The organism is Stenotrophomonas maltophilia group sp. LNF247, from assembly GCF_054083135.1.
Genome location: NZ_JBSRQL010000010.1, coordinates 111,079 through 154,184 on the forward strand (window position 1 = coordinate 111,079; position 43,106 = coordinate 154,184).

The following is a 43,106-nucleotide window of genomic DNA, read 5'->3' on the forward strand; positions in this document are numbered from 1 at the left end:
AGCCGATCACGAACAGCGGCTGGTCGAATTCGACCGGCTGGCCGTTCTCGCCGAGGATGGCGACGATGGTGCCGGACGTGTCGGCTTCGATCGGGTTGAACATCTTCATCGCTTCGATGATGGCCAGGGTCTCGCCTTCCTTGACCTGCTGGCCAACGGTGACGAAGGCCGGCTTGTCCGGGGCGGACGAGGCGTAGAAGGTGCCGACCATCGGCGAGCGCAGCACGTGGCCTTCCGGCAGTGCCGGGCCCGGCTTGGCGGTGCCGCCGGTGGAGGCTTCGGTCGGCGACTGCATCGGCATCGCCTGCGCCGCCGGAGCGGCCGGAGCGGCATACACCGGGGCGGCGACCGGGGCGGCGTAGCCGGCCACCGGCGCGCGCGACAGGCGCACCGACTCTTCGCCTTCCTTGATTTCGATCTCAGCCAGGTTCGACTCTTCCAGCAGGTCGATCAGCTTCTTGATTTTGCGCAGATCCATGAGGGCCTCTTTGGTTTCTTCTAGGTGAGGAGAGCGCCGTGGGCGCCCGGGTCGACAATCAGGTGGCGGATACCCGCAGCAGCGCCGCGTCCATCGCGTAGCGGTAGCTGTCGGCACCGAAGCCGCACACCACGCCCATCGCCTTGTCGCTGAAGTAGCTGTGCTGGCGGAACGGTTCGCGGGTATGCGGGTTGGACAGGTGGATTTCGATGAACGGCACCGCCACCGCCGCCAGCGCATCGCGCAAGGCCACTGAGGTGTGGGTGAACGCGGCGGGGTTGATAAGGATGAAGGCAGTGCCGTCGTTGCGTGCGGCCTGCACGCGGTCCACCAGTACATGCTCGGCGTTGGACTGCAGGCTCTCTACGGCGTGCCCGGCGGCCGAGGCCTGGGCAACCAGGGCCTGGTCGATGTCGGCCAGCGTGGTGTGGCCGTAGACCTCCGGCTCGCGGGTGCCGAGCAGGTTGAGGTTGGGGCCGTGCAGGACCAGCAGCTTCGCCATGGGATCCGGAAGACGGGAAAGGGCGGCAGTCTGGCGGAACCGGCGGATGCTGTCCAGTTCGGCGAAGTTTGCAGTGTTTCAATCGAACGTTTGAAATCTGCGGAAGCGCTTGCGGCCCTATGCGGGGCGGCGGATCAAGGCGCGCTGAATGCCGTGCGGGCGGTGGATGGATGCACGTAGGCCGACGATGGCGGCAAGGGCCACGCCGGGGGATCCGCGCCAAGCGCGGGCGACGGGGCCGGCGGTCAGTAGATCCACGCCATGCGTGGATGAAGGAAGTTCCATATGCAGCAAGCCACGCACCCACCGGAAGGGCGGGTCAGGTCTCCAGCGGCACCGTCGGCACCACGTTCGGGAACACCTCTTCCAGCGGCTCCCGTTCCCCAGGCTTCGGTGCCGGCCAGTTGTACGCGTTCACCGGCTGCGCGCGGTTCACCCACAACGCGTAATGCAGATGATCGGCGCGACCGTCGCCGGTGTTGGGATGGATCAGGATGGTCAGGCCCAGGCTGTTGAGCTGCAGCCAGGGCACCAGCACGGGGAGCAGGTCGTTGGTAAAGCCGAAATAGAACGAGGGCGTGACATGCGGCCCACGCGGCTCAAGGTTCCAGTTGCCCAGCTCCACCGGGAATCGCTCGGCGGCCCAGCGCCGTAGCAGCGCGGCCTTTTCGAAGCTGTCCTCATCGAAGTAGATGTGAGCGTGGTAGCTCTTGATGTCGGTGTAGGCGCGCGGGCGCGTGGGAAGCGTGGCCTCGCCGGGACGCACGCTGGCCGGGCGCGGGGTAGGCTCGCTGGCCGTGGCCTGGCCCCAGGGGCTGCGCCCTTCCGGTGCTGGCGGCACGATGGCGCGGAAGCCGGGGCGGCCAGGCTCGGTGGTGTTCACCGCGTCGTTGCCGCGCGGTGCTGCGGCGGCGGTCGAGGCACTGGCCAGGCCGCCAGCGGCCAGACCCGCCGAAGCGATCAGGCGTCGGCGTGCGGGCGAGAGCAGGTCGGCCCAGTGGGTGTCATCGGTGAGGGTCTGCGGGTCCGGGTGCATGAAGGGCTCCGTGGCGGCATCGTGTGGGCAGGCAAGCACGCTCGGGCACCCGCATCCACAGCGTCCAATAAGCAGGGGGCATCACCTCATGCAGGTGCGCCCCGTTGTCGTTGAGCGTGGCCGCTGGGCGGGCTAGGGTGCAGGTCTGCCGCCCCGGAGACCTTCCATGATCTCGCCCGATGCCGACACACAGCAAAAGCGCGCGTTTTTCCGCAAGCTGCACGCGCAGGGTTGCTTCGTGCTGCCCAATCCGTGGGACGTGGGCAGCGCCCGCTACCTGCAGCGGCAGGGCTTCCAGGCACTGGCCACGACCAGTGCCGGCTGCGCCTGGAGTGAAGGGCGGCCGGATGGGGCGGTTTCGCTGCAGGCCACACTGGAACATCTGCGGCTGATGGCGGCCGCGACACCGCTGCCGTTGAACGCCGATTTCGGTGATGGCTTCGGCGCCACGCCACAGGCAGTGGGCGAGGCGGTGGCGGCGGCCATCGACACCGGTATCGCGGCGCTGTCGATCGAGGACGCCAGCGGCGTGGCCGATGCGCCGCTGCGGCCGATCGGGCAGGCGGTCGAGCGACTGTGTGCAGCACGTGCGGCCATCGACCGCGCGGGGGGCGATGTGCTGCTGGTCGCGCGGGCCGAGAATTTCTTCGTTGGCGTACCGGATCTGGAGGACACCCTGCAGCGCCTGCGCGCCTATGCCGAGGCCGGCGCCGATGTGCTGTATGCACCGGGCATCAGCACGCGCGAACAGATCAGCGCGGTGGTCGCCGCTGCGGGGGCGAAGCCGGTGAACCTGCTGGTGGGTGGACCGACACCGCTGAGACTGCAGGACATCGCCGCACTCGGCGTGCGACGGGTCAGCCTGGGCGGTGCGCTGGCGCGAGCTGCGTGGGGTGGGTTGATGCAGGCGACCCAGCCGATCGTGCAGGACGGACGCTTCGATGGCCTGCAGCAGGCGGCTTCGGGCGCGGCGTTGAACGCGCTGTTCCGCTGACACACACCCAGGCCTGCAATGGATCCAGCCCGGGCGTGGATGGACGCGCGCCTGCGACTACAGCGCTTCCATCCCACCCCTGGGCAGCGTCACGCCCGGCTCCAGTGCCGGCAGCAGTTGCCGCAGCAGTGCCGGGTTGTCCAGCATCGCCGCGCCGTCCAGATAGCGCCATTGCGTTGTACCGACGCGTCGCACAGCAACCATGAATGACGTGCTGCGCATCGGCGCTTCGCGCACGCGCAGCAGTGACTGGCGCGGTACGAAGCAGACTTCCTCGTCACCGGCCGCATAGGTGCGGCCCGGCACGCCTGCCTCGTCGCTGATGATGGTGACGCCGGCCTTGCGCAGCGCCTTCACCGTGTCGCGGGTCGCCCGCGCATAGGCCTCGTCGCCACCGGCCAGCTGCTTCAGGCTGGGATGGGTACGCGCGATGATCAGCTCGGTATCGCCACGGGCGAAGGCGCCCATCATCGCCTGCACCTCCTTGCGCAATGCGGCCGAGTCTTCCGGACTGAGTTCACCGGCCAGCGCGGGCGTAACGTCCATTGCCATCGGCAGGGCCAGCAGAAGGGCAAGCAGATACCGGTGCATCGTCGGGCAGCTCAGCGGGAACCGCCGCACTATACGTTGGACGCGAAAACAGCGTCCCATCGGTGGCGCTGGTTTCCCCGGAATCGATACTTACCATTGGTAGGTATTGATGTCTGGAGATCCCCATGCACAGCCTCATTGTCATCGCCCACCCTGAGCCCGGTTCACTGACCCACGCGATGGCGCGTCGCATCGGTGATGCCATTGCCGCGGCCGACACCGGCAACACCGTGGCCTATGCCGACCTGATGGCCGAAGGCTTCGATCCGCGCTTCAACCCGCAGGACCAGGCGTTGTTCCGCAGCACAGGCGCGGTACCCGCCGATGTCGCTGCCGAGCACGCGAGGCTGGATGCCACCGATACGCTGGTGCTGGTGTTCCCGTTGTACTGGTGGTCGTTCCCGGCGCTGCTGAAAGGCTGGATCGACCGTGTGTTCACCAACGACTGGGCCTACGCGCAGGACGCGCAGGGCAGGCTGGTGAAGAAGCTGCAGCGCCTGAATGTGCATCTGGTGGCGCTGGGCGGCGCCGACGCAGCCATGGTCGAACGTCGTGGCTACGACGCGGCAATGAGGACGCAGATCGACATGGGCATCTTCGACTATTGCGGCGCACGCGTGCTGTCGTCCGACCTGCTGTTGGACGCCGATACCGGTGCCGCTGAAGCGCATCTGCAGACCGCGCTGGCGATCGGCCGTAAAATCGGTGTTCCGATGCGCTGATCGCCGTGCTCCGCCGATGCCCGCCAACGCCACCCCCACGCGCCGCCGAATGACCCGGGAGCAACGCACCCGCCAGTTGCTGGATGTGGCCTGGGCACTGGTTCGCGGAGAAGGTACCGGAGCGTTGACGCTGGGGCGGCTGGCCGAGGCGGCGGGCGTGACCAAGCCTGTGGCCTACGATCACTTCGTGACCCGCAATGGCTTGCTGGCGGCGCTCTACGATGACTATGACGGACGCCAGACCGTGGTCTTCCACGAGCGCATCGGCCGCGCCCGGGCGCAACTGGTCGATCGGGCGGCGGCCATCGCCTCCGGCTACATCGACTGCGTCCTCAGCCAGGGCAGCGAAGTGCAAGGCATCCTCGCCGCGCTGGTGGGGGCGCCGGAACTGTATGAGGTGCGACGGCGCTACCAGCAGGATTTCATCGACAACTGCCAGGTCTGGCTGGGCCCGTTCGCAACCGGCGGCACGGTGTCGCTGGCGGGGCGCTGGGCCATCCTCGGTGCGGCTGAAGCCCTTTCAGAGGGTGTTGTTGCCGGCGCGTTGGACAAGGCCGGTGCCGTGGCCGAGCTGCAGCGGCTGATCGTGGCGACGGTCAAGCGGCGCTGAGCCGCACGAGCGGTCAGCCGCCGGCCAGAGCGGCGAATCCCGCGGCCAGCCGGTCGCGCACCAGTGCGTCGCGCGCGTCGCGGCTTGCAGAGCCCAGCACCACGGTGATCAGCCGTACCGGCTGGTCCCGCCCGGGTACTGGCCGGCACGCGGTGGCGGCCAGGCAGAAGCCTGCGGCCTGGGTGTAGCCGGTCTTCAAGCCGTCCACGCCGTCTTCGCCGAGCAGGGCGTTCTGGTTGCTGCGGTTGAAGCTGCCATGGGCGAACGCGCGCTGCGCGGTGATCGCCAGGATCTGCGGATGATCGTTCAACAGGCGGGCGGCCAGCACCGCCATGTCGCGCGCGCTGGAGGCATGGTGCGGTGTGGTGATGCCCGACACGCTGGCAAAACAGGTGCTGCCCAGCCCGAGCTGGCGTGCGTGCCGGTTCATGCGTTCCAGGAATGCCGCCTGCGATCCGTCCAGGTGGCGCGCGATCGCCAATGCAGCGTCATTGCCGGAAACCACCATCAACCCTTCCAGCAGGCGCGCCAGGGAGATTGTCTCGCCGGGCACCAGGCCCATGCGCGTTTCATCGTCGGCGACCGCATGCACGTCGTCGGCGGCGATGGGGACTTCGTCGTCCCACGAACGCCCGCGCTCTTCCACACATTCGTAAGCCGCATAGGCGGTCATCAGCTTGGTCAGCGAAGCCGGTTGCCTGGCGATGTCCGCGTTGTACCGGTGAATCACCGCAAAGGTGGCAGCTTCCAGAGTGATGGACGAGGCCGGTAGGGGGGGCAGGTGCAGCAGAGGGCATGGCGGCGGTGGTGACAGCGACAGCCAGCAAGGATAGTCCGCAGCGGCTGCATGAAGCCGCACTGCCCAAGCGCCGCAGTGCACACGGTACCGCCCGGTTGCGCCCGGGCTGTTGACGAGGCAGCCTGCGCACATGCAATCGGATATCCGCATCGACGGTCGTGTCTTTGCCTATGTCTTCCCCTGTGCGTGGGAAGACTACGCGAAGATCGGCTTTTCACGTGATCCGCTCGGACGCATCAGCGCATTGCACCGGCGCTGGTTCGAGTTCTTCGACCTCGACGCCGGTGCACTGGTGGAAGCGGAAAGCGAGCGCGATGCGCGGGATCTGGAGCTGCAGCTGCGTTCGCCGTTCAAGGCGCACCGCGCACCGGCGCCGATGACGGTCCAGGACAAGGCCGGAGGCCACACCGAGTGGGTACGTGGTGCCAACCAGGCGTTGTTGCTCGCGGTTGATGCGTTGGGCGAACAGGGCTATCGCTGTTTCCCGCTGAAGGCATGGCTGCGGGCTGCGCTGCGCTTGCGCATGGACCGGCTGCACGACTGGGCGGCGGTGCAGCTTCCGGAAGAGGAAGGCCTGCGGATGCCGGGCGGCCCCGGCGAGGGTGTGCTGCGGGACACCCTCGACGGTTGTCGGGCATTGGATATCGATCCAATGCCGTGGCTGCCTGAACACGTCCAACGCTGGTATGCAGGTTGAAGAGCGTTCAACGGGTTCGCGGCCGCTGAACCGGCGTGGCCGGTTGCGGCGCGCGCGGCGGAGCCGGTGTGGACGGGCCGGCCAGCTGGCGTGCCAGCTCGGCGCTGGCCACGTGGCCGTGCAGGAACAACAAACCGCCGAAGATGTTCATGAGCGCGCCTCCACTTGAGTGGATTGCACGATACGGGCAGCATGAAGCGGCAAGAAGCGACATTTCCGCAAGCGTGACGTGAGAGGATTTCAAGCCTGATGTCCCGTGCTCCGCTCCATGCCCTGCAGGGCTTCGTGGCTGCCGCCCGGCTGGGCAACCTGTCGCGTGCGGCAGCGTCGATGAACCTGACCGTCAGCGCGCTCAGCCATCAGATGCGGCAACTGGAAGAGCGGCTCGGGCAGCCGCTGCTGATCCGCCGGCCGCGGGGTGTCTCGCTCACCCTGGAGGGACAGCGCCTGCTCGACCAGGTGGGGCCGCACCTGGATGCGATCAACGAAGCCTTCCAGCCCTATGCGGCGCGTGCCGAGCACGTGCTGACGATCAGCGCGGTGCCGTCGATGGCGTCGGCGTGGCTGGTACCGCGCCTGGGTCATTTCGTGGCTGAGCACCCACAGATCGAGATCAACCTGCAGTCGAGCGAGCGACTGGTCGATTTCGAGCGGCAGCGCCAGTTCGACGCCGCGCTGCGTCTGGGCAGCGGGCAATGGCCGGGCCTGGTGGTGGAACCGTTGTTCGATGAATGGCTGCTGCCGATGGCCAGCCCGGCGCTGATCGAACGCATGGGAGGGATCGAGCGCGTGCCGCTGAACCAGTGGCCGCTGCTGGGTGATCCGGACGGCGCCTGGGGCGCGTGGTTTGCATTGAGTGGGCAGAGTGCGCCGGCGCGGTTCGTGGCGGTGCTGGATGATTCGGAGGCGCACCATCGCGCCGCTCTGGACGGCGTGGCCCTCGGCCGAGTGACGCGGGCGAGGCTGCTGCTCGACTCCGGCCAGCTGGTCGCACTGTCCAGCCAGCGCCTGAAGACGGCGTGGCCGCATTGGTTGGTGTACCCGCAGCGCTCGGCCAGCCATCGCGGCTTCCTCGCCTTCCGCGACTGGTTGCACGCGCAGGCTGCTGAGCATGTGCGACACATGGCAGACGCGCATTTGTAGAGTCGAGCCATGCTCGACTGCATGTGTCCCGCAGTCACCGTACCAGCGTGACCGCCTGCCCGCCACGCGCGAACGCTTCCTCCAGCAACGGGCCCGCCTTGATCGCTTCCACTTCCTCGAACAGCGCCCGCAGTGCATCGGCGGGGCGCGAGGCCGGCGCCGCGACCGCCTGCTGGATCACGGTGAAACGGTCGGCCAGCACCCGATGGCCGGGATGTGCCTTCGCCCAGGCCGCCAGCGGCTGACGCACACCGGCCGCGGCATCCAGGCGCTGCTGATCGAACAGGGTGATGGCCGCCGCCGACGTCTCAGCTCGCTCGATCATCGCCTGGCGCAGTTCACGGCTGAGAAACAGGTCGTAGGCTGCACCGCGGCCCACCGCGATGCGCAGCCCCTCGCGGTCGAGGTCGGCCACCTGCTGCGCAGGGCTGTCCTCGCGCACCAGGTAGGTGCCTTCGATCTCCACATAGGGGGCGCTGAAGGCGATGCGGTCGGCACGCGCCGGATCGATCGCCAGGAAGGCCAGATCCCAGGCATCTTCGGCGGCCGCGGCAACCACCGAGGCTGCGGCGTCGTGGCAGGTGAAGCGGGCCTGCACGCCCATCCGTTGCGCCAACGCGGTCGCCAGTTCCAGTGATGGACCGCGCGGTGAGCGCGCATCGCCCTGTGCCAGCACAGGGTTGCCCAGGTTGATCGCCACGCGCAGGAAGCCGTGCGGTGCCAGCGTACGTCGATGGTCGGACAGGGACATGCAGGACTCCGCGCTGAGGGCGCTCCCAGCATGCCATTGCTGCCCTGCAAGGGGCTACCAGTGTCCGGTTATGCTGCGGACATGAACCCCATCCTGCACGTCGAGATACCGGTCACTGACCTGGCCCGGGCCATCACGTTCTACCAGCACTGGCTGCAGGTGGCGGTGGACGAACCGATCCTGCAGCACGACTGCCGGATGGCCTACCTGCCGTTTTCCGATGAGGCCGCCTGTGCCAGCATGGCGCTGGTGCGGGGGGCCGACTATCTGCCCTCCGTCCACGGTGCGCGCATCTACATCGGCGTCGATGACCTGGAGGTGAGCCTGGAGCGTGCACTGCAAGCGGGCGCTGCGCTGCGCTTCGGACCGGCCGACGCGGGCGACTGGCGCGTGGCCGAGATCTTCGACAGTGAAGGCAACCGTATTGCGCTGCAGGCGCGCGCGGTTGCGTAGAGCCGAGCCCATGCTCGGCTGCTGTTGACCCAGCAGCCCAAGCTCAGCCGAGCATGGGCTCGGCGCTACAAGGTTGCGGCGCGCGAGCGCTCCAGCCAGTCATTGATCGCCGGGTCAAGCCGCGGGTCTTCGGGCAACTGCATGCCGAAGCGTTGCTGCAGTACCTCGCGCACGTCGCCCACATCGTGCAGCGGACGCTTGTCCGGTGCCTGCCCGGGGCAGTACTCGGTGTAGTTGCCGCTGCCGATCGTGCGGCGCCAGTCCGGCCCGGTCAGCGATGCGCGCAGCTGGCCGGGGAAGCTGGAATCGGGATGGGTGCATACGTACCAGTTGCCCACCACGTTGTCGATTGGTGCCGGCGCCTGCAGGTCGAACCGATACATCGCCCGCCAGCCATCGTGGGACTCGGCCGACAGCACGAAATCACCGTTGCCAGGCAGTCGGCGCAGCAGGTAGCGCTCGTGCGGCGTGGCCTGTGGCTGCGGATCATGCAGGCGCAGCGGCACGGTCGGGGTCAGGCTGCCGAAACCGGCATCCACCAGCCAGTCATCGCCGTCCACCTGCACGCGCAGCAGCAGGTGGGTGCGTGCGGTCAGTTCGCCGTCCTGGGCGGCCAGCAGCACGCGCGCGCTCAACGGCTGTGCATCGAAGCCCAGCGCCTGCAGCAGTGCCAGCAGGCCGCCATTGAGTTCGAAGCAGTAGCCGCCACGACGGTCGTCGAGCAGCTTGCGCTGCACGCTGTCCAGGTCGATCGGTACTGCATCGCGCAGCAGGCAGCTGAGGGTTTCGAACGGCAGCAGTGCGTTGTGGCGCTGCTGCAGCAGGGTCAGGCCCGCCAGCGTCAGCGGTGGCGGTGCATCCAGCTGCAGGCGCTGCAGGTAGCGGGGGACATCGAGCGTCGTCATGGAGACACCGGGCGGGGGAGGGATGCCCACTGTGCTCCCCCAACCGGGGTTGAGGTCAAGCGCGGCGGCCGTGTCATGCCTCCGTCGCCTGCACCCGGTACAAAGGCCGCGTCCACCAGCGATGGGGGGACGCAGACGAAGAAAGCCCTAAAGTTGTCCTGAGTCAGGCCGATACAGATGCGTCTTTCCGCCTGGAGTCTGTCATGTCGGCCGTTGTCCCCCACCTCCGGTCCCTGCGCACGCGCCTTGCTGCGTTGCACTCGGCGTCCCCTGGGCTGCTGCGCTGGCTGCAGCCACATCGGCTCAGCGTGGCCAACAAGCTCAAGGCCACACTGTGGATCTGCGGCCTGGGCCTGGTGGCGATCGCTGCTGTCTACGCCTGGACTGGCCATGCCAACGCACTGGCTGCGCGCAGCCAGGCCAGCTACCAGCGCGGCAGCGATCTGGCTGCCAGTCTGTCCACGCGGGTGGCCGAAGCGCGTCGCCTGCAGGCCCAGTACGCACGCAGTTTCGATGATGCCGACCGCGCGCAGCTGTTGGCCACGCAGAAGGCGTTGCAGACCGATCTGCAGGCGCTGCGCGCGATGCCGATGGATGCTGGCCGGCGCAAGGCCCTGCAGGCGCTGACCGAAGCCGCCGACGCGTTCTCGCAGGGTGTGGCCGCCCTGTTCGAACGGGTCGACGAGATGGGCCGTGGTGATGCCGGCCTCGCTGCGCAGCTGCAGCAGGCCGCCGACACTCTGCAGGCGCAGGTGGATGTGCAGCAACGGCCCGCGCTGGCGCTGTCCCTGCAGAAGATGCGAAGGCAGGAGGCACTGCTGCTGCTCGACGGTGATTCCACCCACGCCGACCGCGCCAGCGAGGAGAAGCTGCCGTTCGACCTCGCGCTGGCGGGCCTGCCTGCGGATGTGCAGGACACCCTGCGCACCGGGATGGAGGCGTATCAGGCCGCATTGCTGGGGTATGCCGCTGCCCGTGTCGGCCTGGATGTGGAAGCGCAGTCGCTGCTGGGTGCCGCTGCGGACGTAGCGCCTGCACTGGCCGCATTCCAGCGGGCGCAGGTGGCGGCGCTGGCCAGGGCGCAGGCACGCCAGCAGGCCGGCGCGCGCACCATGAGCGTGCTGTTCGCACTGACCCTGCTGCTGGTGGCCGGCGTGCTGATCACCAGCCTGGTGCTGGTGCTGCGTGCGGTGCGCCGGCCGATCCAGGACACCCTGCGCTTCGCCAGCGACATCGCCGACGACCGCCTCGACACCACCCTGCGCGTCTACAACGCCAACGACGAGATCGGCCAACTGGCCCAGCGCCTGGTCGACATGCAGCAGCGCCTGCGCGCGCGCATCGAGATCGAGCGTGCGGTGGCCCGCGGCAACACCCGCGTGCGCCAGGCATTGGATAGCGCGCAGACCGGCCTGATGGTGATCGATGCGGAAGGGCAGGTCGCCTACGCCAACCCGGCATTGCTGCAGCTGCTTGAACTGCCGAACGAAGCGCTGGTGGGCAGCGACGCGGTACGCCTGCATCCGGCGTTGGCCAGCCTGGCCGGCGTACGCCAGCGCGAGGAGCGCGAGATCGGCCATGCCGGCGTGCGCTACCAGCTGATCGCCAATGCCATCACCGACGAAGGGCATTTCCTCGGCGTGGCAGTGGAGTGGCGCAGCCGCGCGCTGGAAACGCTGCTGGAAACCGAAGTGGCAGCACTGGTCGACGCCGCCGCACATGGCGACCTGCACGGCCGCATCGCGCTGGAGGGAAAACAGGGCTTCGTGCGCACGTTGTCGACCAGCATCAACCGCCTGCTGGCGACCTTCGAGACCAACCTCGGCGATCTGCAGGCGCTTCTGGCGGCGCTGGCCCGTGGTGACCTCAGCGTGCGCATGGAAGGTGAGCTGCAGGGCGTGTTCGCACGCATGCGCGACGATGCCAACGCCACGGTCGCGCAACTGGGCCGCATCGTCACCCGCATCCAGCAGGCGACGTCCAGCCTCGACACCGGTGTGGGTGAGATCGTTGCCGGTCACCATGATCTGTCGCAGCGTACCGAACAGCAGGCGGCCAACCTGGAAGAGACGGCAGCGTCGATGCACGAGTTGACCGACACCGTTGGCCGCAATGCCGATGCCGCGGGCCGCGCCGATGCCCTGGTGCAGGGGGCGGCCGCGGTGGCCCAGCGCGGTGGCAAGGCCGTCGGCCAGGTGGTCGCAACCATGCATGGCATCAGCGAGGCCTCGCGGCGGATCGGCGACATCACCCAGCTGATCGATGGCATCGCTTTCCAGACCAACATCCTCGCGCTGAATGCCGCGGTGGAAGCTGCGCGCGCAGGTGAGCAGGGCCGCAGCTTCGCCGTGGTGGCTGCGGAAGTGCGCCTGCTGGCCCAGCGCAGTGCCGAAGCGGCCAAGCAGATCAAAGGACTGATCGAGGATTCGGTGGCGCGTGTTGGCCAGGGCAACCAGCAGGCCGAGCAGGCGGGCATCACGATGGGCGAGATCGTTGGCAGCGTGCAGCAGCTGGCCGAGCTGCTGGCCGGTATCCGCAGTGCATCGCAGGACCAGCATGCCGGCATCGCGCAGGTGAAGCAGACCATCGTGCAGATGGAAGCCAGCACCCAGCGCAACGCCAGCCTGGTGGAAGAGGCTGGTGCCTCCACCGCGCAGATGCAGGCGCAGGTACACGCGCTGGCCGAAGCGGTGGGCGCGTTCCGTCTGCAGTCGATGCCACAGGCGCGCGCTGCGGCGGCCTAGCCTGCGGTTCCTTGTCGGCTGGCCGGGAATCAGCCGAGCGTCGGCTCGGCTCTACATCGGCTGCAGGCACACTGTAGAGCCGAGCCCATGCTCGGCTCGGGCCAATGCGCGCTGGCAGGAATCAATACACGTCGCGGCGGTAGCGGCCGTTCTCCAGCAGCGTTTCCACTGCTTCATCACCCAGTGCTTCGCGCAGCACCTGGTCCACACCTTCGGCCATGCCCAGCAGCGAACCGCAGACGTGGATGACCGCACCGCGCTGCATCCAGTCGCGCAGGGCATCGGCTGCTGCACGCAGGCGATCCTGCACATAGCCGCCCTTACCATCGCGCGAGAACGCCAGGTCCACCCGCGCGAGATGGCCATCGCCCTGCCACGCTTCGATCTCATCGGCGAACAGGAAGTCGTGCGCGCGCTGGCGTTCGCCGAACAGCAGCCAGTGCCCGTGCTCACCTGCATGCGCGGCTTCGCGCAGCAGGCTGCGCAGGCCCGCGATGCCGGTGCCATTGCCGATCAGCACCATTGGCGCACCGCCAACGCGATGGAAACCGGGGTTGCGGTGCACACGGGCCACGATGCTGGCACCGACAGGCGCATGCAGCGACAGCCAGCCCGAACCCAGGCCGGTGCGTCCGGTTTCGTCATGGACCAGCCGTACCACCAGTTCGACCGCACCGTCATCCGTACAGGATGCGATGGAGTACTCGCGCCCCGGCAGCAGTGGCAGCCCTGCCAGCCAGAGGCAGGCATCCTGCACCGCCAGCGCAGCATCGGCATCGGGCAGCTCGCGCTCGCTGGCCAGCGCCAACAGCGTGCGCGGCTGGCCGTCAATCAGCAGCGGCTGCTGGGGATCCAGCCCATGTGCCTTCAGCACCGCAACGGCGTGCCGCGCGTTGTGGCGGGGCGCGATGTGCAGGATGTCGCCCGCCTGCCACTGCACATCGGCCGGTGGCGCAAGACGGATGTGCCAGATGGCGCCGCCCACGCTGCCTGGATTGAGGCGGTCACGGCCGAGCAGGCGCCACTCGTGCATCTGCGTCGCGGTCGGCAACACGCTGTCATCGGTGGCGATGCCGGTCAGCGCGCCGAGATGTTGCTGCCACTGGCGCAGCGCCGGTATCGCAGCGGCATCGACATCGATGCGCTCGAACAGCGCACGTGCCCCGTTGCCCAGCAGCCAGCCATCGAATTGGCGGCCAAAGCCGCAGTAATGCGGGTACTGGCGGTCACCCAGGGCGAGCAGGCCGAACTGCAGGCCCGACAGATCCGGCGCTTGTGCCAGCAGCCGTCGCGCAGCGCCCCGCGCCGCATCCGGAGGTTCGCCATCACCAAAGGTGCTCAGCACGAACAATGCCTGTGCGGTGCGTGCCAGCCGCGCGGCATCGACGCGGGCCAGCGGCAGAACCTGCACTGCATGGCCGGATGCTTGCAGCTGCGCGGCAGCGCGCCATGCGAGTTGTTCGCCCAGTCCGCTCTGGCTGGCATGCACCACCAGCCACGGCGTGCCATTGCCATCTGCAGGTGTTGCTGGCAGCGACTTGCGCAGCCCGCGCGCAGCGCACTGGCTGCGGCGCCGGTCCAGGTACAGCAGCCAGCCAGTGATGAAGAACAGGCTCATGCCCAGGCTGCTGAGCATCACCACCACCCGCCCGGGCATGCCGAAGTAACTGCCCGAGTGCAATGCGAACACGCTGGTGGCCAGCTGTCCTCCGGTGCCCTGGCGCGCGTAGGGGCGTGAATCGAGGATGGCCCCGCTGGCCGGATCCAGCTGCAGCAGATCGTGCGCGCGGTCATGCCGCCCACCGCGCTGCGACGGGTCACCGGCCATCACGCGCACATTCAGTACCTGCCCCGGTTTCTCCGGCAGACGCAGGTCGATGTAGCCGGTGCGCACGCCGGGCAGCGCATACAGCGTGGCTTCGATGCGCTCCAGGTCCAGGGCGGCGTCGGCGGCGACCTTGTGTTTGGCGGCCGGTGCGACGCCCAGCAGGGTGTTGGCGGCGCTGCGGTACCAGTCGAAGGACCACCACAGGCCGGTCAGCGCACTCATCAGGTAGATCAACAGCACCCAGGTGCCGGCCACGGAGTGCAGGCTCCACAGGAAGCCGCGTCCACTGCGCTTCCACTCCACTGCCAGCCAGCTGCGCCAGTGCCACCAGCGTCGTGGCCAGCGCAGGTAGAGCCCGGACAAGGTGAAGAACACCAGGGCGATGGCGCAGCTGCCGGTGATCCATTTGCCGCGCTCACCGGCGGCAAGATGCCGATGCAGGTCCTCGACGAAGTCAAAGAGCGCCTGCCCGCGCAGGGCGCTGAAGCGCTCACCGCTGTAGGGGTCGAAGTACACCCAGTGTTCCTTGCCGCCAGCAAAGCGCGCCACCGACGGTCGCTGGCCGGTGGCATCCACGCGCAGGCGCTGTAGGGGGCGATCACCGCCGGCCTGCAGCAGCGTTGCCAGTTCGCTGAGTTCGAGCGGAAGCTGGCCATCAGCATGGTGTTCAGCGATCTCGGCGAAGCCGGGGTTGGCCGCTCGCAGCAGCTCATCCTCGAAGGACAGCACGGCGCCGCTGAGGCCCATCACGGCCAGTACGGCGCCGGCGGTGATGCCCAGCAGCCAGTGCAGTTGGAACAGGACGTTCTTGAACATCGAAGGAGGGGGCCCCGAAGGCTGCCGCCCGCATCCTGCGCAACAGCAAATGAGAATTAATCGCGGAATTCTCCGTGGCGGACGGGCTACGGTCAAGGAGGGTCTTGTTGCAGGGCTTTGCAGCCCTGCACCCGCTACAAGCCGGAGCAACGTCAACGTCAAAAGCCGGCTTTCCGTGGGTTGGCGGGGTGGGTCCGGTTGAGGGGGACGCTGCAAGTACGTCCATGTAAGCTCGGTCGCCGCTTGCTCGTGTGCGCTGTCCTGCGCACACGGCAAGACCAGGGTTGGGCGTCCTGCCCAACCCGCCCGAGGCATGCCTCGGGCCCATGCGGCTCACGCCCCCTCAACCGGACCCACCCCGCCTTCGACAGATTTCCGCGATCTGTCGGAAATACTCTTGGGGTCAGATCCGTTTTCCGTAGGAAAACGGATCTGACCCCGGAATTTCATTCGATATCTGACAGATGTGTCGACCAAGGTCGACACCTACCAACAGCCGGCGGAATCTGTCGAAGGTGGGGCGGTGTGGCTGTGCAGGACCGTTGGCGCCATGGATGGCGCCATCGAGCCCCCATGGGTGAGGGCGCTTTGCTTGCGAAGCACTGCTTCGCAAGCGCCCGAACGCACAGCCGCCAGCGGCTGGGCCGGACCCCGGAGGGGGGTTTACGGCGTGTCCTGCACAGCCACAGCGCCCCGCCATCCCACGGAAAGCCCGCTTTGGCTTTGGCTCTGGCCGTTGCCGTTGCATTGAGCAGGGTGCAGGGCTGCAAGCCCTGCAAAAACCCCCCCTCACTTCACCCAGCTGTCGATCTCGCCGTGGGCGAACGGTCCCAGCTTCGCCTTCACCAGCCGCCCCTGTGCATCGAACAGCACGCTGTAGGGCAGCAGGCCCTGTGTATTGCCAAGCTGCACGCTGGCATCGCGCGGCCCCGGGGTCTCGATCACGATCGGGTAATCCACCGGTACCCGCTGCAGGAAACGGCGCACGTCCTCCGGCGTATCCAGCGCCAGTCCCAGCACCTGCACACCGTGCTCGCCCTGGACATGTGCGAAACGCGCCAGTTCGGGCATTTCTTCAACGCAGGGCGCGCACCAGCTGGCCCAGACATTGATCAACAGCGGGCGACCGCCAGCGTGCTGGCGCAGGTCCAGCGGCCGGCCTTCAAGATCCGGCAGCGACAGTGCGGGCAGGCTTTCGCCGACCTGCAGGGTGGGTGCGGCAGCCGCCACAGCAGGCGCTCCCGGCACGGCCTCAGGCGCCACCGGCGCCGGTGTCAATCGATGGCCGGCCCACAGGCCAAGGCCGGCGGCCAGCACCGCTGTCCACAGCAGCGCTGGCCGTTGCCACTTCATCGTGCGGTGCGCAGCAGCGCTTCCTCCACCACCGCCTGGGTCAGCAGGGTCGGCAGCACGGTCGGCGGCGCGCCGGGGCCGTACACCACGTACAGTGGCACGCCGACGGCCTTGTGCTCTTCCAGGAACGTGGTGATCTGCGGGTCGACATTGGTGTAGTCGCCGCGCATGTACACCGCGTTGGTGCGCTTGAGCAGTTCCTTGAATTCCGGCCGCGACAGCACGGCGCGCTCGTTGGCCTTGCAGCTTACGCACCAGTCGGCGGTCATGTTGACGAACACCACCCGGTTGTCGGCGCGCAGGCGGTCCAGCAACTGCGGTGAATACTCGACCACGTTGTCGCTGGCGGCCTGTGCGGCCCGCGCCGGCGGTGCGAGCTGGGTCACACCCCAGGCCGGCACCAGCGCGCCGATCGCCAGCAGTACGCCCAGCAGTGTCACCGCACGCGAGCCGGTCCAGCGGTTGCGCTCGAACAGCCACAGGCCGAACGCCAGCAGCAGCAGGCCACCCAGCACCAGCGCCATGCCATCCACGCCACGCTGCTTGCCCAGCACCCACAGCAGCCACAGCGCGGTGGCATACATCGGGAAGGCCAGCACGTGCTTGAGCGTTTCCATCCACGGGCCCGGCTTGGGCAGGCGGCGTGCGAGCGCCGGCACGAACCCGATCAGCAGGAACGGCAGCGCCAGGCCCAGGCCGAGGAACAGGAACACGGTCATCGCCTTCAGCGGCGGGGCAATGAACGCGTAGGCGATCGCGCCACCCATGAACGGGCCGACGCAGGCACTGCCGACCACGCAGGCCAGCGCACCGGTGAAGAAGTCACCGGCCGGGCCGCTGCGGCTGGCCAGCGACTGGCCCAGATTGCCGATGCCGCCGCCCAGGGTGAACACGCCGGACAGGCTCAGGCCTACCGCGAACATGATGTAGGCCAGCGCCGCCACCACACCCGGGTGCTGCAGCTGGAAGCCGATGCCGACGGCATTGCCGATCGCGCGCAGGCCGACCATCAACGCGCCGATCACGGCGAACGCGACCAGCACGCCCAGCGTGTACCAGAGCGCGTGGCTGCGCGCGCGCTGCGCGCTTTCGCCGCTCTGCGCCAGGCTCAGCACCTTCAGCGAGAGGATCGGCAGCACGCAGGGCATCAGGTTCAGTACCAGGCCACCGGCCAGCGCCAGCAGCAGGACCCAGACGAACGAACGATCAGGATTCGGCGTCGTCACCGGCGGACGCGTGCGCAGCGCATTGTCGCCCTGTGCATCGGTGGCGAATTCACTGCTGGCGGTGGCGCCACCTGCGGCGGCCGGTGCCGCTGCATCCGTGTTGGGCACGGTTGGCAGCAGGCGCAGCGGGGCGCCGTTGGCGGCTTCGCGCGGTGCACCGTTGGCAGCAGGCAGCGGGTTGATCACGTCATTGCGCGCTGGCGCCTGGTCGGCGCTGGCGCTGACCTTGCCGGCCGGAATCGACAGCTTCACCCGGCGGGTCATCGGCGGGTAGCAGATGCCATCGGTCTGGCAGCCCTGGAAGGTCACCACCAGGGTGCTGTCGACGGCATCAGTGACAGCGCGGCGCAGCGGCAGCGGTACTTCCACCTGGTTGAAGTAGACCGAGACATCGCCGAAGTGCTCGTCGCGATGCGATTGCGCGGCTGGCCAGCGCGGCTTGCCGGCCAGCACGCCGGCGCTGCCTTCCAGCTTCAGCGAGGTGCGGTCGCGATACAGGTAATAGCCGGGCGCTGGGCTGAAGCGCAGCAGCAGCGTGTTGCCGTCGCTGGCGATGGCATCGAAGCCGAACGCCTGTTCCGACGGCAGCGGCAGGGCCTGGCTGTTGTTGGCCGCGCCCGGCAGGCGCAGGCCACCGCTGTTGCCGGCACCGGCCAGCGGGTTATTGAACGGGCTGGCCGCACCGGCACGCGCGGCAGGCACCGCCGCCGCCGCACCGGCGCCCGGCAGGGTGACCTGCACCACGCGCTTCTGCGGCGGGTAGCAGACACCGGCATCGGCGCAGCCCTGATAACGCACTTCCAGGCTGATGGTGCCGGCAGCGTCGGTCGGCGTGCCGGGCAGGGTGGCCAGCAGGCGCTCGCGATAGGTCTCGACCTCGCCGAAGAAATCGTCGTGGTGCTTGTCGCCCTTGGGCATCTGCAGCGCGCCGGCATTGAACGCCGGATCAGCCTTGACGCTGGTGCGGTGGCGATACAGGTAATAGCCTGGCGCGATCTTGAACTGCAGCTGCACCTGGCCACGTTCGGGGGCAGTGGCGGTCAATGCGAACGCCTGGTCCACCGGCAGCAGGTCTTTCTCATCCAGGGCGAAGGCGGGCAGCGAAAGGCACAACAGGGCGCACAAGGCAGCGCCACGCGCAAACAGAGTCTTCAATCAGTGTCCTCCCGGGTCTGTGCCCGGATCCAATCCAGATACGCCGGCAGGCCGGCCCGGGTTTCGACCGCGATGCACTCCGGGAGTTCATACGGATGCAGTTCGACGATCCGGGCGATTGCGTCATCGACGCGGCTCGCGGTGGTTTTCACCAGCAGCTGCAGCTCGGCGTCGGTGGTCACCTCGCCCTGCCAGCGGTAGGTCGACTGCGCGCCATCGAGGCGGGTCACGCACGCGGCCAGGCGCTCGCCGACCAGCGCGTGCGCGATGCGCTCGGCACTGGCCCGGTCCGGGCAGGTGGTCAACAGCAGCAGGACGGGATCGACGGTCGACATGACCATCGAGTATAGGGCCGCCACCGGGCCAGGGCCCGGCGGCGGCCGTGGACCGCTGCGTTGCGCGGTCAGTTGGCCAGCTGGCAGGTGGCCGGCTTGGCCGAGGTGAACAGGGCCGGGGTGGCCCACTCGGGGTGGTCGATGAACGGGTTGCGGTTGCCCTGGAAGCTGTAGACCACGTCATTGCGCGCACGCTCGGCATCATCCGGCGGGTCGGACAGGTGCCAGTCGATCAGGGTCGACAGCAGGCCCATGTAGGCCGGTGAGCTGCTGGTCTTGACGATCTTGCTGCGGTCGTCGGTCAGCTCCAGGTCCGGCTCGGACTGGCCGGTCGCCGCATCCTTGCCGCCCTCGTAGCGGATCGCCATGTACATCACCGCACGCGCCATGTCGCCCTTGCGCTTGCCCCACACCTCGAAGGTGCCGGTGTTGCCGTCCGGCGTGCGCACCCAGTTGGAGTTGCCCGGATAGCCACCGCTGCCGCCACCCTGGCCGTTGTTGGCCTCGGTGGCGCGCTCGCCGCAGCTGGCGTCGCACTTGCCGAACGGCTTGTTGCCACGATCGGCGTTCCACTGCGCGTCGGTCAGGTACAGCATGTGGGTGTCGGTATACGGGGCGTACGGCAGGCCCTTGTCGCCGGTGGTGGTGGCAAAGCCCAGCGAGTTCGGCCAGGTGTGCTCGCGGTTGTAGGTCAGGCCGCTGCCGGTGCCCGCACGATCACTGACCTTGGCGTAGCTGCGGTTGCGGTAGGCATCGAGGATGCGGTTCGGGTTGTTCGGATCCTCGTCGGCGATTTCCAGGATGGTCCAGGTATTGGTGCCCGAGCCGCTGTACGGGTAGGCGGTATGGCCCTTGATGGTGGCGTGCAGCGAGCAGCGCAGCTGGCTGGGGCTGCTGGTGTTGACCCTGGAGTAGTAGCCGGCCGGCACGCCCGGGTTGCCCGGGTCCGGATTGCCGCCGGTGCTGGCCACGGTGAAGGCGATGCGGCTGTCGGCGGCCGGGTGTGCGCCCTGCAGGTCGGTGATGCGCGCGGCGCGGATGTCGAAGCGGCAGGCTTCACCGGCCACCAGCGCGGTGTTGGTGGACAGCTTCACGCTGCGGCCGCTGGCCGGGAAGGTCAGCGGCACGCTGCCGGAGGTGCCGCAGCTCAGCGCGAACGCGCCGCTGGCCAGGTTCACGGTTTCGCTGAACACCACTTCCAGATCGGCCGCAGCCGGGAAGGTGCTGCTGCCCTGCGCCGGGGTGGTGGTGGACACCGACGGCGGCGTGTTCGGGCCTGGCGTGCCACCGCCGCTGAAAGTCTGGCCGTTGTTGCAGCTGCCGAAGGTCTGGCCGGCCGATTCGGCCCAGGTGAAGTGGGTGTACTGGCTGCCGCTGCCGGTCAGCTGCAACGAGGTGCCCGGCGCGGTGCTGTTGGTCTCGGCTACCGGGATGTTCTGGCTGGTCATGCCGGCGGCGGGGCCACCGGAGGCGGTGATGGCGCCCTCATAGCTGAGGAACTGGACCACTTTGCCACTGGCATCGACCAGGGCGATGCCGTCGGTCGGGCCGTTCTGGATCCCGTTGGTCGGGTAACTGACCACGGCGATGGTGGCGCTGCCGCAGCCGGCGGCGGTGCCGGCCGGGACCGGGTTGTTGGCATAGACGGTGGCGGCGGACGGATTGCTGCCGTTGTAGAGGTACAGGCGGTAGCCGGACAGGTCCTCACCGGCAGTGGCTACGACCTCGATCGCTTCGCCGACGTCACCGGCGGCGGTGCTGTCGTCGTAGTGCAGTTCGTTGATGAAGACCTCGGCCTGGGCCGGCGCAGCGGCCAGCGCCAGCAGGCAGGCTGCGGCAAGCGGGGACAGCAATCGCATCGACTCCTCCTTGTGATTGGGAATGCCGGACCGAGCCTAAGGCCGATCCAGTGACACTTTGTCGTAAATGAACGTCAGATGTCTGACAGTGCGACGCTTGTCACCGAAATTGATCTGGACCGACGCCCTGGCCGAGGCGCGCGGGTGGAAAAATTTTTTCATTCCGCCCTTGAAAGGGGGCGGCGGGGCTCCATCTCTGCCCTGCTCCCGACGTTGTCGGGTTTCTTCACGTGCGGTTCTGGCACTCGCCTGGGGCGAGTGCTAACATCGCCGGACTTTTTTAGACCAATCAATCACTTAAGAGGTCTCCTATGAGCATCAAGCCGCTGCACGACCGCGTTGTGGTCAAGCCGATCGAAGCCGACGAAATCTCCGCCGGTGGCATCGTCATCCCCGACTCGGCCAAGGAAAAGTCCACCAAGGGTGAGGTCGTGGCCGTCGGCCCGGGCAAGCCGCTGGACAACGGCAACGTGCGCGCGCCGTCGCTGAAGGTCGGCGACAAGGTCATCTACGGCCAGTACGCCGGCAGCTCGTACAAGAGCGAAGGCGTCGAATACAAGGTCCTGCGCGAGGACGACGTGCTCGCCGTCATCGGCTGAGCCCCGGCGCGACCTGTTCCATCCCCTGATTCCAACACCCAGCCGCCGGGCATGGCCCGGCGCTACCAGATGAGGTAACTGCACATGGCTGCCAAGGATATCCGTTTCGGTGAAGATGCCCGTTCGCGCATGGTGCGCGGCGTCAACGTTCTCGCCAATGCCGTCAAGGCCACGCTCGGCCCGAAGGGCCGCAACGTCGTGCTGGAAAAGAGCTTCGGCGCTCCGACCATCACCAAGGACGGCGTCTCCGTCGCCAAGGAAATCGAACTGGCTGACAAGTTCGAGAACATGGGCGCGCAGATGGTGAAGGAAGTTGCTTCGCGCACCAACGACGACGCCGGCGACGGCACCACCACCGCCACCGTGCTGGCCCAGGCCCTGATCCGCGAAGGCGCCAAGGCCGTGGCCGCCGGCATGAACCCGATGGACCTCAAGCGCGGTATCGACAAGGCCGTGTCGGCCGCCGTCGCCGAGCTGAAGAACATCTCCAAGCCGACCGCCGACGACAAGGCGATTGCCCAGGTCGGTACCATCTCGGCCAACTCGGACGAGTCGATCGGCCAGATCATCGCTGACGCGATGAAGGAAGTCGGCAAGGAAGGCGTCATCACCGTTGAAGAAGGCTCGGGCCTGGACAACGAGCTGGACGTGGTCAAGGGCATGCAGTTCGACCGCGGCTACCTGTCCCCGTACTTCATCAACAACCAGCAGTCGCAGACCGCTGACCTGGATGACCCGTTCATCCTGCTGCACGACAAGAAGATCTCCAACGTCCGTGACCTGCTGCCGGTGCTGGAAGGCGTCGCCAAGGCCGGCAAGCCGCTGCTGATCGTGGCCGAGGAAGTCGAAGGCGAAGCGCTGGCGACCCTGGTGGTCAACACCATCCGTGGCATCGTCAAGGTCGTGGCCGTCAAGGCCCCGGGCTTCGGCGACCGTCGCAAGGCGATGCTGGAAGACATGGCCGTGCTGACCGGCGGCACCGTGATCTCCGAAGAAGTCGGCCTGTCGCTGGAGAAGGCCACCATCAAGGACCTGGGCCGCGCCAAGAAGGTGCAGGTTTCCAAGGAGAACACCACCATCATCGACGGCGTCGGCGACAAGGCCAACGTTGATGCCCGTGTGGCGCAGATCAAGACCCAGATCCAGGACACCTCCTCCGATTACGACCGCGAGAAGCTGCAGGAACGCGTGGCCAAGCTGGCCGGCGGTGTTGCCGTGATCAAGGTCGGCGCCTCGACCGAAATCGAGATGAAGGAAAAGAAGGACCGCGTCGACGACGCCCTGCACGCCACCCGTGCAGCCGTTGAAGAAGGCGTGGTCCCGGGCGGCGGTGTTGCCCTGGTCCGCGCGATCACCGCGCTGGCCGGTCTGAAGGGCGCCAACGAAGACCAGAACCACGGCATCCAGATTGCCCTGCGTGCGATGGAAGCCCCGCTGCGCGAGATCGTTGCCAACGCCGGTGACGAGCCGTCGGTCATCATCAACAAGGTCAAGGAAGGCACCGGCAGCTTCGGCTACAACGCGGCCACCGGCGAGTTCGGCGACATGCTGCAGTTCGGCATCCTGGACCCGACCAAGGTGACCCGTTCGGCGCTGCAGAACGCCGCCTCGATCGCTGGCCTGATGATCACCACCGAAGCCATGGTGGCCGAAGCTCCGAAGAAGGACGAGCCGGCCATGGGCGGCGCCGGTGGCATGGGCGGCATGGGTGGCATGGGCGGCATGGACTTCTAAGTCCCCGCTGTCACCCTGCAATGAAAAACCCCGCCGGAAGGCGGGGTTTTTTTGTGGCCGGTCGGAATCAAAGTAGATCCACGCCATGCGTGGATGCCGCTCCCAGGCGGGGATCTACGCGCGGCCCTCGCGCCGCTGCAGCCACAGGTGGGCCACCAGCAGGGCCAGCGCGCCTCCCGCGATCATGCCCTGCACCCACGGCAGCTCCGTGATCGGCGCAAGCAGCAGGCCCGCCGCCATGCCGATCAGACTGGCGCCAGCTCCCACCCGCTGACGTCGCTGCCGATGTGCCGCCTGGCGATGGCGTGCAGCGATGCACAGACGTCGTGCACCCGGCTTCAACACCGCTTCGGCAATGGCATCGATCTCTGGGCGATTCATCCTGTCTCCTGCATTGCATCCGTGTCTGCATGCTGCACGACTGCGGGACCTGTGTGCAACGGTAACGCTTCGATCATCTGACAAACGCCTTCGCCGCGCCGTACTCCCACTGCCACGGCACGCCGGTGTCGCCCAGCACGAACGCCACCAAGGCCGGGAAGGCCGCCTCTGCCCGCACATCGTTGCCCAGGATCACCACGCAGCGCTGGTGCTGCTCCATGCATACCAGCGTATTGCCCACCGTATCGTCGTGGCCGCCCTTGTAGAAGCCTGCGCCCTGCGGGCCGAGAAACGTCACCACGCCCAGGCCAGCCGCCAGGTCCTTGCGCTGCTGCGCCTTCGGCAGCTCCGGCTGCAGGGTGGGGAACTGGCTGGCGGTGGTGATCTGCAGCTGCGGCCGCACCAGCTCCCTGCGCATCGCCGCTGACAATCCATCGCCGCGCACGTAGCCAGCGGCGAAACGGGCCATATCGGCGATGGTGGTATCCATCGAACCAGCCGCACGCACGCGGCTGCGTTCATCGTGCGGCTCTGTATTGCCTTCGGCGGTCCAGCCAGCGGCCAGGTTGCCGGCGAAATCCGCGCGCCACAGCATGCTGGTGCGCGCCATGCCGAAGCGATCGAACACGCGCTGCTGCATCAACGCACCCACATCCTCGCCCAGCCGCCCGCGTTCGATCACGAACTGCAACAGGATCAGTCCTTCTCCGGAATACCCATATCGACTACCCGGATCGAAGTGGAACTTCAGGCGCCCATCGGGCTCCAGAAAGCCGAAGTTGGCAAAGCCACTGGAATGGTTGAGCAGCAGGCGTGGGGTGAGCTGGCGCCAGCGGGCATCGCCGGCCAGCACACTGTAGTCGGCGTACTTCTTCGGTTCCGGTGGATAGTCCGGCAGCAGTTTGTCCAGGGCGGTAGCGATGCTGGCATCCAGATCGATCCGCGCGTCCTGCGCCAGCTGTGCGACCAGATGGCCGAAAGCCATCTTGGTCAGTGACGCAGCGTACATCACGGTGTCGGTGCGCAGCGGCTCGCCTGCGGCGTTGCGTTCACCGTAGGCGGCCACATGCACCACCTTGCCGCCATCGATCACCGCCAGCGCCATGCCGCGCGCGTGGGCCGCCTGCATCAGCCGCTGTGCTTCGGCATCGATGCGAGTGGGCGAGGGCACGGGTGGCGGCGCGGCCAGTACCGCCAGCGGGAGCAGCGTCAGCAACATCAGGGTGGCACGGCACATGCGTGGAACTCCTGGTGGGGCGTGGCGCGATGCTACCGCAGCTTCGGCTGCTTCCACCCCTTGTGCCAGGAGCGCGCCCTGCGTGGATCGGCGGCTGGCCCGGCCAGTCTTGCACTCTGTTGTGGCGTGAATATGATTAGGCGCCTAAACAGAACGGAAATCATGATGCTCGAGGCAAAGCATGGCGCCCTTCTGGACGAGGCCCGGCGGCGCGGCCACGCCAATGTCGCCCAGCTGCATCTGTGCTTCCAGTTGCTGTCGCTGTCCTCGACAATCGACCGCGACTGCGCCGCCCGGCTGGCACCACACGGGCTCAGTGAGGGTCGCTTCATCGTGCTGTTCCTGTTGCATGGGGCCGGCGGCACGTTGCCGCCCCACGTGCTGGCCGAGCGCGCAGGCGTGACCCGCGCCACCATCAGTGGCCTGTTGGATGGCCTGCAGCGCGAAGGACTGCTGCAGCGTCGCTGCGATGCCGAGGATGGCCGCCGCCTGCAGATCGTACTGACGGGACCGGGTAAGCGCTTGGCCGAGACGCTGTTCGACCAGCACACGCAGTGGATCGGTGGCCTGTTCAATGGTCTGGACTCCGATGAACAGCATCACCTGTCGCGATTGCTGCATAAGGTCTGGCAGCACACCGATGCCGGACGAGAGCCTGCAGCATGAGCCCGGCGATTGCGGCGGAACGGCTGCATGCCCTCAACACTGGCAGCGTCGCCGCCACCCATCTGGCCGAATGCCTGGCAGTGGATTTCGCCGCGCTGCTGCAGGTGGTAGCGCCTGCGCTTGCACCGGAAGCGCTGCAACGCATGCAGGATGCTTCAGGCAAGGGCATCACACTGCGCATGGCCTTGGCTGCGCAACTGCTGCGTGAGGCGGGGCAGGGCGATCCCGTGCAATGGCAGGACCATGCGTCCGACACCGTGCGCGGCTGGGCCTGCTACCTGATCGGCAGCGATGCCCGCGCGACGTTGGCAGAGAAGCTGCAGCAGATGCGCACGCTGGCCGACGATCCACACTTCGGTGTGCGCGAATGGGCGTGGCTGGCGCTACGCACGGACATCGTTGCCGCGCCGATGCAGGCGCTTGAGTACCTGCAACCGTGGACACAGGAAACTTCGCCGTACCTGCGCCGCTTCGCCTGCGAAGCACTGCGTCCGCGCGGTGTCTGGGCCACACATATCGCGCTGTTCAAGCAGCACCCTGAACATGCATTGCCGATGCTGGAAGCACTGGCTGACGACCCGGAACGCTACGTGCAGGATTCGGTCGGCAACTGGCTCAATGATGCCGGCAAGACCCAGCCGCAGTGGCTGCGCCAGCTGTGCACGCGTTGGCAGCACGAGCGCCACAGCGACGCCAACGCCTACATCCGCAAACGCGCACTGCGCTCGCTCCGGTAGTGCCGGATGCTGGCCGACAACCCCGCAACCCCGTCAACCTCAAGGAAGAACCACCATGTCGCACACCTTCATCGAGCTCTATACCGCCACGCCGGCCTGGACCACACTGCCGCCCGAGCAGCGGAATGCCTTCTTCGCCCGTATTGGCGCCGGCATGCAGCAGTTCGATCCAGCCCGCATCACGCCGCTGGCGATGGGCCGCATTGCCAGGGACGTACCGCATAGCAGCGATGAACAGTTCTATGCGGTCTGGCGCTGCGCGAGCCGCGAGGAGGTCGATGCGCTGGTGGCTGGCATTGCCGCTACCGGCTGGCATGAGTACTTCACCACCACCCATGCGGTAGGCGCGATGGACAGCATGGCCCAGCACTTGGCCGACCTGGCCGCCTTGTAGCGGGGCGGCAGACGCCGGCAGATCCCGGTCCTCGGCATGGGTGGCACATGCGCCTGTCACCCGGACGCGGTAAACAGGACATTGCCCATGTCCATCCGCAGGGAAGTCGATCATGCAGAGCACGCTCCAGGTCACGCTGTTCGGCCCTCTTGGCGACAGCCCGGCGTTGCAGTTGCCGGGGCTGGAGGGGCCGTCGGTGGCCATCCAGGAATCGGCCCTGCGGCGGTTGGTTTCCGACCTCTACACCGCGCGTTCCCTGCTCAACCCCGAGCAGCTGGACGAGGCCCGGCAGGAACTGGATCGCGTGCTGGAACGCTGGGCCGACATCCATGAGGGCCTGCTGCTGGACGTGGAAGTGCATGGCAAATGAGCGACTTTGCGTGGTTACCGCCGCGTAGGCCGGGCTGGCGCGCATCTCGCTGAACCGCGTCCCCAGTTGCGTATGAAACATTTTGCACTGCGCAAAAGCTGTGCTATCAATAGATCCCATGAACGCAGCCCCCACCAGCTTTTACTGGTATTACTTTCCGAAGCCACCGGCGGAGGAAGGATTGCGCTCACCCTGAAGAAAGCTTCAGACGCATTCCCGAAAGCCGCCAGCGAACCTGGCGGCTTTTTTCATGCCGCCACGCTGGGGACCCCCAACGTTCCGGAGATCTCCCGCAATGCCCCCGCACACCGACGACCTGCGTATCCGCACCATCGAACCGCTGACACCGCCAGCCCAGCTGCTGGCGATGCTGCCCTGTGACGATGAAGCCTCCGACACCGTCAGCGCCTCGCGCGCGGCCCTGCACCAGATCCTGCATGGCCGCGACGACCGCCTGGCAGTGGTGGTAGGCCCGTGCTCGATCCACGACCCGAAGGCCGCCATCGAGTACGCCCAGCGCCTGAAGCCGCTGCGCGACGCGCTGGCCGGTGAACTGGAAATCGTCATGCGCGTGTACTTCGAGAAGCCGCGCACCACGGTGGGCTGGAAGGGCCTGATCAACGATCCGGACCTGGACGGCAGCTTCAGGATCGACAAGGGCCTGCGCATCGCGCGCGGCCTGCTGCGCGACATCAACAAGCTGGGCCTGCCGGCCGGTGTCGAGTTCCTCGATGTGATCTCGCCGCAGTACATCGCCGACCTGGTGGCATGGGGCGCGATCGGCGCACGCACCACCGAAAGCCAGGTACATCGTGAGCTGGCGTCGGGGTTGTCGTGCCCGGTCGGCTTCAAGAATGGCACCGATGGCAACGTGAAGATCGCCGCTGACGCGGTGGGTGCTGCGTCCAATCCGCATCACTTCCTGTCGGTCACCAAGCAGGGCGGCACCGCCATCGTGTCGACCACCGGCAACCCCGACTGCCATGTGATCCTGCGCGGCGGCAAGCAGCCGAACTACGACGCAGGCAGTGTTGCCGAGGCCTGCCAGGTGCTGGCCAAGGCCAAGCTGCCAGCGCGCCTGATGATCGACGCCAGCCATGCCAACAGCCTGAAGAACCCGGAAAACCAGCCAAAGGTGATCGACGACATCGCTGTTCAGCTGGAAGACGGCGAACAGCGCATCGTGGGCGTGATGATCGAGAGCCATCTGGTCGGTGGCCGCCAGGAACTGGTGGAAGGCCAACCGCTGGTCTATGGGCAGAGCATCACCGATGGCTGCATCGACTGGGATACCACGGTGACGGTGCTGGAGCGGCTGGCTGCGGCCGTGCGTGCCCGTCGCGACGTAAAGGTGTCCGAAGCCGCTTGAGTGCGGCACGTGTGTGGATGGCGGCCAGCGCCTGCGGGGGTGCGGCCGCGATCAGGGCCGGTCGGAGTTGGAGACCGGCCCATCTGCACCGGCGATGCGCCTGGCGCTGCGCATGAGCGACAGCGCCAGGTACATCGCCGGGGTGGTGAGAACGATGGATGGGGCCTTCATGTAGCGTCGAGCCCGCGAAGCGCGGGGCTTCGTAGAAGATCCGCTCCACGTACGCTCCAGGTCACGTCACAATGCCACTTCCTGTTTGGTGGCCGCAGCCATGAAAGAACTGATCATTCCAGAAGCCGCGCAGCGCGATGAGGATTCCATCGAGATGATCCGCGTGTGGATTGCCGAACGGGGATTGCATGCTTCGCTGAACGTTGGCCTGTATGGCGATCGTCCTGGCATTCGAGAGGAGCATGCGTGGGGACGCATCCTGGCAGACGTCGCCCAGCATGTCGCAGATGCTCTGGTCGTGAGTGGCGGGATGGACCGCGGCGCGGCGATCAACGCGATCAAGGATGCATTCGATGAAGAGCTGCGGGCGCCGTCCAGTGGGCGCTCGGGGGGATTCGTGGTCCGCCACTGAGGGCCCAGATGGGCGCCGTGGCGCAGGAGACAGCGTCCCAACGCAACACGGCAACAAGCGCTGGGCGACGTGGAGAACGCGAACTTCAATGCACTTCGTCGTGGTACACGAACTTCGGCATTTCCCAGCGGTAGTGGATCGCCAGCAGGCGCAGCGCGAAGCCGCCGCCGAGGCAGCACAGGATTGCGGTGGCATCGGCCACGCCCCAGTGCAGCAGCAACAGGTAGGCCGCGCCGGTCAGCAGCGCGATGATCGCGTACAGCTCTTTCTGGAAGATCAGCGGCACCTCGTTGCAGAGGATGTCGCGCAGCACGCCGCCGAACGCGCCGGTCAGCATGCCGGCAATCAGCACGATGGGCATGGCATGGCCGGCCTCGCGCGCGATAGAGCAGCCGATCAGGGTGAAGGCGATCAGGCCCAGGCCGTCGAGCACCAGGAAGGTGCGGCGGAAGTGGTGCATCCAGCGTGCGACCCAGGTGGCGATCAGTGCCGCGCACACGGTGAAGCCGAGGTACTCGGGATGTTTGACCCAGCCCAGCGGATAGTGGCCAAGAAGGATGTCGCGCAGTGAACCACCACCGAGGGCAGTGACGCAGGCGATCATGACCACGCCGAACAGGTCCATGCGGCGGCGGCCGGCGGACAGTGCGCCGGTCATAGCTTCGGCGGAAATGGCGATCAGGTAGATGACGGACAGCAGCATGGGACAGGCTCCGGGCGCGGTGGGGCCGGCCATGCGCGACTACCGCCACTGCCTGCGCAATGACGGGATGACGATGACCGGTGCCGCTCCCGCTGTCCTTTTGCCTGAGAGTTCAGCGGCATGGGCCGCGTGCCCCTTCGGCGGATCGCCCCGGGCGTGCCCGGTGACCTCTCTCCAGCTCGGCGAGTCGAATGCATGGTTGGTGGGATTCCAGCCCACCGGCCTGAGCGATCATGGGAGCCTGCGCCTTCGGCGGGCGCCAGCGCGGCGCCTCTCTCCTGCATTCGGGCGCCAGTATATCCGCTGCAGTGCAGCACGGCATAATCCGGGCATGACTCCGTCCCTCCGCCCCTGGTTCCTGTACCTGCTCGAATGCCGCGACGGCAGCTATTACGCTGGCATCAGCACCGACGTGGACGCGCGTTTCGCCGCCCACCAGGCCGGCAAGGGCGCGCGCTACACCCGGGCGCGGCCACCGCTGCGCGTGCTGGCCGTGCGCGAGTACCCGGACCGGGCCGCCGCGTCACGGGCCGAATGGCAGCTCAAGCAGCAGCCGCGCGAACGCAAGCTGGCCTGGCTGCAGGCCCCGGATCCTGCGCTTCTGTAGAGCCGAGCCCACGCTCGGCTGTTGTTGCTGCTGCCTGATGGTGAAGCCGAGCATGGGCCCGGCTCTACAGTAGATCCACGCCATGCGTGGATGCGGCTTGCACATGCCATGATCGCCCAGCCCTCAGCGCTGGAGACCCGGATGTCCACGATCGCCCTGCTGTTCGCTCTTTCCGCAGCAACGAGCCCCGCCGCCGACCCGGCCACCCTCGCGGCCATCGAAGCCACCTGCCACGATTACGTTGACGGCCAGCTGGAGGCCGACCCGCAGCGCGTCGCCCGCTCCCTGCATCCGGAGCTGGCCAAGCGCGCGGTCCTCGGCGATACGCCCGACGAACGCCTGGGCCTGCGCCGTATGTCGAAGGAAGAACTGGTCTCGCTGACGAAGCAGGGCGCGTTGAAGACCCCGAAGGATCAATGGGACCGCCGCTGCACGGTGCTGGACGTGACCGGCAACGCGGCCTCGGTGCGGCTGGAAACCCCGTGGTTCGTCGACTACTTCCACATGGGGCGCTTCGACCAGCGCTGGGTAATCGTCAACGCACTGTGGTACCCGAAACCGAAGGCGCCGTAGAGCCGAGCCCATGCTCGGCTTCTGCAAACCGCGCGAAGTGCAGCCGAGCATGGCTCGGCGCTACAGGAGCATGCGTGCGGCCCTAGCGCTTCGGTCGCCGGTCGTCCTGGTCATCACCGAAGATGATGCGCGCGCTGCGCTGGTAGCTCCAGTACGCCACGGCCCAGTTCAGCAGCACCACGATGCGGTTGCGGAAGCCGATCAGGAAGAACACGTGCGCGGCCAGCCAGAACCACCAGGCCAGCACGCCGGAAAGCTGCAGCCGGCCCAGGTGCACGATCGCGGCCATGCGGCCGATGGTGGCCAGGTTGCCGTAGTCGGCGTACTTGAACGGGCCGGGCTCGGGCTTGCCGTGCAGGCGCGCGCGGATCACCTCGGCCACGTATTTGCCCATCTGCTTGGCGGCCGGTGCCACCCCGGGTACCGGCTTGCCGTCGGCCTGGCTCAGTGCGGCCAGGTCGCCGGCCACGAACAGCTCCGGGTGATCGGGCAGGGTCAGGTCCGGTTGCACCGGCACGCGTCCGGCGCGGTCCAGCGGCACGTCCAGCGTGCGCGCCAGCGGTGAAGCGGCCACGCCGGCGGCCCAGACCACGGTGCGCGCCGGTACGAACTGTTCGCCGAGCTTGAAGCCCTGGCTGTCGATGTCGCTCACCGGGTTACCGGTCAGCACTTCCACGCCCAGCTTTTCCAGTTGGCGACGCGCCTTCAGCGAAAGCACATCCGGGAACGAGGACAGCACGCGGGGCCCAGCCTCGACCAGCCGCACTTTCGCACTGGCCGGATCAATGTGGCGGAACTCGTTGCGCAGCGTGTGGCGCGCGATCTCGGCCAGCGTGCCGGCCAGTTCGACGCCGGTGGGACCACCACCGACGACGGCGAAACTCAGCCACGCCGCCTTCTTTGCCGGGTCCGGTTCGGCCTCGGCACGCTCGAACGCCAGCAGCAGCTTGCGGCGCAGCGCGATGGCATCGTCCAGCGTCTTCAGGCCGGGCGCATCATCGGCCCATTGGTCGTTGCCGAAGTAGGCGTGGGTGGCACCGGTGGCCAGCAGCAGGCTGTCGTAGTCCAGCGTGCTGCCATCGGCCATGCGGATCTGCCGCGCCTGCTTGTCGATGGCCACCACTTCGCCGAGGCGGACTTCCACATTGCGCTGGTGGCCGAGGATGTGGCGCAGCGGTGCGGCGATATCCGGTGCGGACAGGCCGGCGGTGGCCACCTGGTACAGCAGCGGCTGGAACAGGTGATGGTTGCGGCGGTCGACCAGGGTGATGCGTATGCGCTCGCGGGCCAGGGCACGGGTGGCCCAGAGACCGGCAAAACCGCCGCCGACAACGACCAGGTGGGGAACGCGCTCGCGACTCATCGACTCACTCCAGTGGGGGCATCGGGGGAAGCGCCTGGCATCTTCGCACGGCGGCCACCTGTCACGTCAGCGCCTGCCCGGATCGGCGATACTCGGGTTCAGGCAACGGCCCGTGAGGAGCCCATGAGCGAACCGGAAAAGCGCATCGCCCTGTTGATCGACGCCGACAATGCGCCGGCCTCGAAGATCGACGAGGTCCTGGCCGAAGTCGCCCGCTACGGCGTGGCCAACGTGCGCCGCGCCTATGGCAACTGGAAGAGCCCGCGGTTGAAGGGCTGGGAAGCGGTGCTGCACGAATATGCGATCCGCCCGATCCAGCAGTTTGCCTACAGCAAGGGCAAGAATGCCTCGGACATGGCGATGGTGATCGATGCCATGGACCTGCTTTACGCACGCAACCTTGATGGCTTCGCCATCGTCTCCAGCGATGCCGATTTCACTCCGATGGTGATGCGTCTGCTGACCGATGGCGTGAAGGTGTACGGCTTCGGCGAGAAGAAAACGCCCGAGCCATTCGTCAACGCGTGCTCGAAGTTCACCTACCTGGAAGCGCTGGGCCAGACCCACGCCAGCGTGCCGGATACCGAACAGGCCTCCAGCGAACAGGCCTCGAACGAGCCGGTGGCCAACGACGATGCGCGGCCGCGCAAGAGCGGTGCGGAAATGCGCAGCGACACCCGGCTGGTGAAGATGCTGCGCCGCGCGGTGTCCTCGGCCGAGGGCGAGGATGGCTGGTCGCATCTGGGGCCGGTTGGCAGCCAGATCGGCAACCAAGCCTCGTTCGATCCGCGCAACTATGGTTACGGGAAGTTGAGTGACCTGTTGGCGGCGATCGGCCTGTTCGAACTGAAGAAGGACGGCAAGTCGTCCTACGTGCGCGCGCTGCCGAAGAAAAACCGGTAGTGCCGGCCGCTGGCCGGCAACGCTGGATGCAAGATCCCGCATCCGGCACGCACACACCCCACCCGATCAGGCGTATCGTTGCCGCTCGCATTGCCAGCAAGGAAAAACCCGCATGTTGAAGATCTGGGGCCGCCGCAATTCCAGTAACGTCCGCAAGGTGCTGTGGTGCGCCGAGGAGATCGGCCTGCCGTATGAATCCATCGAAGTCGGTGGCAGCCACGGCGGCACGCAGACGCCGGAGTACCAGGCGATGAATCCCAATAGCCTGGTGCCGGTGATCGAAGACCATGGCCTGCCGCTGTGGGAATCGAACGCCATCGTGCGCTATCTGAGCGCACGCTACGCATTGGGCTCGCTGTACGCCGAAGACCCGATGGAGCGTGCCCAGGCCGAGAAGTGGATGGACTGGAGCACCTCGCGGATGGCGCCGCTGTACAGCGACCTGATCTGGGGCATCATGCGCACCGCCCCGGCCGACCGGGACGAATCGCGGATCAATGCCGCGATCGTGCGCGCCGGCGATTACCTGGCGATGGCCGATGCCACGCTGGCCAAACAGCCGTGGCTGTCGGGCGACAAGTTCGCGATGGGTGATATTCCGCTGGGCTCGCTGATCTACGCCTGGTACGAGCTGCCGATCCAGCGGCCGGAACTGCCGCACCTGGCCGAGTGGTACGCCCGCCTGCGCGAGCGGCCGGCCTACCAGCGCGGCGTGATGTCGCCGCTGACGTAAGCACTGCCCGGTGCTGAAACGCAGCCGAGCATGGCTCGGCTCTACGGTAGTGCCGAGCCATGCTCGGCAGTGCTCTACGGGATCAATACAGGTCCGTTGGATCCACATCCAGCGACCAGCGCACCTTGCGTGCTTCCGGCAGCGCGTACAGCTGTGGCACCAGCTGCGAAAGCACGCCATGCAGTGGCGGCCGCTGCATGGCAGACAGCAGCAGCTGCGTACGCTGGTAGCCAGCGCGGCGTGGCATCGGTGCTGGCATCGGCCCGTAGGCCTCGACCACGTCCTGCTCGCCCAGCAACTGTCGTGCGGCCAGCAGGAACGCATTGGCATGCTCCACCTGCTGCGCTTCGGCGCGCATCAGCGCCAGGTGCGCGAATGGCGGGAATCCTGCGGCTTGCCGCTGATTCAACTCCGCCTGTGCGAACGGGTGGTAGCCACCGCTGACCAGCGTTTCCAGCAGTGGATGCCCGGGGTGATGGGTCTGCAGCCAGACCTCGCCGGGATCACGTGCACGACCCGCACGGCCCGCCACCTGGATCAGCTGCTGCGCCAGCTTCTCGCTGGCGCGGAAGTCAGCGGAGAACAGGCCTTCGTCGATGCCCACCACCACCACCAGGGTCAGCTTCGGCAGGTCGTGGCCCTTGGCCAGTATCTGCGTGCCGACCAGGATGCCGGGCTGGTCGCCCAGTCTCGCCAGCTGCTGTTCCAGTGCATCGCGACGTGACGTGGTGCCGCGGTCGATGCGCACCACAGGGACGTCGGCGAAGGCCGCGGTGAGATGCTCTTCCAGGCGTTCGGTGCCGATGCCCTGCGGTTGCAGCGCCAGGCTGCCGCAGGCCGGGCATGCCAGCGGTGCCGGTTGTCGCGCGCCGCAATGATGGCACTGCAGGCGGCGGCCGCCGCCATGCACGGTCATCGGTGCATCGCAGCGGTTGCACGGTGCGGTCCAGCCGCAGTCGTGGCACAGCAGTACCGGCGCGTAGCCACGCCGGTTCTTGAACACCAGCACCTGTTGGCCGCGCTGCAGGTGCTCGTCGATGCCGGCCAGCACATCAGCCGAGAGGCCATCGTGCAGCGGCCGCTTGCGCACATCGAGGATGCGCACACGCGGTGGCCGCGCATCACCGGCACGCTGCTTCAGGCGCAGGTGGGTGTAGCGCCCGGCGTAGGCGTTATGCAGCGTTTCCAGCGAAGGGGTGGCACTGCCGAGCAGCACCGGAATGCCGAGCGCCTTGGCCCGGACCAGAGCGAAATCGCGCGCGTGATAGCGGATGCCGTCCTGCTGCTTGTAGCTGCCGTCGTGTTCCTCGTCGATGATCAGCAGCCCGGCCTGCGGCAATGGCGTGAACACCGCCGAGCGGGTGCCGACGATGACCCGTGCCTCGCCGCGCGAAGCCGCAGCCCAGACGCGCGCGCGCTCGTTGTCGTTCAACCCCGAATGCAATGCGTGCACGGCGATGCCAAGGCGGCCGCGGAAGCGTGCCAGGGTCTGCGGGGTCAGACCGATTTCCGGCACCAGCACCAGCGCCTGCCTGCCCTGCGCCAGGCAGTGGATGATGGCCTGCAGGTACACCTCGGTCTTGCCGCTGCCGGTCACGCCATCCAGCAGGAAGGGCTGGAAGCCTTCGGCGGCATTGATGGCGGCCACCGCTTCGGCCTGGTCCGGGTTGAGGGTGGGGCCGGGCAGCGGCTGCGCATGCTGCGGTGCCACCGTCATCGCCACGCGCTCGGCCAGCGCACGCTTGGCCAGGCTGCGCGCGGCGGTGCGCCAGTCCTCCATGCGTTCGCCCAGTACATCCTCATCCACCACGGCCCCGGCCAGCAGTTCGGCCAACTGCCGCGGGCGGCTGCCGGCGCGCAGCTTCCCGCGCTGGGCATGGCCTTCGGGGGTCAACTGCCAGCCCCAGTGGTGGGTGTCGGGCAGGGCTTCGCCATGACGCAGCGGTCCTGGCAGGGCGGTGCTCAGTACCTCGCCCAGCGGTGCGTGGGTGTAACGCGCCAGCCATTGCAGGCTCTGCCACAGCTCCCCCTGCAGCAGCGGCTGCGGGTCGCACCAGGCCAACGCCTGGCGCAGTCCCCGGCCGTCGTCGGTCTGGCCGTGCCCCACCACCACCCCGACCAGCTCGCGGTTGCCGAACGGCACCTTCAGGCGGCAGCCGACCGCAACCGTGGGGCCATCGCCCTCCGGCGACAGGTAGTCGAACAGACGGGGCAGGGGGACGGGCAGGGCGACCTGCAGGGTCGGAAACGGTGAAAGCATCGGGCCAGTGTACCGGGCCATGCGCGCGCGAATGGCGGGGTGGGAGACGGCGGAGCGGCGCCCGTTGAATCATAAATGTCACCTAAATATCGGTGTCCATTGGAGATTCAGGCTTATCCACATGTTCTGTGGATAACGTTGTGCGTTACCGGTCGACGGGAACGCAGGAGGCCGATGGCGACGAGCTCACGCTTGGGTTGGTCAAAAAATAGCCACACTTAAAAACTATTCAAAATCAACAGCTTAAGTGTGAAACATTGCTGAAACAGAGTGAATTCAGCTGCTTGCCGCAGTTTCCCGCGCCGGGAGCGTGGTGCTGTGCACAACCTGCAGCACGAAGTATCCGTGGGCGCAAGTCCTACGGGCGTCGATTGCCTGCCGCTATCATTCCCCCAGACCTTTGGAGTGACCGATGACGGCTGTGCCCGCCCCTGTTTCCTCGACCGCGGCCGGCGCGCTGTCGGCGTTCCTGCGTGGCGTCGAGCGCCGCGCCCTGGTGGTGGCTGAGCTGCAGTGCGGCGATGCCGCGCGCGCCGAACAGACCCTGGTGGCAGTGATGCGCGCGTTCGCGGCCGTTGCCAGCGACCTGCCGATGGCGCAGTGGCCGACCCGCTTCTGGACCCTGCTGGGCCAGCGCCAGGCCCTGCGCGAGCCGATGGGTGGCCAATGGGCGCCACCGTTGGCCGCGCTGGCTGCGATGTCGCCGCTGCCGCGCCTGGCGCTGCTGCTGCGGGTAGGCGGCAGCCTGGACGAGAGCATCGCCACGCGCGTGCTCGACCAGGACGAGGCCGGCTACCAGCACCTGCTGGCCGATGCCTGCCCGCGCGATGCCCAGGGCCAGCCCGATGCCGCGGCCTGGCGACAGTTGGCCGAACAGGTACAGGCGCGTATCCGTGAACTGCCGGCCACGCGCCTGCAGCAGCTTCAGCAGCCGGCGGCACCCGCCGCCCACAATGAAGCGCCGACCTCCAGCTGGCGAGCACCGCAGCGGGACGAGCGCGCGGCCGCCCATGGCAAGCGCCGTCGTACGGCCGCCAAGCCGCGCTGGCGTGGTCCGCTGATCCTGCTGGTAACCGTGGCGGTGCTGCTGGCCGCTGCGCTGGGTTGGCGCTACCTGCAGGGACGTTCCTTCGGCAACGATGCGCCGCTGCCGGAAGGCGTCGTGGGCGAGGCCGGTCCGGTGACGGTGGAAGCCCTGCCACCGAGCAAGGTCGACGCCACGCCGGATGCAACGCATGCCCAAGCCAATGACGACGCAGCGATGCTGGCCGATCGCGACTACCCGCTGGTTGCCGATGCTGACCTGTACGCATGGACCGCCGCGGGCGGTCCGCTGCCGGTGGACGAATCGCAAGCCAAGCCGAGCCGACCGGAGCCGGCCAGTGCCACGCTGGAAACCGCCGCCGCCGATGAATAAGTCCGTGTTCGCCAGCCTGTTGCTGGCCTTGCCGCTGTCCCTGTCTGCGGCGCCGCAATCGTTGAACGTGCCATTGCCGCCGCCATCGCCGGCCACCCCGGCCGTGCCGCCGGCTTCGACCGCGGCACCGGCTGGCTTTGCCCAGCTCGATCCGCAGCAGCAGCGCCAGCGCCGCGCCGACTACGCCGCCTGGCGCGCATTGCCGGAAGCCGAGCGCGAGCGCATCCGCCAGGCCGCCGCGCGCTTCAATGCGCTGCCGGCCGATCAACAGCAGCGCATGCGGCAGCAGTTCCAGGCACAGGACCAGGCGTTCCGCGACGGATGGCGGCTGGGCCCGCAGCTGGGCCTGGAGTTCCCCAAGCTGCACGGACTGTTCGGATTCGTGCCGCCGGAGCAACGCGAGTCGGCGCTGGCCGTGCTGCGCCAACTCAGCCCGGCGCAGCTGGCCCAGCTGACCCTGGTCGCGCAGCGCACGCCGCCGCAGGAACGCGATGCGGTACGCAGCGCCTTCCTCGCGGTACCCGCCGCCGAACGCGACAGCTGGCTCAAGCGCCAGGCCGGCCAGTAGAAAAAGGGGACGGAGGGGATTAAGTCGTATCAGGCCAGTCAGTGCCGAATGCGACTTAATCCCCTCCGTCCCCTTTTTGCTTGGGGCAGCCGCAACCCGGCATTCACGCCATGTCATGGGAATGCACGCGCTGCCCGCGTAAGATGGGCGCCCGCAACCCGGTGCCTGTGCCCTTCGCGCGCAACCGCAGTTCGCGTCAAGCACCTTATGTCTACTGCAACCTCCACGCCGCGCTTCAGCAAGGAAGTCGGCGCCACCGGTCTGCTCGCCCTGCCGCTCGTGCTGGGCCATGTGTCCACCGGTCTGATCTCCTTCGTCGACAACGTGATTGCCGGCCACCACGCCACGGCCACCCTTGCCGCAGTCACCATCGGTACCGCCCTGCTGTGGCTGCCGATGCTGATTCCGATCGGCACCCTGATCTCGCTCACCGCCTCGGTGTCGCAGCTGCACGGCGCTGGCCGCGAGCGCGAGATCGGCCCGCTGTTCCGCCAGGCGCTGTGGCTGGCGTTGGGCTTGGGCCTGATCATGTTCACCTTCCTTACGGTGGTGCCGCCGCTGCTGCCGGCCTTCGGCATCGCACCGGACATCGTGCCGGGGGCGACTGCGTTCCTGCATGCGGTGCGCTGGGGCGGCCCGGCGCTGACCCTGTACTTCTGCATGCGCTACCTCAGCGAAGGCATGCACTGGACACTGCCCACCATGCTGCTTGGCTTCGGTGGCCTGCTGGTGCTGGCGCCGCTGGGCTATGTGCTGGCCAATGGCAAGCTCGGTTTCCCGGAACTGGGTGCGGAAGGCCTGGGCATCGCTTCGGCGGTGATGATGTGGCTGCAGGCCACGGCGTTTGCCCTCTATCTGTGGCGGACCAGGCGCTTTGCCCACCTGCAGCTGTTCTCGCATTTCGAAGGGCCGCGCTGGAAGGCGATCTGGGAGCTGTTGCGCACCGGCCTGCCGATCGGCATCACCGTGCTGATGGAAGGTGGCTTGTTCATCGTCACCGCGTTGCTGATCGGTCGCCTGGGTGCCAATGAAGCGGCGGCGCACCAGATCGCGATCAACGTCGCCCAGCTGTGCTTCATGATTCCGATGGGCGTGGCCGAGGCCACCACCGTGCGCGTCGGCCATGCGGTCGGCCGTGGCGATGGCTTCGGCGTGCGACGCGCGGCCTGGGCCGGTTACGCGATCATCATGGGCACGCAGACGCTGTCGGCGGCGGTGCTGCTGTTCGGCCACGACGCCATCGTCGGTGTCTACACCAACGACCTGGCGGTGGCCGGGCTGGCCTCGACCCTGCTGCTGTACGCGGCCACCTTCCAGTTCCCGGACGGCATCCAGGTACTGTCGGCCGGTGCGCTGCGCGGCCTGAAGGACACCCGCGTGCCGATGTTCATCGCCATGTTTGCGTACTGGGGCCTGGGCATGCCGCTCGGCGCCGGGCTCGGCCTGGGGCTGGGCATGGGCCCGCAGGGCATGTGGATCGGCCTGATCGTCGGCCTGACTGCCGCTGCCATCCTGATGGGCTGGCGCCTGCGCCGCAGCAGCCTGCGCATCGGCCAGTCGATGCTGTCCTGATCGTCCCGCCCGCCTGCCCACCCATGGCGGGCGATCCCCTGACTTGTGTCCGATGCCGCATCACGCGGCAACGGCTATGCTGGTACCACGGCAAGAAGCCATCCGGAGCGTTCCATGAATCACCCCGTGCCCCCGCTGCCCCCGGCGCGTCGCAATCCCGTCGCCAGTTTCTTCATCGGGCTGTGGGACGTCATGAACTTCACCCGCCGGTTGATCCTCAACCTGGTGTTCTTCGGCCTGCTGTTCCTGCTGCTGGTGATGTTCGTCATCGCCGCCGGCATGGGCGCCGGTGCCAGCAAGTCGCTGCAGGACCGCACCACCCTGGTGATCGCGCCGGAAGGCCGGCTGGTCGAGCAGTTCAGCGCCGATCCGGTCAGCCGCGCACTGGCCAAGGCGGTGGGCGACAACGGTGCCGAAGAGATCCAGCTGCGCGACCTGCTGCGGGTGATCGAGTCGGCCAAGGAAGACAAGAAGATCGAGCGCGTGGTGCTGGAGCTGGACAAGCTGCAGCCCTCGGGCTTCGCCTCGCTGCGTGAAGTGGCTGCGGCACTGCAGGACCTGCGTGCCTCCGGCAAGCAGCTGGTGGCCTACAGCGAGAGCATGGGCCAGTCGCAGTACCTGCTGGCCGCACAGGCCGACGAGGTCTACCTGGACCCGATGGGTTCGGTGGTGCTTGAGGGCCTCGGCCGCTACCGCCAGTATTTCCGCACCGGCCTGCAGGACAAGCTGGGCGTGGACGTGCACCTGTTCAAGGTGGGCGAGTACAAGTCCGCGGCCGAGCCGTACGTGCTCGACGCGGCGTCACCGGCCTCCAAGGAAGCCGACCTGTTCTGGATGAACGACGTCTGGCAGCGTTACCTGGGCGACATCGCCAAGGCCCGCCGCCTGGATCCGGCACAGCTGGCCGCCGGCATCGACACGCTGCCGGAAGGCATCGCTGCTGCTGGTGGTGATCTGGCCAAGTTCGCCCTGCAGCAGAAGCTGGTGACCGCGCTGAAGACCCGCGAAGAGTTCGAGGACCTGATGATCGAGCGCGGCGTGGCCGACGAAGATGCCGACGGTGGCTTCCGCAACGTCGACTTCGGCACCTACCTGGGCCAGCTTGATGCGCGCCGCAACCCGGTCGACAACCGTCCGCAGGTGGCAGTGGTGGTGGCGTCCGGCGAGATCAGCGGCGGTGACCTGCCGGCCGGCCGCATCGGTGGCGAATCGACGTCGGCGCTGCTGCGTGCCGCGCGCGACGACGACGATGTCAAGGCGGTCGTGCTGCGCGTGGATTCGCCGGGCGGAGAAGTGTTCGCTTCCGAGCAGATCCGCCGTGAAGTGGTCGCCCTGCAGGCCGCCGGCAAGCCGGTGGTCGTATCGATGGGCGACCTGGCCGCCTCCGGTGGCTACTGGATCAGCATGAACGCCGATCGCATCTACGCCGATCCGTCGACGATCACCGGTTCGATCGGCATCTTCGGCATGGTGCCGAACTTCAGCCGCGCGCTGGACAAGATCGGCGTGCACACCGATGGCGTCGGCACCACCCGCTTCGCCGGTGCGTTCGATGTCACCCGGCCGATGGATCCGGCCGTGGGCCAGGTCATCCAGTCGGTGATCAACAAGGGCTACGCCGACTTCACCGGTCGCGTCGCCGACGCCCGCAAGAAGCCTGTCGAGGCCGTCGACGAAGTGGCCCGTGGCCGCGTGTGGAGCGGTGCGCAGGCCAAGGAACGTGGCCTGGTCGATGCCTTCGGTGGGCTGAAGGATGCCGTGGCCGACGCCGCCAGCCGCGCCAAGCTGGGCAAGGCCGACGCTTATCGCGTGCGCTACATCGAGAAGGCGGCCACGCCGTTCGCGCAGTTCGTCAGCGGTTTCGCCGGCAGCCGAGCTGGTGCCTGGATGCTGTCCGATTCGGGCATGGCGCGGATGCTGCTGGCGCGCACGATGCCGGAAGTGGATACGCAGCTGCGCTTTGTCGAGAACGCGGCCCGCGAAAAGGGCAATGGCGCACCGGTGAAGGCGCTGGCGTACTGCTTCTGCGGGTTCTGACCGGAGCACATCCACGCATGGCGTGGATCTACTGTAAACGCCCGGCTTCGGCCGGGCGTTCTCGTCGGTGGGGTCGGATCCCTTTGCCCGCTAAGGGTTCTGACCCCACAGGTCACTGCGTCGCGTCGGCCTCGGCCTTGCGCTCGCCCGCAGCGGCGTCATCGACGGATTTCTGCGCGCCCTTGGCGCGGTCCAGCGGCCCCTGCATCGCGCGCGCCATCGCCTTGGGCACCGGTGGCTTCTCCGGGTTCGGCGTTGGCGGGCGCTGGCAGGCGGACAGCAGCACGGTGGCCAGCAGGGACGTGGACAGGACCAGGATGCGCATGGCGGCACTCCGTGATGGGCGTGCGGGCAGTGTCGCATCCTCGGCAGGGGGCGGCCGTGAGCGCGTATCCTTGTTGCATCGAAACACAGCGGGCGCGGCCCCGGAGGACTCATGACCCAGCAACGGTGGCGGCTGGACGGCCAGACTGCCCTGATCACCGGCGCCAGTGCCGGCATCGGCCTGGCCATCGCGCATGAACTGGCCGGGTTCGGTGCCGACCTGATGATCGTCGGCCGCGATATCGACATGCTGGAGACCGCGCGCGACGAGTTGCTGGATGTGTATCCGCAGATGCAGGTGCATGCGCTGGCCGCCGATGTTTCCGACGACGAAGACCGCCGCCAGATCCTGGACTGGGTGGAGGACCACAGCGATGGCCTGCATATCCTGGTAAACAACGCCGGCGGCAACGTCACCAAGGCGGCCACCGAGTACTCCGAAGACGAGTGGCGCAAGATCTTCGAGACCAACCTGTTCTCGGCGTTCGAGCTGTCGCGCTACGCACATCCGCTGCTGGCACGCCACGCGTCGTCGTCCATCGTCAACGTCGGCAGCGTGTCCGGCCTGACCCATGTGCGCAGTGGCGTGGTCTACGGCATGACCAAGGCGGCGATGCACCAGATGACCCGCAACCTGGCCGTCGAGTGGGCCGAAGATGGCATCCGCGTCAACGCAGTGGCACCGTGGTACATCCGTACCCGGCGCACGTCCGGCCCGTTGTCGGACCCGGACTACTACGAGGAAGTGATCGATCGCACGCCGATGCGTCGTATCGGCGAGCCGGAGGAAGTGGCTGCGGCCGTGGGCTTCCTGTGCCTGCCGGCAGCCAGCTACGTTACCGGCGAGTGCATCGCGGTGGACGGCGGCTTCCTGCGCTACGGGTTCTGATCTTCGGAAGGGTAGTGCCGGCCGCTGGCCGGCAACCACAGGATATTCAGTTGATTGCAGTTGCTGCAGCGCAACGCCTGAGCCACGTTC

At 67.5% G+C, this 43,106-nt stretch carries 43 protein-coding genes and 2 riboswitches (1 of these 45 running past the window's edge); of the genes, 24 read left to right on the forward strand and 19 right to left on the reverse strand.

Annotated elements, in window-relative coordinates; genetic code table 11:
• The 3 genes from accB to ACTXG9_RS11990 all read right to left on the reverse strand — a co-directional run.
• A protein-coding gene (accB, locus tag ACTXG9_RS11980) for an acetyl-CoA carboxylase biotin carboxyl carrier protein (RefSeq protein WP_019660824.1) crosses the window boundary here: on the reverse strand, window positions 1-478 show its 5' portion. The gene continues 2 nt to the left of window position 1, outside the view; only the first 478 of its 480 coding nucleotides appear in the window; the start codon lies at window positions 476-478; its stop codon straddles the left edge of the window (only 1 of its three bases is visible, at window position 1).
• 58 nt (window positions 479-536) lie between these two features.
• Window positions 537-980: a type II 3-dehydroquinate dehydratase gene (aroQ, locus tag ACTXG9_RS11985; RefSeq protein ID WP_019660823.1), complete on the reverse strand. Its 444-nt coding sequence runs from the start codon at window positions 978-980 to the stop codon at window positions 537-539.
• 319 nt (window positions 981-1,299) lie between these two features.
• Entirely contained in the window at window positions 1,300-2,016 is a 717-nt protein-coding gene (locus ACTXG9_RS11990) for a DOPA 4,5-dioxygenase family protein (protein ID WP_111102227.1), read from the reverse strand.
• Between the two features lie 166 nt (window positions 2,017-2,182).
• Here ACTXG9_RS11990 and ACTXG9_RS11995 point away from each other — a divergent pair, with 166 nt between their 5' ends.
• A complete protein-coding gene (locus ACTXG9_RS11995; RefSeq protein WP_456115643.1) occupies window positions 2,183-3,010 on the forward strand; it encodes an isocitrate lyase/PEP mutase family protein in 828 nt (275 codons plus the stop codon).
• Between the two features lie 57 nt (window positions 3,011-3,067).
• Here the strand turns inward: ACTXG9_RS11995 and ACTXG9_RS12000 are convergent, their stop codons facing one another.
• A complete protein-coding gene (locus ACTXG9_RS12000; protein WP_049407907.1) occupies window positions 3,068-3,601 on the reverse strand; it encodes a hypothetical protein in 534 nt (177 codons plus the stop codon).
• Window positions 3,602-3,726: 125 nt separating this feature from the next.
• On the opposite strand from ACTXG9_RS12000, the gene ACTXG9_RS12005 reads away from it, so the two are divergent.
• Together ACTXG9_RS12005 and ACTXG9_RS12010 are read left to right on the forward strand one after the other, a co-directional pair.
• Entirely contained in the window at window positions 3,727-4,323 is a 597-nt protein-coding gene (locus ACTXG9_RS12005; protein WP_019660820.1) for an NAD(P)H-dependent oxidoreductase, read from the forward strand.
• A 16-nt stretch (window positions 4,324-4,339) separates the two neighbouring features.
• The gene (locus ACTXG9_RS12010) at window positions 4,340-4,933 is read left to right on the forward strand and encodes a TetR/AcrR family transcriptional regulator (RefSeq protein WP_021203264.1); all 594 of its coding nucleotides are present in this window, start codon (window positions 4,340-4,342) and stop codon (window positions 4,931-4,933) included.
• A 13-nt stretch (window positions 4,934-4,946) separates the two neighbouring features.
• Here the strand turns inward: ACTXG9_RS12010 and ACTXG9_RS12015 are convergent, their stop codons facing one another.
• Window positions 4,947-5,663: a D-alanyl-D-alanine carboxypeptidase family protein gene (locus ACTXG9_RS12015; protein WP_258391425.1), complete on the reverse strand. Its 717-nt coding sequence runs from the start codon at window positions 5,661-5,663 to the stop codon at window positions 4,947-4,949.
• Between the two features lie 199 nt (window positions 5,664-5,862).
• Here ACTXG9_RS12015 and ACTXG9_RS12020 point away from each other — a divergent pair, with 199 nt between their 5' ends.
• On the forward strand, window positions 5,863-6,429 hold the full coding sequence (locus ACTXG9_RS12020) for a GIY-YIG nuclease family protein (RefSeq protein WP_111097633.1): 567 nt from the start codon (window positions 5,863-5,865) through the stop codon (window positions 6,427-6,429).
• 7 nt (window positions 6,430-6,436) lie between these two features.
• Here ACTXG9_RS12020 and ACTXG9_RS12025 read toward each other — a convergent pair whose 3' ends face one another.
• Window positions 6,437-6,580 (reverse strand): hypothetical protein, encoded by a 144-nt coding sequence (locus ACTXG9_RS12025; RefSeq protein WP_019660816.1) that lies wholly within the window; start codon window positions 6,578-6,580, stop codon window positions 6,437-6,439.
• Between the two features lie 98 nt (window positions 6,581-6,678).
• Here ACTXG9_RS12025 and ACTXG9_RS12030 point away from each other — a divergent pair, with 98 nt between their 5' ends.
• A complete protein-coding gene (locus ACTXG9_RS12030) occupies window positions 6,679-7,572 on the forward strand; it encodes a LysR substrate-binding domain-containing protein (RefSeq protein WP_111097634.1) in 894 nt (297 codons plus the stop codon).
• Between the two features lie 34 nt (window positions 7,573-7,606).
• Here the strand turns inward: ACTXG9_RS12030 and ACTXG9_RS12035 are convergent, their stop codons facing one another.
• A complete protein-coding gene (locus ACTXG9_RS12035) occupies window positions 7,607-8,323 on the reverse strand; it encodes a transporter substrate-binding domain-containing protein (protein ID WP_111097635.1) in 717 nt (238 codons plus the stop codon).
• 81 nt (window positions 8,324-8,404) lie between these two features.
• Here ACTXG9_RS12035 and ACTXG9_RS12040 point away from each other — a divergent pair, with 81 nt between their 5' ends.
• Complete coding sequence (locus tag ACTXG9_RS12040; protein WP_456115644.1) at window positions 8,405-8,776, forward strand: VOC family protein; 372 nt, start codon at window positions 8,405-8,407, stop codon at window positions 8,774-8,776.
• Between the two features lie 65 nt (window positions 8,777-8,841).
• Here ACTXG9_RS12040 and ACTXG9_RS12045 read toward each other — a convergent pair whose 3' ends face one another.
• A complete protein-coding gene (locus tag ACTXG9_RS12045) occupies window positions 8,842-9,681 on the reverse strand; it encodes an arylamine N-acetyltransferase family protein (protein ID WP_111097636.1) in 840 nt (279 codons plus the stop codon).
• Window positions 9,682-9,884: 203 nt separating this feature from the next.
• On the opposite strand from ACTXG9_RS12045, the gene ACTXG9_RS12050 reads away from it, so the two are divergent.
• The gene (locus ACTXG9_RS12050; RefSeq protein ID WP_456115645.1) at window positions 9,885-12,425 is read left to right on the forward strand and encodes a methyl-accepting chemotaxis protein; all 2,541 of its coding nucleotides are present in this window, start codon (window positions 9,885-9,887) and stop codon (window positions 12,423-12,425) included.
• 121 nt (window positions 12,426-12,546) lie between these two features.
• Here ACTXG9_RS12050 and ACTXG9_RS12055 read toward each other — a convergent pair whose 3' ends face one another.
• The 5 genes from ACTXG9_RS12055 to ACTXG9_RS12075 form a co-directional block, all read right to left on the reverse strand.
• The gene (locus ACTXG9_RS12055; RefSeq protein ID WP_456115646.1) at window positions 12,547-15,069 is read right to left on the reverse strand and encodes a PepSY domain-containing protein; all 2,523 of its coding nucleotides are present in this window, start codon (window positions 15,067-15,069) and stop codon (window positions 12,547-12,549) included.
• Between the two features lie 789 nt (window positions 15,070-15,858).
• Window positions 15,859-16,422 (reverse strand): TlpA family protein disulfide reductase, encoded by a 564-nt coding sequence (locus ACTXG9_RS12060; protein WP_111104312.1) that lies wholly within the window; start codon window positions 16,420-16,422, stop codon window positions 15,859-15,861.
• A complete protein-coding gene (locus ACTXG9_RS12065; protein WP_021203212.1) occupies window positions 16,419-18,803 on the reverse strand; it encodes a protein-disulfide reductase DsbD family protein in 2,385 nt (794 codons plus the stop codon). Before ACTXG9_RS12065 ends, ACTXG9_RS12060 begins: the two co-directional genes overlap by 4 nt.
• On the reverse strand, window positions 18,800-19,138 hold the full coding sequence (cutA, locus tag ACTXG9_RS12070; protein ID WP_010481118.1) for a divalent-cation tolerance protein CutA: 339 nt from the start codon (window positions 19,136-19,138) through the stop codon (window positions 18,800-18,802). Before cutA ends, ACTXG9_RS12065 begins: the two co-directional genes overlap by 4 nt.
• A gap of 68 nt (window positions 19,139-19,206) precedes the next feature.
• The gene (locus tag ACTXG9_RS12075; RefSeq protein WP_111097641.1) at window positions 19,207-20,997 is read right to left on the reverse strand and encodes an endonuclease; all 1,791 of its coding nucleotides are present in this window, start codon (window positions 20,995-20,997) and stop codon (window positions 19,207-19,209) included.
• A gap of 311 nt (window positions 20,998-21,308) precedes the next feature.
• On the opposite strand from ACTXG9_RS12075, the gene ACTXG9_RS12080 reads away from it, so the two are divergent.
• Together ACTXG9_RS12080 and groL are read left to right on the forward strand one after the other, a co-directional pair.
• On the forward strand, window positions 21,309-21,596 hold the full coding sequence (locus ACTXG9_RS12080) for a co-chaperone GroES (RefSeq protein WP_005411227.1): 288 nt from the start codon (window positions 21,309-21,311) through the stop codon (window positions 21,594-21,596).
• A gap of 84 nt (window positions 21,597-21,680) precedes the next feature.
• A complete protein-coding gene (groL, locus tag ACTXG9_RS12085) occupies window positions 21,681-23,330 on the forward strand; it encodes a chaperonin GroEL (protein ID WP_005411226.1) in 1,650 nt (549 codons plus the stop codon).
• 114 nt (window positions 23,331-23,444) lie between these two features.
• Here the strand turns inward: groL and ACTXG9_RS12090 are convergent, their stop codons facing one another.
• Window positions 23,445-23,711 carry a hypothetical protein gene (locus tag ACTXG9_RS12090; protein WP_021203215.1) on the reverse strand — a complete coding sequence of 89 codons (267 nt, stop codon included), beginning with the start codon at window positions 23,709-23,711 and terminating at the stop codon, window positions 23,445-23,447.
• Between the two features lie 73 nt (window positions 23,712-23,784).
• Window positions 23,785-24,948: a serine hydrolase domain-containing protein gene (locus ACTXG9_RS12095; RefSeq protein ID WP_111097642.1), complete on the reverse strand. Its 1,164-nt coding sequence runs from the start codon at window positions 24,946-24,948 to the stop codon at window positions 23,785-23,787.
• Window positions 24,949-25,113: 165 nt separating this feature from the next.
• On the opposite strand from ACTXG9_RS12095, the gene ACTXG9_RS12100 reads away from it, so the two are divergent.
• The 6 genes from ACTXG9_RS12100 (at window position 25,114) to ACTXG9_RS12125 (ending at window position 29,067) form a co-directional block, all read left to right on the forward strand.
• Window positions 25,114-25,614: a MarR family winged helix-turn-helix transcriptional regulator gene (locus tag ACTXG9_RS12100; protein ID WP_188249666.1), complete on the forward strand. Its 501-nt coding sequence runs from the start codon at window positions 25,114-25,116 to the stop codon at window positions 25,612-25,614.
• Entirely contained in the window at window positions 25,611-26,351 is a 741-nt protein-coding gene (locus tag ACTXG9_RS12105) for a DNA alkylation repair protein (protein WP_197575082.1), read from the forward strand. The genes ACTXG9_RS12100 and ACTXG9_RS12105 overlap by 4 nt, the downstream gene beginning before the upstream one ends.
• A gap of 55 nt (window positions 26,352-26,406) precedes the next feature.
• Complete coding sequence (locus tag ACTXG9_RS12110) at window positions 26,407-26,745, forward strand: DUF6616 family protein (RefSeq protein ID WP_010481139.1); 339 nt, start codon at window positions 26,407-26,409, stop codon at window positions 26,743-26,745.
• Window positions 26,746-26,857: 112 nt separating this feature from the next.
• Window positions 26,858-27,115 carry a hypothetical protein gene (locus ACTXG9_RS12115; protein ID WP_005411217.1) on the forward strand — a complete coding sequence of 86 codons (258 nt, stop codon included), beginning with the start codon at window positions 26,858-26,860 and terminating at the stop codon, window positions 27,113-27,115.
• Window positions 27,116-27,410: 295 nt separating this feature from the next.
• The gene (locus ACTXG9_RS12120; protein WP_010481143.1) at window positions 27,411-28,484 is read left to right on the forward strand and encodes a 3-deoxy-7-phosphoheptulonate synthase; all 1,074 of its coding nucleotides are present in this window, start codon (window positions 27,411-27,413) and stop codon (window positions 28,482-28,484) included.
• A 271-nt stretch (window positions 28,485-28,755) separates the two neighbouring features.
• On the forward strand, window positions 28,756-29,067 hold the full coding sequence (locus ACTXG9_RS12125; protein WP_010481144.1) for a DUF5076 domain-containing protein: 312 nt from the start codon (window positions 28,756-28,758) through the stop codon (window positions 29,065-29,067).
• 85 nt (window positions 29,068-29,152) lie between these two features.
• Here the strand turns inward: ACTXG9_RS12125 and ACTXG9_RS12130 are convergent, their stop codons facing one another.
• Entirely contained in the window at window positions 29,153-29,770 is a 618-nt protein-coding gene (locus ACTXG9_RS12130) for a trimeric intracellular cation channel family protein (protein ID WP_019338935.1), read from the reverse strand.
• Window positions 29,771-29,854: 84 nt separating this feature from the next.
• Window positions 29,855-29,958, reverse strand: a riboswitch (glycine riboswitch).
• A gap of 13 nt (window positions 29,959-29,971) precedes the next feature.
• Window positions 29,972-30,061: riboswitch (glycine riboswitch) on the reverse strand.
• A gap of 40 nt (window positions 30,062-30,101) precedes the next feature.
• On the opposite strand from ACTXG9_RS12130, the gene ACTXG9_RS12135 reads away from it, so the two are divergent.
• Window positions 30,102-30,377 (forward strand): GIY-YIG nuclease family protein, encoded by a 276-nt coding sequence (locus tag ACTXG9_RS12135; RefSeq protein WP_021203220.1) that lies wholly within the window; start codon window positions 30,102-30,104, stop codon window positions 30,375-30,377.
• Between the two features lie 141 nt (window positions 30,378-30,518).
• Window positions 30,519-30,950, forward strand: coding sequence for a nuclear transport factor 2 family protein (locus tag ACTXG9_RS12140; RefSeq protein ID WP_111104310.1), 432 nt, complete (start codon window positions 30,519-30,521; stop codon window positions 30,948-30,950).
• A gap of 82 nt (window positions 30,951-31,032) precedes the next feature.
• On the opposite strand, the gene ACTXG9_RS12145 is transcribed toward ACTXG9_RS12140, so the two are convergent.
• Window positions 31,033-32,313: an NAD(P)/FAD-dependent oxidoreductase gene (locus ACTXG9_RS12145; protein ID WP_111104308.1), complete on the reverse strand. Its 1,281-nt coding sequence runs from the start codon at window positions 32,311-32,313 to the stop codon at window positions 31,033-31,035.
• 123 nt (window positions 32,314-32,436) lie between these two features.
• Between ACTXG9_RS12145 and ACTXG9_RS12150 the strand changes: the two genes are divergently transcribed.
• Both ACTXG9_RS12150 and ACTXG9_RS12155 read left to right on the forward strand, forming a co-directional pair.
• The gene (locus ACTXG9_RS12150) at window positions 32,437-33,216 is read left to right on the forward strand and encodes an NYN domain-containing protein (protein ID WP_010481148.1); all 780 of its coding nucleotides are present in this window, start codon (window positions 32,437-32,439) and stop codon (window positions 33,214-33,216) included.
• Between the two features lie 112 nt (window positions 33,217-33,328).
• On the forward strand, window positions 33,329-33,949 hold the full coding sequence (locus ACTXG9_RS12155) for a glutathione S-transferase family protein (protein WP_188249663.1): 621 nt from the start codon (window positions 33,329-33,331) through the stop codon (window positions 33,947-33,949).
• An 82-nt stretch (window positions 33,950-34,031) separates the two neighbouring features.
• Here the strand turns inward: ACTXG9_RS12155 and ACTXG9_RS12160 are convergent, their stop codons facing one another.
• Window positions 34,032-36,209, reverse strand: coding sequence for a primosomal protein N' (locus ACTXG9_RS12160; protein ID WP_111097647.1), 2,178 nt, complete (start codon window positions 36,207-36,209; stop codon window positions 34,032-34,034).
• Between the two features lie 412 nt (window positions 36,210-36,621).
• On the opposite strand from ACTXG9_RS12160, the gene ACTXG9_RS12165 reads away from it, so the two are divergent.
• From ACTXG9_RS12165 to sppA, 4 genes are all read left to right on the forward strand, one after another.
• Window positions 36,622-37,626 (forward strand): hypothetical protein, encoded by a 1,005-nt coding sequence (locus ACTXG9_RS12165; protein WP_456115647.1) that lies wholly within the window; start codon window positions 36,622-36,624, stop codon window positions 37,624-37,626.
• Complete coding sequence (locus ACTXG9_RS12170) at window positions 37,619-38,194, forward strand: DUF3106 domain-containing protein (RefSeq protein WP_111097649.1); 576 nt, start codon at window positions 37,619-37,621, stop codon at window positions 38,192-38,194. The genes ACTXG9_RS12165 and ACTXG9_RS12170 overlap by 8 nt, the downstream gene beginning before the upstream one ends.
• Before the next feature lie 207 nt (window positions 38,195-38,401).
• A complete protein-coding gene (locus ACTXG9_RS12175; protein ID WP_188249661.1) occupies window positions 38,402-39,766 on the forward strand; it encodes an MATE family efflux transporter in 1,365 nt (454 codons plus the stop codon).
• 114 nt (window positions 39,767-39,880) lie between these two features.
• Window positions 39,881-41,803 (forward strand): signal peptide peptidase SppA, encoded by a 1,923-nt coding sequence (gene sppA, locus ACTXG9_RS12180; RefSeq protein WP_134730050.1) that lies wholly within the window; start codon window positions 39,881-39,883, stop codon window positions 41,801-41,803.
• A 112-nt stretch (window positions 41,804-41,915) separates the two neighbouring features.
• Here sppA and ACTXG9_RS12185 read toward each other — a convergent pair whose 3' ends face one another.
• A complete protein-coding gene (locus tag ACTXG9_RS12185) occupies window positions 41,916-42,128 on the reverse strand; it encodes a hypothetical protein (RefSeq protein ID WP_111097651.1) in 213 nt (70 codons plus the stop codon).
• Between the two features lie 111 nt (window positions 42,129-42,239).
• On the opposite strand from ACTXG9_RS12185, the gene ACTXG9_RS12190 reads away from it, so the two are divergent.
• Window positions 42,240-43,016 carry an SDR family oxidoreductase gene (locus ACTXG9_RS12190; RefSeq protein ID WP_021203230.1) on the forward strand — a complete coding sequence of 259 codons (777 nt, stop codon included), beginning with the start codon at window positions 42,240-42,242 and terminating at the stop codon, window positions 43,014-43,016.
• Window positions 43,017-43,106: the final 90 nt, after the last annotated feature.

What these genes read in the sequence shown, in the direction of transcription:
- ACTXG9_RS11995 (WP_456115643.1), top strand. Translation starts at nt 2,183, where the DNA reads ATGATCTCGCCCGATGCCGACACACAGCAAAAGCGCGCGTTTTTCCGC.
- ACTXG9_RS12185 (WP_111097651.1), bottom strand. Translation starts at nt 42,128, where the DNA reads ATGCGCATCCTGGTCCTGTCCACGTCCCTGCTGGCCACCGTGCTGCTG.
- ACTXG9_RS12030 (WP_111097634.1), top strand. Translation starts at nt 6,679, where the DNA reads ATGTCCCGTGCTCCGCTCCATGCCCTGCAGGGCTTCGTGGCTGCCGCC.
- ACTXG9_RS12115 (WP_005411217.1), top strand. Translation starts at nt 26,858, where the DNA reads ATGCAGAGCACGCTCCAGGTCACGCTGTTCGGCCCTCTTGGCGACAGC.
- ACTXG9_RS12035 (WP_111097635.1), bottom strand. Translation starts at nt 8,323, where the DNA reads ATGTCCCTGTCCGACCATCGACGTACGCTGGCACCGCACGGCTTCCTG.
- ACTXG9_RS12005 (WP_019660820.1), top strand. Translation starts at nt 3,727, where the DNA reads ATGCACAGCCTCATTGTCATCGCCCACCCTGAGCCCGGTTCACTGACC.
- ACTXG9_RS12000 (WP_049407907.1), bottom strand. Translation starts at nt 3,601, where the DNA reads ATGCACCGGTATCTGCTTGCCCTTCTGCTGGCCCTGCCGATGGCAATG.
- ACTXG9_RS11990 (WP_111102227.1), bottom strand. Translation starts at nt 2,016, where the DNA reads ATGCACCCGGACCCGCAGACCCTCACCGATGACACCCACTGGGCCGAC.
- ACTXG9_RS12170 (WP_111097649.1), top strand. Translation starts at nt 37,619, where the DNA reads ATGAATAAGTCCGTGTTCGCCAGCCTGTTGCTGGCCTTGCCGCTGTCC.
- aroQ (WP_019660823.1), bottom strand. Translation starts at nt 980, where the DNA reads ATGGCGAAGCTGCTGGTCCTGCACGGCCCCAACCTCAACCTGCTCGGC.
- ACTXG9_RS12130 (WP_019338935.1), bottom strand. Translation starts at nt 29,770, where the DNA reads ATGCTGCTGTCCGTCATCTACCTGATCGCCATTTCCGCCGAAGCTATG.
- ACTXG9_RS12025 (WP_019660816.1), bottom strand. Translation starts at nt 6,580, where the DNA reads ATGAACATCTTCGGCGGTTTGTTGTTCCTGCACGGCCACGTGGCCAGC.
- sppA (WP_134730050.1), top strand. Translation starts at nt 39,881, where the DNA reads ATGAATCACCCCGTGCCCCCGCTGCCCCCGGCGCGTCGCAATCCCGTC.
- ACTXG9_RS12135 (WP_021203220.1), top strand. Translation starts at nt 30,102, where the DNA reads ATGACTCCGTCCCTCCGCCCCTGGTTCCTGTACCTGCTCGAATGCCGC.
- ACTXG9_RS12095 (WP_111097642.1), bottom strand. Translation starts at nt 24,948, where the DNA reads ATGTGCCGTGCCACCCTGATGTTGCTGACGCTGCTCCCGCTGGCGGTA.
- ACTXG9_RS12055 (WP_456115646.1), bottom strand. Translation starts at nt 15,069, where the DNA reads ATGTTCAAGAACGTCCTGTTCCAACTGCACTGGCTGCTGGGCATCACC.
- ACTXG9_RS12190 (WP_021203230.1), top strand. Translation starts at nt 42,240, where the DNA reads ATGACCCAGCAACGGTGGCGGCTGGACGGCCAGACTGCCCTGATCACC.
- ACTXG9_RS12140 (WP_111104310.1), top strand. Translation starts at nt 30,519, where the DNA reads ATGTCCACGATCGCCCTGCTGTTCGCTCTTTCCGCAGCAACGAGCCCC.
- ACTXG9_RS12145 (WP_111104308.1), bottom strand. Translation starts at nt 32,313, where the DNA reads ATGAGTCGCGAGCGCGTTCCCCACCTGGTCGTTGTCGGCGGCGGTTTT.
- ACTXG9_RS12010 (WP_021203264.1), top strand. Translation starts at nt 4,340, where the DNA reads ATGCCCGCCAACGCCACCCCCACGCGCCGCCGAATGACCCGGGAGCAA.
- ACTXG9_RS12060 (WP_111104312.1), bottom strand. Translation starts at nt 16,422, where the DNA reads ATGAAGTGGCAACGGCCAGCGCTGCTGTGGACAGCGGTGCTGGCCGCC.
- ACTXG9_RS12040 (WP_456115644.1), top strand. Translation starts at nt 8,405, where the DNA reads ATGAACCCCATCCTGCACGTCGAGATACCGGTCACTGACCTGGCCCGG.
- ACTXG9_RS12120 (WP_010481143.1), top strand. Translation starts at nt 27,411, where the DNA reads ATGCCCCCGCACACCGACGACCTGCGTATCCGCACCATCGAACCGCTG.
- ACTXG9_RS12110 (WP_010481139.1), top strand. Translation starts at nt 26,407, where the DNA reads ATGTCGCACACCTTCATCGAGCTCTATACCGCCACGCCGGCCTGGACC.
- ACTXG9_RS12165 (WP_456115647.1), top strand. Translation starts at nt 36,622, where the DNA reads ATGACGGCTGTGCCCGCCCCTGTTTCCTCGACCGCGGCCGGCGCGCTG.
- ACTXG9_RS12125 (WP_010481144.1), top strand. Translation starts at nt 28,756, where the DNA reads ATGAAAGAACTGATCATTCCAGAAGCCGCGCAGCGCGATGAGGATTCC.
- ACTXG9_RS12150 (WP_010481148.1), top strand. Translation starts at nt 32,437, where the DNA reads ATGAGCGAACCGGAAAAGCGCATCGCCCTGTTGATCGACGCCGACAAT.
- ACTXG9_RS12045 (WP_111097636.1), bottom strand. Translation starts at nt 9,681, where the DNA reads ATGACGACGCTCGATGTCCCCCGCTACCTGCAGCGCCTGCAGCTGGAT.
- ACTXG9_RS12175 (WP_188249661.1), top strand. Translation starts at nt 38,402, where the DNA reads ATGTCTACTGCAACCTCCACGCCGCGCTTCAGCAAGGAAGTCGGCGCC.
- ACTXG9_RS12100 (WP_188249666.1), top strand. Translation starts at nt 25,114, where the DNA reads ATGCTCGAGGCAAAGCATGGCGCCCTTCTGGACGAGGCCCGGCGGCGC.
- cutA (WP_010481118.1), bottom strand. Translation starts at nt 19,138, where the DNA reads ATGTCGACCGTCGATCCCGTCCTGCTGCTGTTGACCACCTGCCCGGAC.
- ACTXG9_RS12050 (WP_456115645.1), top strand. Translation starts at nt 9,885, where the DNA reads ATGTCGGCCGTTGTCCCCCACCTCCGGTCCCTGCGCACGCGCCTTGCT.
- ACTXG9_RS12105 (WP_197575082.1), top strand. Translation starts at nt 25,611, where the DNA reads ATGAGCCCGGCGATTGCGGCGGAACGGCTGCATGCCCTCAACACTGGC.
- groL (WP_005411226.1), top strand. Translation starts at nt 21,681, where the DNA reads ATGGCTGCCAAGGATATCCGTTTCGGTGAAGATGCCCGTTCGCGCATG.
- ACTXG9_RS12155 (WP_188249663.1), top strand. Translation starts at nt 33,329, where the DNA reads ATGTTGAAGATCTGGGGCCGCCGCAATTCCAGTAACGTCCGCAAGGTG.
- ACTXG9_RS12075 (WP_111097641.1), bottom strand. Translation starts at nt 20,997, where the DNA reads ATGCGATTGCTGTCCCCGCTTGCCGCAGCCTGCCTGCTGGCGCTGGCC.
- ACTXG9_RS12080 (WP_005411227.1), top strand. Translation starts at nt 21,309, where the DNA reads ATGAGCATCAAGCCGCTGCACGACCGCGTTGTGGTCAAGCCGATCGAA.
- ACTXG9_RS12090 (WP_021203215.1), bottom strand. Translation starts at nt 23,711, where the DNA reads ATGAATCGCCCAGAGATCGATGCCATTGCCGAAGCGGTGTTGAAGCCG.
- ACTXG9_RS12160 (WP_111097647.1), bottom strand. Translation starts at nt 36,209, where the DNA reads ATGCTTTCACCGTTTCCGACCCTGCAGGTCGCCCTGCCCGTCCCCCTG.
- ACTXG9_RS12020 (WP_111097633.1), top strand. Translation starts at nt 5,863, where the DNA reads ATGCAATCGGATATCCGCATCGACGGTCGTGTCTTTGCCTATGTCTTC.